A 57,671-nucleotide genomic window follows, 5' to 3' on the forward strand; every position below is an offset into this window, starting at 1 on the left:
AAAAGATTATGGTAACACTGTAAACATGAAGAATGCATTAATTTATTCTGACAATATTTATTTTGCTAAAGCAGCATTAAAAATAGGTGAAGATACATTATCAAAAGAGTTGTTAAAGCTTGGTTTTGAGGAAAGTATGCCGTTTGAATTTGGAATATCTTCTTCAAGATTTGGTACTGACGATAAATTTGACACTGAAATACAATTAGCAGATAGTGGATATGGTCAGGGGAAGGTTCTAGTAAACCCAGTACATATGGCATCAATGTATTCAACTTTTGTAAATAATGGAGATATGATAAAGCCATACCTTGAATTTAAAGATAATTCACATGCTGAATTTTGGAAGAAAAGTGTATTTTCCAAACAGTCTGTAAAAATTATTCGTGATGATTTGATTCAAGTTGTTGAAAATCCTAATGGCACGGGTCATAGTGCTATGACTAAGGGAATTACTATTGCTGGTAAAACTGGTACAGCAGAAATTAAAGCATCTAAAGATGATATTACAGGGACAGAACTTGGATGGTTCAACGCTTTTACTGTAGATGAAAATAGTGATAAACAGTATCTGGCAATTGCTATGATTGAAGATGTAAAGAATCGTGGAGGAAGCCATTATGTTATACCTATTGTTAAATCAATATTTGAAGATTAATTTTTCTTAATTTTAGGATTAATCTCATTCACTTGAAGATTGTATTTTATATGTTATTTTTTATTACCTATTTTTTAATATTTAAAAAATTTTATTAAAAGAAATAAAGTATATGTATTAAAAAAATTCATTAGATAGATTTACTTAAAAATTTAATCGTAAGTGAAATCATAAATTGTGATACTTGGGATATTTGACCTTAGAGATATAAGTAAAATAGCTAATAAATTATGAGAAAATCTTAATTATTTCCATATAATTACAAATATATAATATTATATTATTAAAAAAATCTTAAAATAAGAGAGGTATTTATTGTTGAAGAAAGCCAAATAGAGGAGTATAATGGACAAAGATAACTAATTTTAGTAGTACTTATACAAAGTAATTATATTTATTTAATAAATACTTCAAAGTTACCAATAAATTAGAGATTAGTTTTTATTCCTAAATGAAATTGAAAGGGGACTGTATGAGAAGAAAAAGATTTCTAATCACTTTAAGTATAGGGCTTCTTTTTTCCAGCCTACTATCTATTTACTTAGTCTACAATTTGCAAGGAAATGCCAAAGTAATTAATTATACTGGGATTATACGTGGAGCAACACAACGTCTGATTAAGCAAGAGCTGAATCATAAGCCAAATGATAAATTAATAAAAAGAGTAGATAATATTATTCATGAGCTTCAAGGTAGAAGTGGTGTGTATAATATTGCTTATGTAGATGACCATGACTTTCAAACTAATATGATTCAAATGGAAAGAGATTGGAAACGTTTAAAGCAAGAAATATATATTGTTCGTGATGGTGGAAAAAGTGATACACTCTATAAAGACAGTGAAGATTTTTTTGATTTAGCAGACAAAACAGTTTTATCTGCTGAAAAATTTAGTGAGAACAAAGTTTCTTCAGCTGAAAATATTTTGATTGTTTTAAATCTTTCATTTGCCTTATTAGTTATTTTTATTTATATGTATGATACCAAACAAGATATTTTGCAAAAGAAACTTGTACTAGCAGAAGAGGATAATCAGAGAAAAAGAGAACGTCTTATTCAATTGGCTGAAGACTTACAGGCTCCAATGAATGATATTTCAGAGCTTTTATATATCAGTGATTTAGAGACTTATGATTTATTATTTTTAAATAAAGCAGGTATTGAAAGTTTTAAGGTTGACCAAATAAAAGGGCAAAAATGTTATAAAGTACTACAGAAAAAAGATGAACCTTGTGAGTTTTGTACAAATTCTTATTTAAAAGAAAGTGAAAACTATACTTGGGAATTTACAAATCCAGTAACAGGTCGTCATTATCTGTTAAAAGACCGTTTAATTGAATGGGAAGGTAAGCCAGCAAGAATGGAGATTGCGTTTGATACCACAAAATCAGAAGAAGAGAAAATAAAATTACGATTTACACTTGAGGCTGAAAAAATAATTACAGAGTGTGTAGATATTTTATATAGAGATAGTGACATTAAAAAAGCAACTATGTCTGTGCTTGAAAAGTTAGGTCGTTTTTTATCTGCTGACCGTTCATATATTATTTATATTCGAGATGGTCTGATGTATAATGATTATGAATGGTGTGAGGAACATATCTTGTCTCAGAGAAACTATCTACAAGACCTTCCACTATCTACTATTGAGCGATGGATTCCATATTTTAATAATAAGGAATGTATAGTTATAAAAGATTTAGAAGAGATTAAATCTACATCACCAGGGGAATACCAAATATTACATAATCAATCTATTACTAGTCTTGTTGTAGCCCCATTAGAACATAATGGAGAACTTATCGGTTATTTAGGAGTTGATAATCCACCTCCAGATAAAATTATGAATATTGCATCATTACTTCAAACACTTTGCTACTTTATTTCTCTTGCTAGCCAACATTCTAAAACTCAGGAGCAATTATCAAAACTAAGTTATATTGATAAACTTACTTCTTTCTATAACAGAAATCGATTTATAGAAGATTCACAATCACTTACAAAAGTTGATATTTCTATAGGAATTATTTATTTAGATGTGAATGGTTTAAAGGATATCAATGATAAATATGGGCATGAAATGGGAGATAAGTTATTAATAGAATGTGCGAGACGAATGAAATTGGTATTTCATTATTCTGATTTTTACCGTTTAGGTGGAGATGAATTTGTAATTATTTGTCGTGAAATTGAAGAAGACGTTTTTAGTAAGAAAATAATAGAACTAAAAGGCGAATTTAGAAAAAGACCTACTTGCCAAGTTGCGATAGGGTCATATTGGGCGAATACAGTTGATGATATAGGAGAAATCATAAAAAATGCGGATGCAGAAATGTATGAAGATAAAAAAGCTTTTTATCGTAAACACTCTGTTTCTCAGAGATATCGCCATCATAGTGATGAAATGTTACATTTAAGCAAAGCTGAGGTTCTTGAAAGAGAAATACAAAATAATCGTTTTCTCGTTTATTTACAACCTCAGATTTCTTTCTCAGACCGCTCAGTTGTAGGTGCAGAAGCACTTATACGTTATTTGGATAATTCTAATTCACTTGTAGCTCCAAATAATTTTCTTCCTATATTAGAAGCATCTGGACTATTAAGTAAAATAGACTTCTATGTATTTGAATCTATTTGTAAGAAATTTAGCAATTGGATTGATAATGATGTTCCAATCGTTCCAATATCTATAAATTTTTCAGAAGAATCACTAGAAACACCAGAATTTGTGAATTGTTTAGTGTCAATTTGTCAGACTTATAATGTCCCTACCAAATACATAAAAATTGAAATAACAGAAAGAGTACATGATGAGAAGCATCTTGATGTGAAAAAAATCATATCAGATTTAAGAGATGTTGGTTTTGCTATTGCAATTGATGATTTCGGAACTGAGAATGCAAATTTAGCACTGCTCTCTGAAGTTGAGTTTGATATATTGAAATTAGATAAGAGCCTAATTGATAATATTGTATCGAATCCTAGAACAAAGGTGATTATGGAATATATTACAGGAATATGTCATAAATTAAATATTTATATGGTTGCTGAAGGAATTGAAACTGAGGAACAATTTTCTACGCTATTACAATGTAGAGTAGAGACAGCACAAGGATATTTATTTAGCAAGCCTATACCAATCGACGAATTTGAAAATAATTATCTAATAAAAAGTCATCTATTGAGCTAGATGACTTTTTTTGTGAATATGTATTTTCATGTTATTGATAAAATTGATAGACAAGTTTTAGATAAAAAATCAGGTTAATTATAATAAAATCAAGTAGAACACATTAATCAAAATAAAAGTTAGTAAATTGAATAAATAATTAGCAAGAAAAGATTATAATAATATGGTTTTTATCAGAAATAAAATTTTATCTCTTTTAATCCAATTCTTTCATATGGTTTTTCTGAATAGATACGATATTGATTTTTCTGTTGATTTTTTTGGATATATCATATGTTATCATACAAAAAATTAAAATAGTGGCAACAATTGAGGATGTGAGGGAGAGTTGCCACTATTTCATATAGGGTATTATATTATGTTTTTAAGCTAGTTTTACTATCTTCTATGTTTACATAATAACTCTTGTATGTGAATTTAATAGATAATTAATATGAAAATTATGTGAAGTTTTTAGGTTTTATAGTAAATATATTAAAAATTATAGATTTTTTTGTCATTTAATATAGATAATGTTATTTTAGCTGCTAAACTACCATTAGAATAATCTTTACTTTGGATATTTGTAGCAAAGAAATAAGTATTTTCATTTTTTTCTACATAACCTATAAACCAACCATTTACATCTTTCCCATTTATAGTAGCAGTGCCTGTTTTGCCAGAAAGTGAGACACCATCCTTTTTTGATACTATCAATGAATCTTTTACAGCTTCTATATTTTTATCTTTAAAATTAAACTTATTTGTATAGAAATCTCTAAGTAATTTTACCTGTTCAATAGGTGAAATTTTTAATGAGGATTCTAGCCAAAAACGTGAGATACCTCCTGAAATATCACAATTACCATACTTAATCTGTTTAAGATAAGTTTGTATATCTTTTATCCCTGTTTTTTTATCTAGATAATGAAAGTACCAGTTTACAGAGTTCTCCATAGCAGAAAATAAGTCTTGGTCTTTATTCCAAGAGTTAATAGGATGAAGTTTTCCATCCCAAGGGATGTATGAATTATTTTTTGTTATAATCCCATTTTCTAATCCCAATAAAGCACTATAAATTTTATAAGTAGAATTTGGAGAAATTCTTTTTTTACTTTTTTCCTCATTGTAAATATGATATTGATTGGATTTTAAATCATACATAACAAAACTTCCATCAAAACCTTTAAAGTATTTGCTTAGGTCTTCATACATAGTTTGACTATTTGTAGGTTTATATTCTTCATTAACATCCGCCATAATAGATAATGTAGGGCTATTTCCAAATACAATTAAAGCAATCAATGTAAGAATTAAAAGACTTTTTAGTTTTAAAAATTTTGACTCAGTATGAAAATTTGTTATCTTCAATAATCGCCTTTTAATTTGTTGTTTTGACCCACCAATATCTGATGTAAGTGCGAGATTAGAGGGTCTTGAAATATTATCTACAAAGTTTATTAGTGTTTGTCCATATTCTATATAATCATCTTTATCAAGTTTCTTTAGAACTGAAATATCACATGCAATTTCACGGTCTACTCGCATTTCTTTAAGAGCATACCATACAAGAGGGTTAAACCAGTATAATATTTGGAAAAAACACATTATATAATTTATCAATATGTCTCTATTTTTAGAATGTTGTAATTCATGAAGTAAAATATATTTTATATCTTTTAAAGATAATTTAGATATAGACTTATCTGGTAATATAATATGTGGTTTAAAGTATCCAAATGTAATAGGTGTATTTATGATGCAGGATTTACATAATATAAAATCTTTATTTATACCAATATCTTTTTTACATTGTTCAGATAGTAAAACTATCTCATCATCATCTAAAATATGTGCAGATTTTTTCATATTTCTTATTTTAAAATTACAATGAATCGTGATAACTATCATAATTGAAATACCAATCATCCATAATGTTAATAATAAAATATTTAAACTATCAAAATTAGATTGATTCAGAGATACTGAAAAATCCTTTAATGTATTTGAGTGATTAATAATACTATTTGAGCTATTTTTTATTATATAAGTATTAGCAGTATTATTTTCAATTTGAGTAAAACCATATAGATAGTTAAGCATATTTCCAAGATTAATGTATTTAAGAGGGATAAATGGAATTATTAATGTTATAAGCAATATAAATCCAATATTATAGTGGCATTTTGCAGAAATGTGCTTATTAAATATCTTTTTAATAAATAAAATTGCAACAATTAATAATGATAGGGTTAATGTACTGAATAGGAATCGTATAAAGAATGGAGCATACATATTTACTTATCCTCCTTAGTCACCCTTTTGTTTAAAATCTCTTTCAATTCCTCAATATCATCTTCAGATAGTTTATCGTTTTCCAAAAAGTTTAGCACCATAGAATTAAGAGCACCATTATAAAAACGATTTAAGAAAGAACGACTTTCTGTAGCTACATATTCTTCTTCTTTAACAAGTGGAGTATAAACGAAAACTCTACTATTTTTTTCATATGTTAAAGCTCCTTTTTTAACTAATCGCAATAGCATTGTTTGAATAGTTTTAGGACTCCATGTACTTGTTTCTACTAATTTTTCAATTACTTCATTAGTGCTAATAGGAGCATATTTCCAAACAATCTTCATAACTTGATACTCTGCTTCTGAAATTTGTGGTACTTTTTTCACGATTATACCTCCTTATACTTACATTTGTAATATATAAAGTATATTATCATTAATTTAGTTTGTCAATTAGTAAAAATAGCTCATTTATAACTCCTAAATAACTAGATATAATTAAATTTAATTCTTAGTTGAGTTGTGTAAGTATAGCTTTAAGTTAAATAAATGTGTATATTGACAGCTGAAAATATAGTTGATATACTTATTGTTGATATAACAACTAAAAAGGGGGTATAGAAATGATAATCACGGTTATAAATGGAAGTCCTAGAAAAAATGGGGCTACATCAAAGGTTTTGACTTGTTTGTGCAAAGATATTGAAAGATTAATTCCAACAGTAGAAATTAATTATTTTGATTTAAGTGAAGTCAATCCATCGTATTGTATTGGTTGTTTAAATTGTTATAAAATGGGGAAGTGTATTAATCAAAGTGATAAAGTAGAGTACATTCATGATATAATTACTAAGAGTGATGGTGTTATATTTGGTAGTCCTACTTATGGAAGTAGTGTAACTGGGCTTTTCAAGGTATTTACAGATAGAGCACATATGATGTTGGAAAGATTATTGTATCGTAAGCCATGTATAGCAGTTACTACATATGAAAATGCTCGTGGTTCAAAAGCAATTTCTTTTATGAAATCGATGGTCTTAGATTCTGGAGGTTACACTTGTGGTAATTTATCTATAAAAACTGGATTTAATCAGAATCCTATAACTGAAAGAGTAGAATTAAAGATACAAAAAGTATCTAAAAAATTTATTTATTGCATAGAGGAAAATAAAAATCCGCCTGTGTTTTCTCAAATCTATAACTTTATTGCTATGAATGTTGTTTTAAAGCCAATGGCTTTTAAAAATATCGAGCAATATAAAGGAATAATTGATAGATGGGAGGCGCAAGGGATTATCTAAATGGAGGTAAAATGAAAGATTTTGAGGAACTATATGAAGTTACAACTAAGCTAGTAAGTACTTCATTGAAGGTAAAAGATGATTTGAAAAAAATGTTTAAACAAAATGGATATGATATAACAGCTGATCATTATGCGTTATTAAGATTTCTATGGGAACAAGATGGAATTTCTCAGATAGATTTATGTGAAAAATCATGTAAGGATAAATCCAATACTACAAGAATCTTAGATGTTATGAAAAATAAAGGATTGATTGTACGTAAAGTAGATGCTAAAGATAGACGTAAGTTTCAAATATTCTTAACAGATTTAGGTAGAGAATTAGAAGAACCATTAAATAAAATTGCAAGTATGTATGCAGTAGAGACATTTAAATCTATTTCTGATGAAGAGTTACCCTTGTTTGCTAAGATTTTAGATAGAATTGGAAAGTAGATACAAACTCTATTTTAAGGAGTCTTTTTAACTATTAATGATACAAAATGATAGAAAGAGGGATAAGAATGAGTTCTAAGATTTATTATTTTTCTGGGACAGGGAACTCTTTAGTAGTTTCAAAGACTTTAAAAGGGATGTTAAATGAAAATAAGGAAGTAATACCATTAGCTATACATAGAAAAAAGCAAAATATAGATATAAATGAAGATATACTAATAATCGTTTTTCCTGTGTATTTTGCTAATGCTCCTGATATAGTGAAATCTTTTGTAGATAAATTAAATTTTAATAGTAATACTCATATATATGCTATTGCTACTTGTAATGGAGTAGCTGGACATAGTTTGTTTACTATAGATAAGTTGCTTAAGAAAAAGGGCAAAAAATTATCAGCTGGTTTTATAATTGATATGCCTGGCAACGCTTTGACAACACCTTTAGATGTTGAAGAAGAGAGATTAAGAAATTTAACTAATAGAGTATCTGAAATTGCAAAGTATATCAATAATTCTGAAAATGGAAGTATAGAAGGAAAGAATAATTTAAAGTCATATATAGATAGTGTTATGCTTCGTTTAGTAGGGAAGAATATGCAAATTGCAACTACTAAATTTTTTGCAGAGAGTAAATGTAATGGATGCGGGACATGTAAAAAGGTTTGTCCTGTAGACAATATAAGTATAGTTTATAAAAAGCCAAAATGGGGTAATGAGTGTGAAAGATGTTTAGCTTGTTTTCACTGGTGTCCAAAAGAGGCTATAAATATAAAAAAATCGTTTTTAACAGATAGAAAGAAGTATCATCATCCAGATGTTACTGTTAAGGAGATGTTTTTAGATAAGTAGATATATTTAACTTGTATTAATAACTATCTTATTAAATAAAAATTTTAGAGTAATAAAGAGAAAAATACAGTAATCTTATGAGAGGATTATAAATAGTAATATGTAATCATATAATATAGTAGAGATTAAAAAGAATGATATATAAATATATAAGATTATTAACATGAAGATAAAAGCGCCTCATAAATAAAAGTTTTTGAGGCGCTTATTGTTTATTTAAATTGGTATCTATTATTTTATAATCTCAACCATTTTTTTTATATCCTCTGATGCCATTTCAAACTTTGACTTTTCAATCAATATGTTTCCACCAGTCATGATATAGGATGGAAATATTCTTAATTTATCATAATAAAGTTCATTGTTACGAAGTTTATATGTTGAGATAGAAGGGATAGCATTCTTTTTTGTATGTTTTTTAGTAATCATGTTAAAAGATTTTTTTGCAACATCTCCCATCAACATCACTACTTCTAAATTATCGAATAATTTAATTTCCTCTTCTAAAATAGGCATGTGTAATTTAATTGTGTCACTAGTTATTGTATATTCCGATTTAGGGAGTTTTACTGCATTGGTTATATAGATACCCATATCTAAAATATCATTTATATTAGATACTTCTATACCTGCATTGTTGAATAAAGGGATAGTGGTTTTTAAGTAATCAGCATCTTCATCTATACTATAAAAATCATCATTAGGGTTATTTGGTACAACTTCATTAATCATGATAGTTTTTATGGTATCTGTGTCTATTGTTATATTAGGAAGATATGATGTTATTTTGTCGTTATCAAAAAGATTATTCTGCTTAATAAATTCATTTAAAGTTGATTTTATATTTATTTTCATATAATGTATCTCCTTAGTCTAAAGCTTTAAATACTATAAAAATAGTTTTAAAGTATATAATTTTAAAATATAATAACATATCAAATACGACAACAGAATGTCATGTTTAATTAATAACCTTATCTAAATTTAGAATTTATTAGAGCATCTGCTTGTTCATAGTCATCTTTATGTACATAAATTGAGTACTCATAAGAAAAATCTTCTTTTTGCCCTAAATTTCCAAGAATCATTTTATTTGAAAAAGACCCTTTAGAGTAAGTATTGTTCCTTACTTTATACTTATATTTAATTTTATTTACTGACAATATACTGCATATCTCATTAAATCTATCTAAAGAATATCCTCGGAAAAGCTCAGTTCTATTTAAAATCATAAAGAAAACCTCCTTATAAAAGTAAGTTATTGAAAATAGTTGAGAAATGGACTATAAGTTGTTATAAATAAAAGGTAGCAAAATTAAATTGATTTGTAAAGTTTTTAAGAGTATTATACTAGTAACAAAATGAATAAGTTACAGATATATAATTTTAAATAAAATATGTAAATGTGATTACATAGACTCAAAGGAGAAATTTTAATGAAAAAAATATCACAAGAAAAAGTAAGTACATATACTAAAGAAGTATCTCAAGAAAAGATTGAACAATGGAAATCGGTATATGAAAAATATAAAGATACTTTAAAAGTAAATTCTAAACCTATTTCAGAAGTAATAGAGTTTTTAAAACAAAAATATACTGCAAAGGAAGAAAATTCAGAAGAGTTCAAGGATGTAATTATCAATAATATTAAATTAAATAAGCCTTTCTCAGAAAAGATTACCAATAATGCAGAATTAAAGCCTATTGTATTTACAATTCAAAATGAAGGGAATGCAAAGAAAATATACGATGCACAAGAAGAAATTTATAGTGGTTGTCCAATTACAGTGGGGATGGAATTTGAAACAGGATGTGTATTTGTAGAGGGTAGTGATGAGCTTAATGATGAGATAACTGCCTTTAGAGGATTAGATAAATATGATATAAATAATTATTATCTAGTAGCAAACTATGTTAGATGTCTAAAGAAATATGAATTAATAGATTAGTACATGATTTAAAAATTATAGAATAAATTTAAGGCTAGTATAATTATAGGGAATAAGTTTAAGTCTAATACAATTAAGTTTAAATCTAATATAAATGTTAAACATAAATTTAGATAGAGTTGTCAAAATAAAATTGGCAACTCTATTTTTTTATTTTAAATTTATTGAAACTGATAGCTGTTATAGAATTGTTATTTTTTCATGTTAGTATTCTCTTAGTAACAGAAATTCATGAATTACAAGAAAGGAGAAATAAATATGAAAGATTTAATTCTTGAAACAAAAAATTTATCAAAAAGATATGGGGAACAAATGGCAGTTAACAATGTTTCTTTGCAAATTGAGCGAAACAGTATCTATGGTCTTTTAGGTCCAAATGGTGCAGGGAAGTCTACCACACTTAAAATGCTTGTTGGTCTTCTTCGTCCAACAGATGGACGTATTATTTTTGATAGGAAACTTTGGAAGCGAGAATCTCTTGCAAAAATTGGTGCCTTAATAGAATCCCCTTCTTTGTATGGGAATCTTACAGCAGAGGAAAATTTATTAGTACATACGAAAATTTTGGGAATTCCTAAAGATAAAATTTATGAGGTATTAGAAATAGTAAACTTGAAAAACACAGGGAAGAAGAGAGCTTCACAATTTTCTATGGGGATGAAACAAAGGTTAGGAATAGCTATTGCACTTTTGAGTGACCCAGAACTGTTAATACTAGATGAACCAACTAATGGGCTTGACCCTTTTGGAATTCAAGAACTTCGTGAGTTGATTGCTTCTTTTCCAAAAAAAGGTATAACTGTAATTCTCTCTAGCCATATTCTTTCAGAGGTTGCTCAAGTTGTAGATAATATAGGAATTATAAATGGAGGACGATTACTATTTCAAGGAATACCTGACCCCAATGAAAATCTAGAAGAATTTTTTACAGATGTTATTCTTAAAGGAGGACAAAACAGATGAATGCTTTACAATCAGAACTTTTAAAGTATAAAAGAACATTTATGGGAAAACTTATTATTTTTTTCCCAGTATCTTTTGCAGCATATGCACTTATAATGCAAGGAACACTTATGCAAAATCCATTATCCCAATCAGATTCTTGGGAGTGGCAAAGTCTTTTAGCATTAATTTTTAATTGGTGGTCATTTATGTTTCTGTCTATTGGATTTGCATTGTTTGCTACTTTGGTAGCTGCACAGGAAAAAAAGGCTGGAAATTATCGTGCTTTACGTACACGCAATGTGTCTCCTATGATGCTTTGGATTAATAAAGTTATGGCGATGGCAGTTTACAGTTTTATTTCAACACTAGTTTTAATAGTTGTAACAATTATAACTGGTTTAATATTGAAAGCTGGACCAATTCCTTTTGGACAGATTATAGGGGCAAGTATTGTATGCTGGGTTGTCTCTCTTGCTATACTTCCAATTCAGCTATGGGTAGCTACATGGAAAGGTATGTTCCTAAGCATGGGAGTTGGATTTTTAGGAATGATATTGGGTGTCCTTGCTGCGACAAAATCATTTTGGATTGCAGTACCATGGAGTTGGGCAATTAGGATAGTGTGTCCAATCCTTAACTTACATCCTAATGGTACTATATTAGAAGCTGGAGACCCACTTTTGAATACTTCAGTAATTCCTATTGGGATTGTTGTTTCTTTGGTTGTGTTTCTAGTATTAACAGCACTTACTGCAGTTTGGTTTAGTAGGAGGGATGACAAATGATAAAACTCTTATTATCAGAATGGCTTCGAACAAAGAGAACAGCCGTCCGATGGCTTACTCTTTTTATGCCTGTTATTTTTTCATTATGCGTGGTTGCCTATCTTGCAATCAAATCTGGGAGTACACAAGCATTTGCTTTTGAAGGATTTTTTACCGTATGGACTGTATTCATCATTCCTATTGGAGTAGGTATTTTATCTGGATTTATAGTATATGAGGAAGAGCTTGCTGGAAATTTCAATGGTTTTTTATGCATAGGTATTTCTCGTGTTAGATTATATCTTGGAAAATTTCTTTTTCTTTTGTTTTGCTTAACTGTATGCACATTTATTGCTACATTGATACTCTGTATAGGTATGAATATTGCAGTGCCATATGGAGTAACAATAAGGTTATTTCTGTCAGCAGCAGGACTTGTGGTGATTGGGACGCTTCCACTATTAGCTATTCATCTTTGGGTGAGTTTTGCATGGGGAATGGGTGCATCTATTGGTATTAGTATTGGTGGAATTTTAATGGCAGCAATACTTGGTCTAACAAATGTGGGCTCAAAAATTGGCCCATTTGTACCTTGGACATGGCCAGTAAAATTGGGGATGCTTCCAGGAACTTATTTTATTAAAGGAACTGGAAATATTCCAAATGATGTGATTTATTCTGAAATGATACAATCAGCTACTATACATTTTGTAGCTGTAGTAATAGGTCTGATTATATTCTTGATAGGAGGGGTTACTTGGTTTAAAATATGGGAAGGAAGGAAAAATTGCGAGTAGATATATATTACTTTAATACTTACCTTCCTATAAAAGAAAGGTGGTGTTATATTGAGCAAAATATTGATTATTGATGATGAAGTAGACTTAGTAATGTTACTTGAAGACGAGTTAAAGGGAAAAGGGCATGAAGTATTGATAGCTTATGATGGACAGACTGGTATAGAGTTATCAAAAAAGCAGCCTGACCTTATCATACTAGATATTATGATGCCTAAAATGGATGGTTTTGAAGTATGTCAGGCAATTAGGGATGATGTCTTGTGTCCAATTATATTTTTGAGTGCAAAGCAGTCAGAAACTGACAAAATCAAGGGCTTGACCTTTGGAGGGGATGATTATATAACAAAACCTTTTGGACTACGTGAACTTATGGCAAGAATTGAAGCCAATTTGCGTAGGGAAAAACGGTCACAGTATATCAATGAAGAGAACAAACGCTCTACATTGTACTTTGGAAAGTTATGTCTATATATGAGGGAACGTACAGTTAAAATTGATGGTAAGGAGATTGATTTAACTAAAATAGAGTATGATATTGTTGAACTACTAGCACTCCATGCAGGACAAGTCTTTTCTAGAGAACAAGTCTATGAAAAAGTATGGGGATGCGATTCTGAGGGTGATTCTTCAACCGTTGTTGAACGAATTAAAAAAATACGAGCTAAGTTTGCCGCTGTGATGCCAGAAAAAGAATACATTTCTACAGTTTGGGGAATTGGATATAAGTGGAACAAAATGTAAGGAAGGAGAAAATATTAAATGAAAAATCAATCACTTATAACACAATTCAGGCGCACCTTTCTTTTGATTATAGTGGCTAGTATAGTCTCCACAGTAATTACTTATGTGTTTGCTATTTACTTGTTTATATATTCATTAAATAAAGACATTTATCCAGCAAATTATTATGAGAGGCAAGTTTCTGGAATTGAGGCATACGTTAATGAAAAAAACATAGACTTGTTATCTCAATCGAATGAAGACGAATTAAAAAGTGTTATTCATGGGAATGGGATTTTATATCAAGTTGTGGATGATAATGGCAATGTCTTGTATAGTACTAATCCACAAAAACCATTCAAGACAAAAGAAGAATTATTTAGCAATTTTAGCAAAAAAACTTCTCATAAAGGAAGTTATATCTATACTATTCCTATCAAAGATGACAATGGGAAGGTTGAGGGAGCTGTTATTCTATCCTATGTAGTAAAAGTTACATTTGCAAATAATAGGGGGAAATTTATAGGTGTAATTATTGCAACTGGTTTATTCTCTCCATTTCTATATATTATTGGGTTTACTATATGGTTTTCTAAAGATTTTGTAAAAAATATCAATAAACCAGTACATCTCTTAATCGATGCATCCAAGAAGATAAGAGAAAAGAACCTTGATTTTGAAATCGACTACTACTCAGATAATGAACTTGGAGAACTTTGTAGTGCTTTTTCTGAAATGAAAGATGAATTAAAGAAATCTTTATCTGTACAGTGGAAAATGGAACAGGAACGTGTTGAGATGGTAGAGGCTCTAGCACATGACTTGAAGTCTCCTCTTTCTATTATTTTGGGATATACAGATGCACTTATTGACAATAATTTAGAGGGTAACGAAAAATTACACAGGTATCTTACAGTTATAAGAGAAAATACAGAAAAAAGTGCATCTCTTGTTCAGAAAATGCAATACACTTCTGATTTGGAAAAATCAAATATACAATTAAACCTCGTCCCTGTAAATTTACCTGAGTTTTTGGAACAAAAGGTACAGGGCTATGAATTACAGGCTCATCAAAAAGAAATCAAGCTTGTTTTAAAAATACAGAGTAATATACAATCTCCAGTTCAAATAGATGTTGATAGATTGACACGAATTTTTGATAATATTATATCCAATAGTCTAGAATACACTCCAGTAGGTGGTAGTATTAACATCATCGTAGAAGCTGAAAAAAACTATATCTATTATAAGATTTGTGATTCTGGTAGTGGGTTTAGTTCTAAAGATTTGAAAAAGGCTCTTGATAAGTTTTATAGAGGTGATGAGGCTAGACAGACTAAAGGTGGTCATTCTGGTCTTGGACTTTATATTGTTAAGCAATTAGTGGAACAGCTTGGAGGTTCTGTCAAAATAGAAAATTCAAAATCAGGTGGGGCATGTGTTATATTTTGGCATGTCTCTTAATTACTTAAAAGCTTTATAAATTTAACTTATATATTTTAAATCAAAAGAGGAGGGATATTATGCCTCCTCTTTCTTAAATTTCAATTAATATCTATACAGTCAATTATATTCATCTTTTTAACTTTTCTTAATGGAATAAGAGTAGCTATTATACATGCAAGTATAGAAACAAGAGTAGCTTGTGAGATTGAAAGAATTGGTATATTAGCAAAATCAAGTTTTTCTATAGTTGCCATGTTTATGATAATGGCACTGGCATATCCAGCAATAGAACCAAATATGGCTGCGAAAATTCCATAGTAAGCATCTTCCCATAAAAACATCTTATAGAGGCTACTATTACTCATACCAATAGCTCTTTTAACCCCAATCTCATTAATTCTAGTATTTATATTTGTATTAGTTGTGTTAATTATGTTTAAAGTACCAATCAAGCCCACAAACAGGATTACTGCCCATGCTAGAAATTCTATTTGTTTAAAACTCTCTTTGAGTTGCTTGTCTGATTCGATATATGATATCCAATGAGAGCCAGGATTATTTTTACAAATCTGTTCTATAGATAATCTTATTTGTTCTAAATCTGACTTATCTTTAGCATAAATGTTTATTTGATTGAACTTGTCCTTGTTTGTCAAAGTATCATAAACAGAGTCATATATAATAATATCAACACCATTTAGCCAACCCTTACCTTGTAAAATAAACATTTTATCTATTGTATTATATATTTCTAGTTGCTTTTTATTTATTGTAATACTGTCCTTTGGCTTTAGGCTTGTATATTTAGTTTTTATACCTGGAGTAGAAATCGCAACTGGATTTTTTATAAAGCAAATAGAGCCATTTTTGAAATCTTCTAGTGTAGAATCTGTAATAGAAGGCATACAATCTTTTAAGGTTTGCTCATCGATTCCAATGATTTTTAACATTTCACCACTATTTTCAAAATTGATATTTGTATCTATTTCCTCTTGTTTGTATTCTGAGTATTTTATAAAAGAAGTACGATTAATATCTTTCATGCTATTTATTTTATCTAGAGTGGATTTATCAAAACCAGTTATTTCGTTTGTTAAGGAGAAATCTCCTTCTTTTAAACTACTTACTGATTTAGATACATCTAATACATTAGAAAATTCACTCAGTGCAACGAATACTGTTATACTCATAAATAAAGAGAGTATAGTTATTATAGTTCTTCCTTTATTTCTTTTTAAGTTTAACCATGCAAGATGTCTTTCAAAGTTTTTTATTGTTTTTTCTTTTCTAATCTTTCTTTTGATTTTGGTAGTAGTACCAGCCATAGCAGTTTTTGGAGATACATGTGAAGCGTATATTGCTGATGGTAATGCCGAAATAAGTGAAAAAATCAACGACATACTAGAACTTACTAATAATGGGAATAGATAAGCATTTGAGTTCTTATGTATAAGCTCAGTTATTTCTGTATTATTATTTGCTAGAAGTATATTTGGGTTTAAGATATTAGTTACCATTGTAGTTATGCTTTCAGAAGATATAATTCCAACTATAACTCCAATAGGTATAGCAATAGCACATAAGATTAAAACTTGTAAAATAATAAGCTTATATAGTTGCTTTGGTTCAGCACCTATTGCTCTTAGGCATCCATATTCTTTAATCTTCTTTGTAACAGATATTTTTAAAATATTATAGATTACAAGTCCTGAAGCCAATAAAACTAATAAAGCAACGAATAAAGATACCAATATAATAATAGATATACTATCATCATTAGAATTATCTTTTTCAAACTGTATCCCAAGTGCATTTAAATAAATCCAATTATACTGAATTGAATCGTGAGGAAGACCTATATTTTTAGCTAATTGATTCACTATTTCTTGAAATTCGTCTTGTTGTTTTACTTTAAAATCTAATGAAGATAAGGCATATCTCTTAGGCAGAAAATTTTCTGATGTGCCTTTGCCTACAATACCATTTACTATGCCACTTGCATATCCTGTATAATCATCTTCTAAAATACCACTCAATTTAAAGTTGGCTGTGTAATTATATGCTGGTATAGTATCTTTTAAAAGTGAAATATCCAAATTCATAGGTACTGTCATACCTAGTTTTGGTTTTATACCCATAAGTTTTAGCGTATTTTCATCTAAGGCTATTTCATTATCATTTTTAGGAAGATTTCCAGACTTTAATTTTGTTAACTTTGGATAGTTGGAAAGTCCTATTTTATCATACTCTTTTACAAGTACAGAGATACCAGAATCCTTTATTTTACTAGTACCAAGAGCTATTGAAGTACCAGCTTGATAAATTCTACTATCTTTCTTTATTTTATCAACTTGATTTTTGGTAAGTTGATGAAAGGATACATGCCTATCCCCATTAAAAGAGCGAGCTTGTTCAATTCTTAAATTTTGAAGTATAGCAATTGACTGTCCAATCACAGTCGTCATAATGGTTGATAGTACTATTGCGATAATAATAAGCGCAGTCATAAGTTTTTGGCTTTTTAATTCTTTTATTGAAAGTGAAAGATAACTCTTCATTATTATTCCACCTCCATAAGTGCGCCATCAATAATTGAAAGTCTTCTATCAGCAAGTTTTGCAATTCTATCATCATGAGTGATTACAACTAAAGTCTTACCAAACTGTTTTGAGGTTTTGATAAGAAGATTCATAACTTCGTTACCACTTTTACTATCTAAGTTTCCTGTAGGCTCATCAGCAAATATTATATCTGGCTTTGCAATAAGTGCTCTTGCAATTGCAACTCTTTGTTGCTGACCACCTGAAAGTTCATGAGGAAGATGGTGAAGTCTGTCTGTGATTCCAAGTAATGATGAGATTTCATTTAAGTATTTTTTATCAGGTTGTTTTTTATCTAGAAGTACAGGCATTAAAATATTTTCTGATGCTGTAAGAACAGGTAAAAGATTAAACTGTTGAAAAACAAATCCAAAGGATTTTCTTCTAAGAGCAGATAATTCCTTTTCACTATATTTATATATATCTTTATCATCCAGAAACACCTGTCCAGATGTAGGGTTGTCCAAACCACTTAAGATATGTAAAAGCGTACTTTTTCCACTTCCAGAAGGACCAATTATAGAAACAAATTCTCCTGAGTTTATTTCTAAATTGACATTATTAAGTGCAATAACTTTATTGTTGTCAGAACCATATGTTTTTGATAATTGTTTTGTTTTTATAATCATAAAAAACACTCTCCTTTTCTATATAAGAAGAGTGTAAGTTTTAAAACTCAATTTTTTCTCAGTTTCTCAATTTTATTTACTTAAAAATTTATTTCAAAAAGATATAGTCTATAAATTATAAATTAACAAAAACTTATAGAAGAGCAGTGGGGGATTGTAAAATTGCTTTAATTTTTTGTTGAGAATTTAGCTGTAATTTTAGCACTATTGGATACGTTATTTTCAATGGAAATAGAGCCACCATGTTTTTCACATAATATCTTAGATATATAAAGACCCATACCAAAATGTATGTTGTTGTTATTTGAAGCCTTATCTCTATAAAAAGGTTTTAAGGCGGATTTTAGAGATTCTTCACTAAATCCTATCCCATCATCTTCAATTACAAATGTAAGAAGTTCTTGTTCAAAATATATGAGTATAGATACATTATCTTTCGCATATCTAAAAGCATTTGATACTATATTTTCAATAACTCTGAAAATAATATTTTCATCAAACAATAGATTTATATTATTTATATTACTTTTAAGTGTAAAAGATTTTTCTTCTTGTTTAGCAATGATAGATAGATTTCTATCTAATTTTTTTATAAACTTGTCTATATTCAAGAGAGCTTTTGAAACAACTAAATCTTCCAATCTTTGAGAACTACTCATATTCTCTACATAACATTCAATTCTATTAATATGCTCAGACATAAGTTGTGTAGTTGATAAAATCTTTTCATCACTAAGTTTTCCTGTTGGTATGTATTTTATTAAATAATTTGAGTAACCTTTTAGAACGGTTAGAGGATTTCTTAAATCATGGGAAAAAGCAGTATTGAGCTGTTTCCTATCATTAATCATAGTCCACATTTTTATATTATTTTTCTTTAGTTCTGACCTCATTTTATCAAAAGCATTGCAGAGATTACCTAATTCATCATTATTTTTATATTCTAAGCAAAAGTCTAAGTTATTTCTAGATATTTCAATTGCACCTTTGTTGAGTATTTCAATAGGTGTTTTCAATTTTATCTTATAAAAAATTATATCAGCCAGTAATAAAAATCCTATAAAAAATACAAGTGGAAGCACAAGTTGAAGTGTGCTAATTGCATTAAGTAATGTTTTATCATAATCACTAAACTGGTTAATATTATTTTGTAGTATAGTTATAGTTCCTGTATGTAGAGGTGTACCTAAATACTTATTTTGTATAGAGTTATATATATTATTAAGCAAAATGTACGATAGAGCTGTAAGTACTGATGCTATAATTAGTGAAGATAAAGTAAGAAAAAAGAAAGACTTTTTTAGTGACATATTATTTATTTTATCCATTTGTAACCAACTCCCCATACTGTTTCTATGTAATTTTCAAGAGTATATTTTGATAATTTGATTCTTATTTTTCTAATATGCTCCATTATAACATCGCTATTGCCATTACTATTGTATCCCCAGATTCTATCATAAATTCTTTCTCTATCAAATACTTGACCAGGATTCATGGAGAGAAGCTCTACTATATCAAATTCTTTTTTCGAAAGTGAGACTTGATTGTTATCTATAGAAATTGACCTTTTTTCATAATCTATTACTAAATTATTATAAAATTTAATTTTGGTTTGTTTAGACTTTCTTTGTTCTCGTCTTAAATGAGCAGACACTCTAGCTTCAAGTTCATCTAAGTCGAAAGGTTTTACAATATAATCATCAGCACCAGCACGAAAGCCATTTATCTTATCAGTATTTTCAATCTTAGCAGTAAGAAATAGAATAGGGCATGATACATAATCTCTAACTCTATTACAAACCTCAATCCCATCTATTTCGGGCATATTTATATCAAGTAAAATAATATCTGGGTTCATGGATATTTTTTCTAATGCATCTTTTCCACTTTGAGCAGTGAAGACCTCATAATCGTTCATTTCAAAGTAATCTTTTAAGAGTGTTATTATCCCTTCTTCATCATCTACAACAAGTATTTTATTGTTCATAAAAATTCTCCTTTCTAAATATAAGTCTTTAAAGTATGCTTATTCTAGTATAAAAATCTCAATAAATTATCAAATTTCTATGTGTATATCAAAACTTAATCATTAAAGTTAGTATATTTTGAGGCATTAAATAAATCAAGCATATGATTGTTGGTAATTTTAATTGAAGACATATTTTATATCAATTAAACATCAGATAAATTATAAAAATGAATTAATATACATTAATCAGTTGATATATCACTTACTGTTGTTTTTTATATTTGATTAAAATATAATTGATATACCAACTAATTTTATTTTAGATAGTTATTAAATAAATAGAGAAATCTCGATGTTGATGTTTTGTTAAAAGAGAAGGGGTATGAATTAAAGTTAGGTTCAGGTATACAAATGGTTTCTAATTATATTTGTGAGTACAGCATTAAGGATGATAAAAAAATTAGTAATTTACTTAGTAAAGCAGAACTTAAGGCTAACAAAGTGTCAAAGGATATTTTAAATAAGAAAAGCAATAAAATTGGTAAAACAAATTTTATATATAAAAAGTTATATAAAAAATATATTTCATCTTGTGCAAATCAAGATAGATATTTTTCTGTTGAAGATAGTTGTATAGAATGTGGTATTTGTTCAAAAGTATGCCCTGTAAATAATATTGACATTGAAGAGGGTAGACCAAGATTTTTACATAATTGTGAACATTGTTTGGCATGTGTGCATTGGTGTCCTAAACAAGCAATTCAATGGAAAGATGTAACTAAAGATAGAAAGAGATACCATAATCCAAATGTAAAGTTGGAGGATATGATGAAGGAAACTATTAAGGATATTTGATAAGAAAAGATATATATTTATTAGTGGATAGATTAGTAATTAAGAGAGAAGTTACATATTATAAAAAGACATGGTGTTATTTTATAGTGTGTAACTTCTTCAATAAATTATTTTTTAGTATTTTTAAACCATTCTATTGTAGCTTTTTCCATATCTTTAGGAAGTATGTTATTATATACTTGATTATATAACCATGATAAAGTCTTATTATTCAAGTATTTTTTCATTTCATTCTCAGCTTCTAGCATTACTACTTTTATTAAACAAGGACATTTAGTATGCGTGTCTGGTAAATTTTCTTTATCTAATAATATGTTATTTTGTCTAATTTCTGCACATTGGAAGAATGATTCTTTTCCTTCTACTGCTTCAATAACATCCCAAAATGTTATATCTTTTGCATCACGAGCTAATGCATATCCACCTTTTACTCCTGGAACAGATTTTACTATTCCTGATTTACTTAATTTAGCATATATTTTTGATAGATAAGTTTCTGATATTCCCTGAAATGTTGCCAAATCTCTAATTCCAACAGATTTACCTTCTTCTAAATTCACCATATATAATAAACAATGTAGTGCATATTCTACTCCTATTGAAAACTTCATTACAACAAAACTCCTTCTCTAAAATAATATCTTTAATAATACATTATTATTAATTATCATTCAACCCATTACCTTAATATCAAATTTTATAAAATAATATAATTTTTATCATTGACATAGTGTAAAAACTATTATAGTATAATTAAAGATAATTAATATCGACGATAATAAATATCTTTGATATATTTTTTAAATATTTATCAATTTAAGAATGATTCTTAATATACAGGAGGAAATATAAAATGTTTACAGAAAAATTTTTTGAAGTATTAAATAATGAAGGTGTAGTTTCTATAGTAACTTATAATAATAGTGAGGCTCATGTATCTAACACTTGGAATAGTTATATAGTTCTTGCTGACGAAAATAAAATCTTAATTCCAGCAGCTGCAATGATTAAAACAGAGGAAAATATTAATATCAACTCCAAAGTTAAATTAACTATTGGTAGTCATGAAGTAATGGGATATAGATACATGGGAACAGGTTTTTTACTTGAGGGAAAAGCTAGATTCTTAAAAGAAGGAAGTGATTTTAAACTGATGGTAGAGAAATTTCCTTTTTTAACAAGAGTATTAGAAATTACAGTTGAGTCTTGTAAACAAACTTTATAAAGTATATTTTAAATTTGAGGAGAAAATTATGCCAAGAAGAATTAATAAATCTAATTGTATAGGTTGTGGGTCTTGTGAGAAAGTATGTAAGGTTGGATGTATAACAAAATTAGAAGAAAAAAGAATAATTAATGAATCTGTATGTGTTGACTGTGGAGCTTGTCAACTTATATGTCCTAAAAAGTGTATATCTCCAAATCAATAGAAATATCATCAAGTAAATAGAGTTAATAGTAAAATAATGATTTATTTGCTAAGTCAAAACTATGAAATATGGTGAAAATAGTAGTGTTTGTTAGAGTACAACTAGAGAGAGCTATTGCAGAGCAGATTTAATTTGCTCATGCAATAGCCTCATCTCTTATGTTTATTATTTCAAAGTATTAAGTTCATATAAGTCTGTTCTTCTATGTTTAAGCAAAGGTAACTGTTGTCTTATTTCAGGAATTAAATCTCTATCAATATCAGCATAAATAATACATTCCTTTTCGTCTGCTTGAGCGATAATTTTTCCCCAAGGGTCTGAAATTCTTGAATTGCCAAAAGCTATGTAGGAAGCATCTTTATTTCTAGCAGGTGCAGCACCAACATAGAATATCTGATTATCTAAAGCACGCATTCTTACAGATAACTCCCAATGAGCAGGGCCAGTAGTCATATTAAATGCAGCAGGCAAAATAACGATTTCAGAACCTTTAAGAGCCATTAAACGTGATAACTCAGGGAATCGAATATCATAACAAATAGCTATACCAACTTTTCCATATTCAGTATCTATTACAGTAACATCATTTCCTGCTGTAAGAGTATCTGATTCTTTAAAGCTAACCTTTCCTGTAACTTCAATATCAAATAAGTGCATTTTACGATGTTTTCCAATTAGAGTTCCACTTTTATCAAATACATAGCAAGTATTATAGATTTTTCCATCCTCTAATTCAGGTATACTACCAGACACTAGATAAATTCCATGCTTTTCAGCTAATTCACTCAATATAGTTGTCGTTTCACCTGGATATTCTTCAGCAAATTTAGGAAAGTATTTATTTTCATATGGACAGTTAAACATTTCTGGCAGAATCACAATTTTAGCTCCATTGACGGCAGCTTCCGTTACCATTTCTACAGCATGATTGATATTTTCAATTTTATTTTCTGTAGTCATCATCTGACATACTGCAATTTTATAGGAATTCATAGAAATTACTCCTTTCAATATTTTTATGTTATTATAACATATTAAATAAAAATTAGATATTATTAGATTCTTATAAATAAGTGTATCTAAAAAAATATGTAGATATTATTATGATTATGGGCTATATCCATATATTGACTTTTCTTATATATGTTGATAGTATTATAAATACAATAGAATAATTAATAGAGTTTTATAGGGTTCCGCAATTATTAAGGATTGGTCTGGTCCGAGATAAAACCCACAACATAGTTTTGTTGTGAACACGGAAGGATAAAAACCTGGGAGATATTTTAGAATATTTCTCAGGTTATTTTATTGGTAAAAAAAGAGATATTTGAAAAGAGGGATGATTTTATGAAATGGTTATTTTTATTTATTGCAGGTTTGTTTGAAGTTTTTTGGGCTTTTCAACTAAAAAATTCTCATGGATTTTCTAAATTAACTCCAAGCATACTTACTGTTGTTGGAATGATTGTCAGTTTTTACTTTTTATCATTAGCACTTAAACATCTTCCACTTGGAACTTCATATGCCATATGGACTGGCATTGGTACAGTTGGTACAGCTATTGTAGGGATTGCTATATTAAATGAGCCTATCAGTATAGCTAGAATTGCATGTATAGGTCTTATTGTTGTGGGGATTGTAGGTCTAAAGTTGTTGTCTACTAATTAGAATAACTTAATTTAAATAAGCTATGAAAGTAAAGATTTTCTAAATGTCTTAAGATAATTACATTTAAAAATTCTTTACTTCATAGCTTTTCTTTTTTACAAGTTTATTATATTTGAAAATTAGATGTATATACTATGTATTATTTTGCTAATAAAAGAGCAGTTAAATCCATAGGGTCAACTATTACACCATCTTTATAAACACGCATATTTCCAGATGCTATTTCATCTATTAATATTACTTCATCATTGTAGAATCCAAATTCAAATTTGATATCATAAAGCTCAAGTCCTTTTTCAGCTATAGTATCACGAACTATATTAGAAATTTTTTGAGTCATACTTTTCATTGAATCAAATTGAGCTTGAGTCATAATATTTAAAGCTTCTAGACCTTCAGATGTTATAAGTGGGTCACAACGGTCATCATCTTTTAAAGTTGCTTCTACATAACAATCTAGTTTAGCTCCTTCTTCAACACATGAACCATAACGACGTAAGAAACTACCAACAGCTCTATAACGACAAATAACTTCTAATCCATTACCAAAAACTTTTGCTGGTAGAACTTCCATAGTTGCTTCTTCTAAATTAGCACCTACATAATGAGTTTTAATTCCAGCATTGTTTAGAATTTCAAAGAATTTAACAGATGTTTCTAAATTAGCTCTACCAATTCCATCTATACTTAGGCCTACACTATTTTCACCTGGATCAAATACACCATCTTTACCAGTTACATCGTCCTTAAATTTTAATAAGTAATTTCCATTATCTAGTTCGAAAACATCTTTAGTTTTTCCTTGATACACTTTTTTCATAAACAACCTCCAAAAAGTTAAATTATTATATTGAATAAGGCATTAGTGTCAAAAAAGTTCTGATATTCGCATGAAGATTTATGTTGATACCTTATATTTAATATTATATCACAAATAGTAGTAAAATTTCCGAACATTTTTGTAAAAATAATAAAAAAAGTACATTTTATAGATTTTATGATATAAGACATATCACAGAAGGTGAGTGTCATTTATATTGACACACATAAGGCTTCATATAAAAAAAATTGACACACTTTGACACACATTTAATGATAATCTGATAAATCGCATGAAAACAGTATTTACATATATTGGCATGGAAGTTGCTTAATATATTTAACATATAGAACATGAATGTATATTTAAATAAAATAAACAATAGGGGTGAATGGTAGTGAAGTCAGTTAGATTCTATGGTATAAGAGATACAAGAGTTGAGGATGTAGAGGTACCAAAAATATTAGAAAACGATGATGTGATAGTAAAAGTAAAAGTAGCTGGAATATGTGGCTCTGATATATCAAAATATTCAAAGACAGGTCCACATATGGTGGGAGAAATTTTAGGTCATGAATTTTCTGGAGAGGTAGCTCAAATTGGTTCAGAGGTAAAAAATTTCAAAATAGGAGATAGAGTTGCTGTTTGCCCAGCTATGCCATGCTTTGAGTGTGATGAATGTAAAAAAGGACTATATTCAAGATGCAATAATGTATCAATAATAGGAAATAAAGAGCTTGGAGGATGCTTTGCTGAGTATACAAAGTTAAAAGAAAGAAATTTAATAAAAATACCAGATGAAATAAGCTATGAGACAGCTGCTGCATTGGAACCAGTATGTATAGCAGGACATGGTCTTTTTAGGTCAGAGACTAAAGTTGGAGATACTGTTGTAGTACTTGGAACAGGACCAATAGGATTATTTTCAATACAATGGGCAAAGATATTTGGCTCTACGAAAATAATAGCTGTGGATGTGTTTGATGAAAAATTAGAACTAGCAAAAGAGTTAGGGGCAGATATCTGTATAAATGCAAAAGACAAGAATCTTATAGAGGAAGTAAAAAAATTAACTAATGATGCTGGTGCAGATGTTGTTATTGAATCAGCAGGAACTCCAATGACATGTGGTCAAGTGTTGTTGTTAGCTAAAAAGGGGGGGACAGTGTTGTATGCAGGAGTACCATATGGAGATGTAGCTTTGACTAGAGAACAATTTGAGAAGATAGTACGAAGTGAATTGACTGTAAAAGGAACTTGGTTTGGAAATTCATTCCCATTCCCAGGAAAAGAATGGAGTGCTGGGTTATATCATATGAAGAAAGGGGATATGAATGTTGAAAAATTAGTAACACATAGAATAAACTTGGAGGAAGTGCCATCTTATTTTGAAAAAATATACAAAAGAGATATTTTCTTTGGTAAGATAATGGTTAATGTAGCTAATTAGATTATAGTATTAAAGTAATAATTTAAATTTATATAAAAAGTTTAGTTAAGAAAGGTATGATTCATATGGCAGGAATAGTTATAGCTGCACATGGAAATATGGCTAAGGCAATGTTGGAAAGTGCTGAATTAATAGTAGGCAAACAGGAAAAAGTGGAAACTTTAGGATTAAACCATGGTGACAGTATAGATGATTTTAGTAAAAGATTAGAAAATGGAATTGAAAAATATAAAGATGAAGGTGTTTTATTATTGCTTGATTTTTATGGTGGAACGCCATTTAATACATCTGCTATTGTAATAAATAAATTTGCTAAAGTATGTGAATTAGAATGTTTAACAGGTGTAAATTTACCTATGCTTTTAGAATTATTTTTAAATAGAGAAAATATGAAACTAAAAGAGTTAAAAAATTTATGTGAAGAAGTTGGTATATCAGGGATTAAAGATGTAAAAGCAGTTTTAAATATATAAAATAAAAATCTGGAGGAATTATTATGAGTAATATAGCGTTAACAAGAATTGATGATAGATTAATACATGGTCAGGTTATTACTGCTTGGTGTAAGATTACATCAGCAAAAAGGATAATAATAGTAGACGATTTGGTTGTAAAAGACCCATTCATAGTTCAAGTTTTACAAATGGCAGCACCATCAACTGTTAAGGTTGAGGTACATGATGTAGAATCAGGTGCTGAGGTATTAAAATCATATAATGGGGATGAAAATTTAATAGTCTTAGTTAAATACCCTAAAACTATTTTGGGTCTAGTAAATAATGGAGTAGATTTAAAAGAGTTAAATGTTGGAGGTATGGGAGCTGGACTTGGAAGAAGAAGTTTTTATAAAAATATATCTGTATCAGATGAAGAAAAAGAAATATTTAAAGAACTAATATCAAAGAATATTAAGTGTTTTATACAAATAGTACCAGATGCAAAAAAAATTGATGTAGGAACGTTATTATAAAAATACTATCTTGTGAATCTTTAGGAGTAGATAAGGAGGAAGTCTATGCAAATTTCATTAATTCAGGCAGTATTAATAGCAATTTTTTATTATCTTTCTTGGAGTCCATGGTTGACTTATGTTGGATTTTTTACATGGAATAGACCTTTGTTAGCTGGATTTGTAACAGGAATTATATTAGGAGACCCTGTTCAAGGTGCAATTATAGGAGCAGGTATAAATATGATATATTTAGGATTTATATCAGCAGGGGGGGCTCAAATGGGGGACCCAGCTTTTGCAGGATATGTGGGGACTGCTTTAGCTATAGCATCTAAGCTAGATGTAAGTACTGCAATGGCAATAGCAGTTCCATTAGGTACTGTTGCAACGGTTCTTTGGATTGGAAAGATGACAGTAAATTCTTTTTTTGCACATTGGGCTGATAAGGAGGTTCAAAAGGGGAATGTTGACAAAGTAGCATTTATAAACATAGTCCCTCCACAGATACTATTATTTGCAATGAGTTTTATACCTGCATTATTAGTTGTTTATTTTGGACCAAATGCCATAGATGGGATGTTGGAAGTAATGAATGATAATGTACTTCATGTATTTAATGTAATTGGAGCTATGTTACCAGCACTTGGAATTGCTATGAACTTAAAATTGATTGGTAATAAATTTACTATGCCTTTTTTCATATTAGGGATATTAATGGCTGTTTATTTTAAAGTAGATATAATAGTAATATCTGTTATTGGGGTAATACTTGCTCTTACAATTACTTCAATCAAGTACGGAAAAGATAGTGCTACATCTTAAATACATGAGAGGGGGAAAATATTATGTCAGATATAAAAAGTGAAGTGTCTAAGAAAACGTTAAGCAAGAAGGATGTAATAAAATCATGGTTAAGATGGTTTTTCTTTGCACAGTCTAATTATAATTATGAAAGATTACAATCAACAGCATTTTCACATTCAATGTTACCAGTACTTAAAAAACTATATCCAGATAAAGAAGAGTTAAAACAAGAAGTTGAAACTCATTTGGCATTTTTTAATACAGAGCCTATCTGTGGATGTGTTATACATGGGATAACAATAGCAATGGAGGAAGAAAAGGCTAATGGTGCAGATGAGATAAGTGGAGATGGTATGAATGCAATAAAAACAGGTTTGATGGGTCCATTAGCAGGTATTGGTGATACTTTAACTCAGGGAGTTATAACACCAATAGTGTTAGCTGTTTGTATTGGTTTAACTGAGGGAGGAGCATCAATTGCAGGACCTATATTATTTGTAATAGCTCAATATGTAATAATGACTTCAATTTCTTATGGAATGTGGACAAATGGATATAAGTATGGTAAAAAAGCTGTTGAAAGCATACTTCAAGGTGGGATAGTAAATAAGGTTATAGAGGGAGCTTCTATACTAGGTACTTTAGTTATGGGAGGACTTGTAGGTAGATTTATTAATTTATCCACACCAATAAGTTATACTAGTGGAGATTTTAAATTTAGTCTTCAAACTGATTTACTTGATAAGATATTTCCAGGATTAATTCCTTTGGTACTTACATTATTAGTACTTTTTGCCTTAAAGAAAGGACTTTCTCCAATAAAAATAATGTTTATATTAATAGTAGTGGGAGCTATTACAGGTATTGTGGGATTATTTTAAATAAATGTATATACTGTATGTTTCAAAGAGGATTATAAATAGATTGATTAAATTTATAATAGAAGTAGTAATAAAAGGTATAGTAATTAGGGTAAATTAAATTCATAATAGAGTAATTTTTAAGATTATACACATTATACAGAGTATATAATCTTTTAAAAAGTACCTCAGAAAGATTTTTAATCTAGATGAGGTACTTTTTTATTTGTACATGAAATTTTAAGTTGATTTAAAAAGATAGCAATTACATGTAATTAATATATTATAAATAATTGTAAACTTCTTGTAACATATATTTTATATAATTGAAGCAATGGATATAATATGTAATATGATAATAAATTTTAGGGATGTGAATAGATGAATATATTAATTGCTGATGATGAAATTAGTATGCTTAAGATACTTTGTGCATATTTCAAAAAAGAAAATTTCAATGTACTTACTGCAAAAAATGGGGAAGAAGCTTTAGATATTTTTTATGAGAATAAGATAGATTTAGCGATATTAGACTGGATGATGCCAGTAATTGATGGAATAGAGGTTTGCAAAGAAATAAAGGAAAACAGTAACACAAAAGTGCTTATGTTGACTGCCAAAAGTCAAAGTGAAGATGAGATAGAGGCACTTAATATAGGAGCAGATGAATACATAAAAAAACCATTTGACCCTAGAGTTTTAATAATAAGAGCGAAGAAACTAGTAAATTATAAGAATACAATCAATATTAAAGATTTAAAAATAGATTTTAGTTCAAATAAAGTTTTTAAAAGTGGCAATGAACTACCATTGACTAAAAAAGAATTAGAATTAATGCACTGCCTAATCAATAATAAGGGGATTGTTTTATCTAGGGAAAAACTTTTAGATTTAGTGTGGGGCTTGGATTATGATGGAGATTTTAGAACAGTAGACACACATGTAAGGAGATTAAGAGCGAAGATAGGAGAAGATATAATAAAAACTTATAGAGGATTAGGGTATAGTTTGGAGGACTTTAATGACTAAACTAAACAAAAAACTGTCCATAAGCATATCCATAGTAGTTGTAGTTGTATATGTGATGTCGATAGCTATAAATAGTATGTTTATTCATAGATATTATTTACATGAAAAAAGAAATATATTGGATAATATTGCAGATGAAATAAAACATAAAGACATAAACAGATTAAAGTCAGATATTGATTCTATTGAAGAAAAAAATAATACAGATATAGTATATATAGAATTAAATGAAGATTACAAAGATAAGGGCAATATAGATAAAATAAATAATGATTTATTAAATGCATTTTGGAAGAAAGGACTAAGTTTAAATAAATTTTGGATTGAGGAAGATAGCTTAAAAAACATTGATAATAAAAGTATAAATAAAATATATAATCAGGGTAAAACCAAATATAGTTTACTTGTAAAATTTATGAAGAAAGATAATTACTTGTTTGCTATATCTATACCTATAGAACATTCTGAAGAAACTATTAGTATTGTAAATAGATTTAATATAATTATGGGTATTTTTTCAGTAATCATAATAACTATACTTATATTTATCTTATCAAATAGAATTATAAGACCTATGGAAAAGCTAAAACTTCTATCTAAAGATATATCTGAATTGAATTTTAGAACTGAATCTATAAAAACTAATGATGAAATAGAAGAATTAGCCTATAGCATAAATATAATGAGTGTAAAGCTTGAGAAAGCACATAATGAATTGAATAAGAGAAATAAGAATCTAAAATCTTTTATATCAGATGCATCTCATGAAATGAAAACTCCAATAGCACTCATAAAAGCATATGCTATAGGTATGAAAGATGGGCTAGATGATGGTACTTATACTGATACAATAATTGAACAGGCAGAAAATATGGCTAATACAATAAATACTCTTTTGTACTGGGCAAAATATGAGAAGAGAGAAGTTAATTTGCATCCAGTAGATTTAAAGGAAAGATTATATAAAAGTTTGAAAAACTATGAACTTTTGATTGATAAAGGTAGTATAAGTGTTAAGTGTAGTATAGAGGATAGAGACTTTGTAATAAGTTCAGATAAAGATAGTATAGATATAGTATTTAATAATTTGATTAGTAATGCGATAAAGTATACTAGTAATAATGAAATAGAGATTAATCTTTTTGAAGAGAATGAGAATGCTGTATTATCTATAAAAAATGGTATAGATTATGATATGGAAGATGATATAGAGAATATCTGGAAGCCTTTTTATGTTTTAGAGAAGTCGAGAAGTAAAGAACTTTCTGGCACAGGTCTTGGTCTTACTATAGTGAGAACTATACTTGAAGAAAATAATTTTGGATACAGGGTTGAAATTTGTGATGGAATGATAGAATTTTATATTATCTTTATAAAAGTAATTTAAATTAAAATATAAATATAAAGAATAATTAAAAAAATATCATAATTATTTGTTTTTCATATGGAAAAAATTGGTTTTATAAGATATAATTACAAGTGTAAATAATAAAATTTATTTGTAAAAAAAGTAGCACTTTTAATTCTAAGGGCTACTTTTTTTATGTAAAATCCTCTCTTTTACTACAATTCATTAACAAAAAAATTAAATCTACGTTAAAGTCTAAATTTACTAACTTTTCAATTAATTAGAAAACTTGTTTATTTCCTTATAATAACTATAATGTAAAAAAATAGTAAGTGAATTATATATTAATTATAAAATCATTATAGTCAGAAAACCTCTTTAAAATTAAGCATTAAGTATCCCTTAGAATTAGAACGGGAACAGAATTAAAAAATTTAAATGTTATCAAATGGACAAGGGGGAAAAATACAATGAAAATACCAAAGAAGATTGCTGCCATGCTTACAGTTACAATGATAGCTGGAAGTTCAACAGCAGGTATAGCTAGTGCACAAACTGTAGCAACAAATTTAACGGGACAAGAAAGATATGAGACTGCTGTTAAAATAAGTCAAGATGGATGGAAAAATGCAGATGAGGTAGTAATAGTAAATGACTCATCTATAGCAGATGCGTTATCTGCAACACCATTTGCAAAGGCAAAAAATGCTCCAATACTTTTAACAGGTAAAGATAAATTAAATGATAAGACAAAAGCAGAGATACAAAGATTAAAAGCTAAAAAAGTATACTTGATAGGTGGAACTTCTGTATTAAGTACAAATATAGAAAAACAAATAAAAGATTTAAAAATATCTTTTGAGAGAATCTCTGGAGCTGAAAGATACCAAACATCTTTAGAATTAGCTAAGAGATTAGATGCTATAAGTGATGTTAAGAAAATAGCTGTAGTTAATGGTGAAAAAGGGCTTGCAGATGCAGTAAGTGTGGGAGCACCAGCTGCACAAAACAATATGCCAGTAATACTTGCTGATTCTAAAAATGGAACAGCAGTAGCGGATAAATTTATAAAGGATGCTGGGATAACTCAATCTTATGTAGTAGGTGGAGAGAGTTCGGTTTCTGAGGCTGTTAAAAATAAACTACCAAATAGTACAAGATTAGGTGGAACAGATAGAAATGATACAAATGCAAAGGTAGTAAAAGAATTCTATAAGAATACAGATTTAAAAAATGCTTATGTGACTAAAGATGGTATGAATAAACAAGACCAACTTATAGATGCATTAGCAGTAGGTGTATTAGGTGCTAAGAATCAATCACCAGTAGTTTTAGTTGGAAAAAATTTATCAGCTTCACAAAAATCTGTAGTTAACTCTAAGAGCTTTGATAAAATAACTAAAGTCGGTGGAAATGGTAATGAGACAGCATTCAATGAAATGAAGTCATTACAAGAAGTAAGTACAATTGAAGCTAAGACAATTTCTGAGTTAAAATCAGCTGTAGATAAAGCTACTGCAAATGATGTTATAAACTTTAAACCAACTAGTGAGGTTAAAGAAGCATTTACAATACAAACTGATAAAGCAGTAACAGTAAATTTAAATGGTACATATACAAAGACTGTAACTATAAACATGCCTAATGGGGATGTAAACAACTATGCAAAAGTAGATGATGTAGTTATAGATGATGTAAAAGATGGAACTTTCATTAACTATGGAAAAATAACTAACTTAAAGGTTAATGATAAAAATGGAGCTAAGATAGAGAACAATTCTAAAGGTGAGATTGGTAGTTTAACAGTAGCATCTGGAGCAAGCCAAGTAAAAGTGACTAATGGTGGAAAGATAACTACAGTTACAAATAATTCTAAAGGAACTACTATAGATAATAAGGGCTCAATAAGTAGTGTTAAGGGAGATAATTCTCCAACAATAAGTGGAAATAGTCCAAGTTCTAATTCATCAGGAGGAAGTTCATCAAGTGGAGGAGGCTCACATGGAGGAGGTTCATCTTCAGGAGGAAGTTCTTCTAATCAAACATCAGTAAATAATGAGGCAGCAAAAATAACAAGTGTAACTACACCAGCAAAAGATGCAACTAAACTGACTATGCCATCAGTATCGAGTGGATACACAATAAAGATAAAATCATCAAGTGATGAAAGTGTTATAAAAAAAGATGGAACAATATTACCACCAAATACGGCAACATCAGTAAAATTAGTGTTTACAGTAACGCATACATCAAGTGGAAAGACAGCAGATACAAAGGAAATTTCTGTAATAGTACCAGCTAAATCAACTGATGAAGAATTACAGATAGCAGTAAATAATGAGGCAGCAAAAGTAACAAGTGTAACTACACCAGCAAAAGATGCGATTAAATTAACTATGCCAACAGTAGCAAGTGGATATACAATAAAAATAAAATCAGCAGGTGATGAGTCTGTAATAAAGAAAGATGGAACAATAATACCACCAGATGCAGAAGAAACAGTAAAAATAGTGTTTACAGTAACACATATATCAAGTGGGAAAACAGCAGATACAGCAGAGATAGATGTGGTAGTGCCAGCAAAATCAACAGAAGTAGTAGCAGCAGTATCAACTGTAAATGCAACAAATGGGACATTAACAATAGTACTAGATAAAGCGCCAACAGTAGATCCAGTTGCAGGAGATTTTACAGCAAATAAATCAATAGATGGAGGACAAGAAACGGAGTTAGCATTAGATAACTTCAAATATGAAAAAGCTACTAAAACAATAACATATACATTTACACCAATAGAACAAACAGATGCAAGTCAAAGTGTAGTAGTAGGAGTTGAATACAAAGGTACGACTAAAAAAGCAGATGCATTTACAATAGATGCAAAAGATGTAGTAGCAGCAGTATCAACTGTGAATGCAACAAATGGAACATTAACAATAGTACTAGATAAAACACCAACAGTAGATCCAGTTGCAGGAGATTTTACAGCAAATAAAGCAATAGACGGAGGACAAGAAACGGAGTTAGCATTAGATAACTTCAAATACGAAAAAGCTACTAAAACAATAACATATACATTTACACCAATAGAACAAACAGATGCAAGTCAAAGTGTAGTAGTAGGAGTTGAATACAAAGGTACAACTAAAAAAGCAGATGCATTTACAGTAGATGCAAAAGATGTAGTAGCAGCAGTATCAACTGTGAATGTAACAAATGGAACATTAACAATAGTACTAGATAAAACACCAACAGTAGATCCAATTGCAGGAGACTTTACAGCAACTAAAGCAATAGATGGAGGACAAGAAACGGAGTTAGCATTAGATAACTTCAAATACGAAAAAGCTACTAAAACAATAACATATACATTTACACCAATAGAACAAACAGATGCAAGTCAAAGTGTAGTAGTAGGAGTTGAATACAAAGGTACAACTAAAAAAGCAGATGCATTTACAGTAGATGCAAAAGATGTAGTAGCAGCAGTATCAACTGTGAATGTAACAAATGGAACATTAACAATAGTACTAGATAAAACACCAACAGTAGATCCAATTGCAGGAGACTTTACAGCAACTAAAGCAATAGATGGAGGACAAGAAACGGAGTTAGCATTAGATAACTTCAAATACGAAAAAGCTACTAAAACAATAACATATACATTTACACCAATAGAACAAACAGATGCAAGTCAAAGTGTAGTAGTAGGAGTTGAATACAAAGGTACAACTAAAAAAGCAGATGCATTTACAGTAGATGCAAAAGATGTAGTAGCAGCAGTATCAACTGTGAATGTAACAAATGGAACATTAACAATAGTACTAGATAAAACACCAACAGTAGATCCAATTGCAGGAGACTTTACAGCAACTAAAGCAATAGATGGAGGACAAGAAACGGAGTTAGCATTAGATAACTTCAAATACGAAAAAGCTACTAAAACAATAACATATACATTTACACCAATAGAACAAACAGATGCAAGTCAAAGTGTAGTAGTAGGAGTTGAATACAAAGGTACGACTAAAAAAGCAGACGCATTTACAATAGATGCAAAGAGTATTTCTGCAAGAACATTAAAAACAAGTCTTACAGATGTAGCAAGATCTGTAATTAACCTATTAAAAATAAATGAGTAAGAATGAATAAACATTGATACTTATATTTTTAATTAATCTAATATTAAATTAAAATTTAAATTATGTATAAACCTCTTAATTGGTATAAATTTAGAAATATATTAATTAAGAGGTTTTTTATATGAATATTCGTCTTAATTCACCAATTTTATATACAAAAAATACTGTAGGTAAATTTGTTTTTATACAAATCTATTTACAGCCAAGAATAAGAGTGTAATGAAAAATGAATACTAACATTTAATGTATCTAGTATATTTAAAATATAATATATAAATTTTAGAAACTTTACATATAGCTTAGTATGCTTTCAAATATTCTTTTGTTGCTTAAATATATACTTTAAATAAGTTAGGCACTTTTAATTTTTATTACAAAACTTCACATAATTTTCATATGAATTATCTATTAAATTCACATACAAGAGTTATTATATAAACATAGAAGATAGTAAAACTAGCTTAAAAACATAATATAATACCCTATATGAAATAGTGGCAACTCTCCCTCACATCCTCAATTGTTGCCACTATTTTAATTTTTTGTACAAAATAAAAAACCCCACAATAAAGTGGAGTCTTTCACAAATCTCATCTAACCTAAGCCTTAAAACAAACAGAATTTTTAACCTCAAGCTTTCTATTTATCTTAGCAACCTTAATCTTAATCTTATCCTTCAAAGGAATACATCCTATATTACTTTCACTTTTAACATCAACACTTCCAACAAACTTGCCAGAATCATTGTAATACTTTGCAACACCAACAATATCTCCCTTATGAATAGGATAACTCATATTTTTAAACACTATCTTAGGGTGTATATTCTCATTATCGGAAACAACCCCATACAAATCTTTATCAACTTTAACAGTTATCTTAAAATCATCAACACCATCAACACAAGGAGTCTCTATAATGTCCCCCTTATGAGCTATCTTTTTAGAATGGAAATTGTCTTTACCATACTTCAATAAAGTAGCAGAAGAAGAAATTCTATTCTTCTTATTACCATCACCAAGAACAACTCCTATTAATCTATGATTTCTTTCATTTTTATCGTCCTTAGGTACCATCATAGAAAATGCAAGGCAATAACCAGCATTATCTGTATAGCCTGTCTTTATTCCATCAACACCAGGCACTGAAACTAATAGGGGATTTGTGTTATAGTGTGTAAAATCTTTCTTCGTATCATTATATACTTGCATAGTAGTTATTCTAGTAACTTGACTTTCATAATGGTCATACATATACTTTCCAAGTGCAACTATATCGTGAGCTGTTGATATATTTTCAATAGGTGGCTCCTTATGTTCTGGGTCAGTATATATAGGAAGTCCGTTTGGATTAAAATAATACGTATCAAGCATTCCTATTTCTTCAGCTTTCTTATTCATCATATTTACAAAATTCTTCTCAGTTTTACCAACATGTTTAGCTATAGCCATAGCAGCATCATTTCCGGATACAAGCATAAGACCTTGCATAAGCTCTCCTAAAGATATTTCATCACCATCTTTAAGTTTACAAGTAGAACCACCTACTGAAGCCGTAGACTTGTCTATCTTTACCATATCAGTTTCCTTTACCTGATTCTTATTGACTGCTTCTATTGCAAGTAAAAAAGTCATCATTTTACTTAAACTCGCTAGAGGCATTTTTTCATCACTATTTTTTTCAAATAATATTCTTTTAGTTTTCTGGTCTATAAGTAGTGCAGCTCTTGAAGAGTTTGGTACTGGTGGAGCATCTGCAGATGCAAATCCAGGAGTTATAAATATACAAATTAATGCAAGTATTGTTAACTGTTTTATTTTTTCTTTCAAAATCTCATCCTCCATTTCATATATTAATTAACATGCACAAAGTAGGTACTGTAAGTTTTATTTATTTAGATACTCATTAATCATATCTATTATATAAGCAATTTCTTCATCTGGTATCAAGATATTAAAGTAAGCTTCTGTTGGCTTAAAGGCCTCATGTATTAAATTATACAGTTCATAATTTTCACTGATTAACTCAGTGATGTTATTATATGGAAAAGTTGTATTTTTAAAACATCTTTCTATCATAAAAGAACAATGAAGTATATATCCTAACTTAAACTTGCTTTTTAGACCTTCATCTATCAATTCTATTATTGAAAATAATGATGAATTGACATAATTGAATAATTTAACAGAGTCTAAAAGCTCTAAGTTTTGAGACATAAAGTTTATTATTAGGCTGTTATATGATAAATTTGTTTCTTTTATGTTAGTAATGCTACTGGCATTAAATGTACCTTCTATTATTTTGTTCAACATATCTAGACCATACCCATTTAGGAGTTCTTCTATGTGAATAAATGGGGTATTAGCCACATTAAAATCTACACTGCCAACAACTGCCAAAATTTTAGTGTTACTAAATTTATTTCTATACATTTTAAAACTCTCTATATTATGAGGAACTAAATTAATACTGTATTTATTAATACTTTTTAATGAAGAGTTTATAAAATCTGCTATCTTCATAGCTGAACCATAACCCGTTATACAAGTCGTTATTATGGCATACTCTCTTGACTTCTCAGGATAATTTATTTCTGTTGAATCAATTGCAGCTCGCCCAATATATGGATTTAAAGAGCTTAAAGAATTAGCCAATTCATCCAAAGTCATTTCTGGTAGTGTGCTTTTTCTTACTGCCTCTAAAACTATTGGAGTAGATACCATCTCAATAGAGCGTGTTTTAATTTTTGTTTTTTCTGAAATAAGTTCTCCAAAAGCTATGAGAGAACCCATATCTGTTAAAAGAAGTACTCCCTTACCTTCATCACATTCTTTTACTAATTCTATAGCTTTATCAAGTATAGTACTTACCTTTACATCAAGAGGCATGTCAATTGCATTACAGTGGTTTGTACCAAGTAATGAATTTGCTACATCACACATACTACTTGCTGTTGAATTTCCATGAGCAAGTATTATAACACCTATACTTTCAGATTGATTATTTGGTTCAAGGTATGTGCTATTTAGAAACATAGATATAAATTTTACTTCATCTTTAGGTAGTGATGTTTGTAAATCATTTTCGATTATACTTAAAACTATTTTAGCTATATTTAAATCTTTATCTAAGAAAATTTTATCATTATATAGATTGTATTTAGGGTTATATGTGTCTTGATTTATATTTTCTATAAGTGCACTTATATGCATTGAAAGAGCAATATAAGTTTGTTTTGTATATTTGTTTCTCGATATTTTTTCAGCTTCTTTTAAAGAGTGTTCAACAGCATAGTAAATCTTTGGATTAATTACCTTGAAAATTTCATTACTTGTATAATCAGAATGAGTTACTGAAGATATTGAAAGTAACTTTGTAGAGTATTTTTCCATATAATTTATAAACATACTCCTTATGTCATTTTCTAGATAAGGAATCTCTGTAGAATATTTAAACCCATTGTTTGGTGTATCTATATTGTATTTAGAGAGTTCTTTTGTATATTCAACCTCCAAATTGTTACCATTAAATTCATAAAAAAGCATGTAATCAAGTTCTGATAATTTATTTAGATTACTGCGATTTTCATTCAATTTTAAAAGACCAGTGTATATATAATCAGGAACAAGAGACAAATCTATTTCTATATTTTCTTTTAGACCAGTCTTATAATTTAAAAAAGCTCTTGCACTCATAAGTTGTATATCAGATTTAAGTTGACCTATATTACCAAAACAATCATAAAGAAGTAAAGATTTAATGACATCTTTGTGAACTCTTATAGTTGCATTGGTATATTTAGATTCTATAATAAAGAAGTATTTAATAAGAGATAATCTTTCTTTTAAGGACCTATCCTGTAAAGCAGGTAGGTTAATTGTAACTGGGATTCTTCTTAAAAAAGTCCCAAGTAGTGAAGAATGTATATCTTCTGTTGTGGCACACACAATAAAAACAGTAGCTTTATGTACGATGTCAGATTCTCCTAATCGTCTGTATATGCCTTTGTCCATCAAAAGAAAAAGCATCTCTTGACCTTCTGGGGGTAATCTATGTATTTCATCTAAGAATAATATACCTCCATCAGCCTGTGCGACTATCCCGAATTTATCCTTATTAGCACCAGTAAAAGAGCCTTTAACATAACCAAATAAATTACTTAAGAGTAAGTTAGCATTCTCTGCATATTCAGCACAGTTAAATACAACAAATTTACTTTCAGAAGAAAAGACTTTACTTTCTACAGCATATTTATACATTGTTTCAGCAAATGTGCTTTTTCCAACACCAGTAGGTCCTATGAGTAATGTGTTAAGACCTTTTGGAGGGTAGAGTATAGCAGATTTAGCTTTTTCTATAGCTAGTTTAAGACTAGAATCCTGTCCAAGTAATGTTGAAAAAATATCTTCTGAGTCATTTTTACTTGATTTAAGTAGCTCATTACAATTACTTATGGAAAACTCAGAGTTGTCTAAAGTATGACCAATTAAATTTTCAATAATACCAGCATGTAAAAACAAAATGGGCTTGCCAGGTATCTTTATAACTTTCTTTTCATTAAATAGGTTATTTAATTCTTTACTGGTATTACTTCTATCAAGAGATGAATTATTAGCAACTTCTATTGTAGTAAATCCTGCTTTCTCTGATTGAAGGTCTTTTAAAGTTATATTTTCACATAATTTATGTAGTGATAATAGAACCTTATCTTTTCTTAGCATATATTGCCTCCTTTCTTTATATTTAAGTTATACTTAAGTTATATTAAATATATTATAATATATATTTGGTATTAAAATAAGGTTTATAGTGGATATTTTGTATTTTACTTTTTAATATGTTGTTTTGTGTAATGGATGGTGTTAAAATAAGAGTTGCATTATACTAGATATAGATTTTTATGGATTTAGTTAGGATATTATGTTGTTATATAAATAAATATAAGTTTTAAATACATTTCAATATATAACTATCAAATTAAAGTAAAACTCGTGAAAGTTAAAAAACAAAAAATTAGAAAGTACATAGTTTTATTGAAGAGAATACTATACAATTTAAAAGATTATATCAATGGTTGAAAGTGTTTGTTATATATTAATTCAGCCATTTTATGCTGTAAACAACTTTAAAATTTAGTTTTGACAAGCATAAAAAACAAGTTTTTTCATAAAATGTAAATATTGGATATTGTTTATTTAAAATAGTTTAAATAAATAATATCTTGTAATAAAATATGAATAATACTATAAAAGAATGGGAGATATGTTTTGTGGATATAGATAGAATTTTAAACTTTTCCTCAAACGCAGGTAAAGCTATGTTGCAAAGTGGAGGAGAAACTTATAGAGTTGAAGAAACGATAGCTAGAATATGTCAATCTTTTGGAATAGACCATGTAGATGTATTTGCGACCCCAACAGCTGTAATGGCATCTGTGTTTGTAGATGGAAAATTACATTCAGCAATTAAAAGAATAAGCTCAAGAAGGGTAGACCTAAACTTGGTTCATGAGGTTAACTCATTATCAAGGGCAATAAGTATAAATAATTTAGATATTGAATTATGTGAAAAAATTTTAGATGAGATAAGTGAAGATAACTACTATTCAGATTTAATAACAATATTTTTTGCAGGCATTGCAGCAGCGACATTTTCGATACTATTTGGAGGAAATATAGAAGAGTTTATAGCCGCATTTACTGTGGGAATTTTGACTAAGTTTGTTACTATGTACTTAAATAAATCATCATTAAATGACTTCTTTGTAAATGCAATCGGAGCAGTTATTATAGCTCTTTGTTCTATTATAATCTTGAAGCTTGGGTTTATAAAGACAATAGACCATCTGATAGCAGGAGCGATAATGTTATTAGTACCTGGTCTGGCATTGACGAATGCTTTAAGAGATTTATTAGATGGACAATTGATTTCTGGTCTTGCAAAGTTAGCAGAAGTATTTTTTATAGGTGTATCTATAGCGGTAGGAATGTTCTTGGTACTTGGATTGTACTTCAAGTTAGGGGGGATATAAATGCATTTGTTTATAGAGGTAATAGCAGCTTTTTTTACAGCCTTAAGCTTTGGAGTGCTATTTAATATGAAAGGAAAGAATTTGATACTATCTGGTATAGGTGGAAGTATCGCTTGGTTTTCATATAAATTTTGTTTGAATATGGGTGTGACGGAAAACTTATGTTTCTTTATAGCTACAGTATGTTTTGCAATATATTGTGAGTTATGTGCTAGAATTTATATGACTCCAGCAACCACATTAAGTGTATGTTGTCTAATAATATTAGTACCAGGTTATGGAATATATAATACTATGTATTCTGTTTTGACAAATAATTATATCAAAGCAGTAGAGTATGGTGTAAGTACATTATCCTGTGCAAGTTCAATTGCGTTGGGACTGGTATTTATAACTACAGTATTTAGAAAAGTAAACTTATATGGAATGTTTACCAAAATAAAAGAAAATGAAAAATATAAGAAGGGTATAAATAAAATTAAGCCACAAAAATAGAAAAAATTGACTTTTAGGTAAAAGGATGATAATATAATAACATAAAATAGAATAAGAATATCTAAATTAGAAAAGATGTTCTTATTCTATAGAAATAGTTTTTTTTTATTTCAAAAAACTGACAACTTGCATTACAGATGTAAGTTTTAGTGTTCAGTTTGTACCAAAAAATTTGTACCAATGCTAGAAACCTTAATTTAAATTGAAAAGGGGGAAGATTTCAAGATGGAAAAGCTGTCGGATAAGAGAAGAGTCAAGGCAGTAAGTATGGAAACCTTCGTATTTATTGTACTATTGGCGGTAGGATTTGGATATGTAGGAAGCATCATGGGTGCAGGTATGATGTTTAAAGTAATAATGAGTACAGCACATGCGCTTTTATTAGATACAGTATTTTTAATAATGGCGATGGCAGTTCTTGCAGGTGCACTTAGTGCATTGCTTTCAGAATTCGGAGTAATATCCTTAGTTAATAAGATATTTAAAGGTCTTATGAGACCTATATGGGGCTTACCTGGTGCTAGTATAGCAGGAGTAGTTGCAACATATTTATCTGATAATCCAGCTATTATACCATTTGCTAAAGACAAAACATTTACACAATATTTTAAGAAGTATCAAGTACCTGCTTTATGTAACTTAGGAACAGCCTTTGGTATGGGGCTTATTGTAACGACTTTCATGATAGCTCAAGGTAAAGAATATGTACTACCAGCTATAATAGGTAATGTTGGGGCAATAATAGGTAGTATTATTAGTGTTAGAATTATGTTGACTTTTACTAAAAAGTATTATAATTATGACCCTAAAAGCGATACTGAAAAACAAGTAAATGAAAAAGGTGCAAAAATTGAAGAGTTTAGAGAAATAAGAGATGGTAATGTATTCCAAAGAGGATTGGATGCTATACTTGAAGGTGGTAAGTTAGGTGTTGAAATGGGTATGGCTATAATACCAGGAGTTTTAGTAGTTTGTACATTGGTTATGTTATTAACTTTTGGACCATCTACAGACCCTGCTACAGGTCAGGCTGTTTACACAGGAGCTGCATATGAAGGTATAAAATTATTACCTGCTATTGGTGATAAAATTAGCTTCATAATAGAGCCATTATTTGGATTCACATCACCAGAAGCAATCGCATTCCCTGTAACTGCATTAGGAGCTGTTGGAGCAGCAATATCTTTAGTACCAGAATTTATAAAATCAGGTGCTATAACTCCTAATGATATAGCAGTATTTACAGCTATGGGTATGTGTTGGAGTGGATACCTAAGTACACATATAGGTATGATGGATGCTTTAGAAGCAAGACCATTAGCTGGTAAAGCGATACTTTCACATACAATAGGTGGTTTATGTGCAGGTATATGTGCCCACTTTATATTTATGCTCGTTGGATAAAAATGTTCTAGAAATCAAATATTAAGATATTATAATTTATAAAGTTGAATAAACTAATGATTTAAGTATAAAATAAAATTAGTAATTTAAATATATAGAGGTGCTGTTTTGAAATAGAGATTTACTTTCATTTTAAGACAGCACCTTTTAGTAATTTAGATAAACTAATTAAATGTATTGATTGAATTTATTATGATAAAATTGTATTATATACAATAGAGTCAATTTAAACAGTAACAATAAGGAGGAATTGTAGTAGATGAAAAAGGAACGACTACATCATGAAGACTTAAAAGAGTATGATTATGATGAAGATGATTATCTCAGTAGAAAGGTGATTATTAAGGACTTCATAAAAACTATATTGGTTATGATGATTGCTACTGGAATATCAGTAGTTTTTGAAAAGGTAGGTTTTAATGAATCTAATATTATATTGGTATACATATTAGGTGTGCTGTTTGCTACAAGTATAACGTATGGGTATTTTTTTGGAATACTTTCTTCAGTAATAGGAGTGCTATCATTTAACTTTTTCTTTACACATCCATTATATACTTTTTTAGCCTATAGGAAGGATTATCCTATAACATTTTGTATTATGCTGATGGCAGCTATTATAACAAGTACCCTAACTTCTAGAATAAAAAGAGAAGTGAGACTTTCTCATAAAAGAGAAAAAATGATAAGGTTGCTTTATGAGAACAATAAAACATTACTTAAAGCAAAAAATAAGAATCAAATTATTGAGTTTTGTGGGACTAATTTAGTAAACATGTTAAATAGAACTGTTATAGTAACCATTTCAGATGGCGATAATAATTTAGGTAAGCCAAGTATCTATATTTGTAACAATGATGGGAGTGAGAACATATTCCATTCAGTATTAGAAAAGGAAGCTATAAAAGAAGCTTTTAGGACAGGCGAACCAGTTGGAATCGGAACAAAATATTGTAAAAAGAGTAGTGCATACTACTTTCCTATAAAAGGTCAAGAATCGAATGTACTTGGTGTTATAGGTATTGCATGTTTTAAAATAGATATTATTACAGAAAATGAAAAGATATTGTTAGAAGCTGTTTCAACACAGGTTGCATTGGCAATCGATAGAGAAAATTTATTTGAAAAGAATAAAAAAGCTAATCTTGAGGCAGAAAGAGAGAGATTAAGAGGCAATTTACTTAGATCAATCTCTCATGATTTAAGAACTCCACTTACAAGCATATTAGGTTCATCTTCAACAATACTTGAAAATGATGATATGATAGACAAAGAAACTAGAGTAGAATTAGTAAAAAATATATATGAAGATACAAGTTGGCTGACTCATTCTGTTGAGAACATACTTAGTATGACTAGAATAGATGAAGGCAAATTGGATATTGAAAAACGACCAGAAGTTGTTGATGAAATAATAGCAGAATCTATACTAAGAGTGAAAAAGTTTGCTAATAATAGGGATATACAAACTAATATTCCAGAAGAAATAATAGTAGTTCATGTAGATGTATTGTTAATAGAACAAGTTTTAGTAAACTTAATCGATAATGCTATAAGACATACACCTAAAGATTCCAAAATAGAATTAACTGTAAATAAAGAGTCAAATCAAGTTCTATTTGCAGTTTCAGATAATGGAAAAGGAATACCAAATGAAGATATTGATAATATATTTAATAGATTTTATACCAAGAATAAATCTAGAAATCTTGAAAGAAGAGGGATTGGTCTTGGATTAGAGATATGTAAGTCTATAGTAGAAGCTCATGGAGGAGAAATTATAGCTTTTAATAATTCTTCTGGAGGAGCTACATTTAGATTTAGTATACCTATATGTGAAGAGGAGGCGAAAGGCGAGTGGAAATAAAGCCATTAGTTCTAATTGTAGAAGATGACAAGCCAATTTGTAAATTTATAAAGGTGTCTCTTGAAACTCAAAATTATAGGTGTGTAGAGACTGATAATGGAGGAACTGCGATATCACTTATACATTCTCTTGACCCAGACTTAATAATTTTAGATTTAGGGCTACCAGATATTGATGGAATTGAAGTAATAGGACGAGTTAGAGCATGTGCTAAAAATAACAAAATAATCGTTGTTTCAGCAAGAGAACATGAAAGAGATAAAGTTGAGGCTTTGGATGGAGGAGCTGACGATTATTTGACTAAACCTTTTAGTGTAACAGAGCTTTTAGCTAGAGTGCGTGTAGCTCTTAGAAATAAGGCTCAACAAGGCAATATAAACAATGATACTCCAAAGGTTTTTGAAGTTAAAAATCTAAAGATAGATTATGAAATTCATACTGTTTTAATTAATGATAAAGAAATACATTTAACTCCAATTGAATATAAGATTATTGAATTAATGTCTAAGTATTCAGGAAGAGTTTTAACTCATAAATTTATAATAGATAAGGTCTGGGGAAATTACTATGAAAGTGAAAACCAGTCCCTTAGAGTATTTATGGCAAGTATAAGGAGAAAAATCGAAAAAAACCCTGCTCAACCAGAGTATATTTTGACTGAAGTTGGAGTAGGCTATCGTATGGCAGATGAATAGTTATGAAATTAAGATAATATTAATTAGATAAAAATTATCTGCTATTCTAATAAATATGAATATTTTAAACAGAATAGAAATAGCTATGTATATTTTATAATGAATAGATATAAAATCAATTTATCTAATCTTAAATCTACATAGTTATTTTTGTATTTTAAGATATATTTTTTCATGAAATAATATATGTTTTAAATTGGGGATTAATTTCCTATAGACATTACCTTTTGTAGAAAAATTATCTATATAATACTATAGATGTTTGTATAGAAGTTCTTTACCATAAATATAGAATGTGAGATAATAAATTAAATAAAAATAGAAAGTAATGAGGATATAATTTTTAGAAAGTATAAAATTGATGGATTAGGAGCGAAGTTTATGATAGTGGGTATTATAGGCCCTTCAGACTCTGGGTTTAAGATAAAGGATGATTTAAAACAGATAGACAGTGATTTAGAAACTAAAATATATGTAAGAGAAAAAGTGGTAGATACAATAGAAGTTATTTCTAAATGTGAAGATGAATGTGATGCTATTATATTTACAGGATGTGCAGTTTATGAGTTTATAAAATCTAAGTATGAGATAAGCAAACCACATTCATTTGTACCAAGAAGTGGTACAAGCATAATGAAGGCATTTTGGGCAATAAAAAGTGAGGATATAAAGTTAGATAAATTCAGTATAGATGTAGTAGATAGATATGTTGTAGAAGATGCACTTAAAGAATTTGATATAAAAGCTACAAGTGTGTTTTGTAATCCGTTTTCTTTGGAAGTAGGAGAATCTGAGCTTGTAGAATGGCATATAAAATTATTTGAAGAAAATAAAACAGATATAATGTTAACTGGTTTCGGAGCAGTATATAATGAATTAAAAGAAAGAGGTTATCCAGTATTTCGTCTACAAGCTACTATACAATTAATCAAAGAAAGTTATGAGAAAGTAAAGAGTGAATATGCTCTAAGTAAGGCTAGATTTTCTCAAATTGCTGTTGAAATCTTGAGTATAATAGATTATAAAGAGAAGATAGATAACTATTATTCTGATATGATAAAAAAATCAGATATGGATAAGCTTGTAGTAAACTATGTGAGAAGTATTCAAGGCTCCCTATTTTTATTTGGAAGAAATGATTATGTCGTATTTGTCCATAAAGGGGTAGCTGATAATGAGTATAACTACGATAAGTTATTTAAACTGAAGAGAGATATAAAAGATATGGGATTTTCTCTTAGTATAGGAATTGGTACTGGAGTAACTGCATATCAAGCTGAGAATAATGCACATAAAGCATTAAGACGCTCTATAGATTCAAAAGAAATTGGCATATATTTAGTAGATGAAGACGAAAATATAAGAGGTCCTTTAGCCTCAGAAAATGAATTAAATTATTCTTTAATGTTGTCTGATGAAAAAGTAATAGATATATCTAAAAAGACTGGAATGAGTTGTGAATCAGTTGCAAAAATTATTGCTATAAGTGAGAATAGGCAAAGTAAGATTTATGATTCAAAAGAATTAGCAGAATATTTAAATGTAAGTGAAAGAAGTGCAAGGCGTATATTAAATAAAATAGTGAGTGCAGACCTAGGTAGGATATGTGCAAAAGAAACTAGCATTGGTGGAGGAAGACCTAAAAATATTACTGAAATATTATTTTAAAAAACTGCATCAACTACTGCAATAAATTATTATATAAAATACTAAAACCTATGTAAAACAAGCTTTTAAGATATAACTTATAAAGTTGAAAATACATAGGTTTTTAGTTTTATAATTTTAAGATATCTGTTGTAATATTTATAATTTAATCATATGATAAACTATTTTAGCAGTATCATACAATTCATCTATATTTACGTATTCATTAACTGTGTGAACATCATACATACCTAGACTCAATATAGCACAGTTGTATCCAAGATTAGCTAATATATTTGCATCACTTCCACCACCAATTACCATTGGATTTGGAACAACACCAACTTGTCTTATTGCTTCTTCACTCAATTTGAATACATGACTATCTCTACTAAGTTCAAAACTAGGATAAGACATATTATGCTCAAAAGTATAAGTAGTATTAAATTTAGATGCAGCATCTTTGCAACACTTCTCCATATGATTAAGTTCATACTCTAAAGTTTCAGGTATATGAGACCTAATTTCAGCAGTCAATGTAACCTTGTCAGTTACTATATTTGTAGCTCCACCACCTTCTATCTTACCTATGTTTGAAGTAGTTAATGAATCTATTCTGCCTATATGCATATTACTTATTGCATGAGAAGCTACCAATATAGCATTTATGCCTTTTTCAGGCTCTATACCAGCATGTGCTTTCTTACCATAAAAAGAGATTTTTATAGATTGCTGAGCAGGAGCTTTATATGCTATCGAACCAATAGCTCCACCAGAATCTAAAATCACCATATCTTTACAAGGTAAGTTGTCAGGATTAAAGTTTTTAACACCATGCATACCAGCTTCCTCACAGATTGTAAAACAAAGATAAATATCTCTATGTGGGATTTTTTCTGTAATAACATGTTCTAATGCTTCAAGTATAGCAGCTATTCCAGCCTTATCATCTGCACCAAGTGTAGTAGTACCATCACTTCTAACTATGTTACCATCTAGTACAGGCTTTACACCTAAACAAGGTTGAACTTGGTCCATATGTGCACATAAACAAAGAGGTCTACTTCCTTCTTCACCTTTTATATAGGCAATAACATTTCCTGTATTACCACCATATTTTTCACCAGCATCATCTATAATGGCATCTATATTTCTTTCTTTTAAGTAGTTTACAAGCCATTTAGACATTTCTAATTCTTGATTAGAGGGACTATCAATTTTAACCATATCCATAAAATTATTTATAAGTCTATTTTTATCTAACATAAATTTTTCTCCTTTTAGAAAGATTTAATTAAATTACATACTATATGAAGGTAGTATTCCAGGTCCTAATGGAATATTAAATACCATAAATAATATCAATAATATAGTCCATACTATTAAGAATGAGATTGAGTATGGTAACATGTTAGCTATTACAGTACCCATACCAGCATCTTTATCATATTTTCTCGTAAATGCTAATATAATAGGGAAGTATGGGAATAATGGACTAAGTGGATTTGTTATACAATCACCTATACGATAAGCCATTTGAGTAAGCGCTGGATTGTATCCAACCATCATAAACATTGGTACAAATATAGGTGCAAGGATAGCCCATTTTGCAGATGCACTACCTATAAATAAATTTATAAAACAAGATAAGATAATAAATCCTATCAATAATAAAGGTCCATTTATTCCTGCTGATTTTAAAAATTCTCCACCTTTTACAGCTAGTATTAAACCTAAATTACTATTTGTAAACAACTGTAAAAATTGTGAAGCTGCAAATGCTAGTATTATATATCCACCCATATCACTCATTGCACCAGCCATTATAGAGACAACGTCCTTGTCCTTTTTTATCTTACCTATAGTTTTTCCATATACAACACCAGGTATAAAAAATGCTAATGCTATTATAGGTACCATACCTTTCATAAGAGGAGCATTGTTTGATAGTAAGTCTCCTGTTTCTGGGTCAGCTAAGAATGGTTTTTTACCAATTACACTAAGAGCTATTATGATTGCTGCATATATTAATATACTTATACCAGCCCTTTTAAGACCTTTTTTTTCTGCATCATTAAGACTACCATCAACATCTAATTCTGCATTTCCTTCATACTTACCAAATCTAGGCGCTACAATCTTTTCCGTTACCCATGTTGCTAACAGTATTAAAACAAAAGTTGATGCTATCATAAAGAATAAGTTCATTGTTGCATTAGCTTGAAATCCAGAGTCAATCATTTGGGCTGCTGGAACTGTAAAGCTTGCAGCAAGTATATCATTGACACTTATCATAATATTTGCAGCAAATCCTAGACAGACTGCGGCATACCCAGAAAATAAACCTATAAGAGGATGTCTACCAACACCAAGGTATACAAGTGCAGCTAGTGGTGGAAATAGTATTGTACCTGCATCTGATGCAATATTGGCAAGCATACCTATAGTCATTACAACAAGAGTTACTTTTGTTTCAGGAATCTTGCTTACTGATGCTTTGATTGTTGCTGTCATAAGTCCAGTTTTATCACATACACCAGCACCTATCATAGTTACTAAAACTAGTCCTAAAGGAGCAAATCCTTGAAAATTACTAACTATATTTCCTAGAAGAATTTGAAGCTGTTCTACAGTCAATAGATTTACAGCTTTTATGGTTTCTCCTGTACCAGGATGAACTACTGATATACCCATAGAGCCAACTATACTAGATAGTATAAGTAAAAGTACACATAGTCCTAAAAATATTGTAACTGGGTCTGGTAGTTTATTACCAACAGTTTCTATCCTGTTTAATGTTCTGTCAAAAAAATTTTTCTTCTTAACTACGTTATCATTCATAATATCCCTCCCTAATAATTAAAAAATAAGTATTGTGGTCAAATTTATAATTAAAATTATGATTGTCGATTTAAGACGTGTCCACAATATGTCCTAAAAAAAGTATAAAATAAACTTTTAACTATGTCAATGTAATTTTCTGAATTTTCTGTATGAGTAGTGTTAATTAAATATGATTTAAGTAAATTAATGACGAATTATATCTAATGTATTTGAATAACATATACACTTTAAATTTAATTTTAAAATAAAATTTTAGAAAAAGCTAGTGGAAGATTAAGTTATTAAAGTAATAATCTAATAAAATGTTAAGCTTTTAGAATGCTTAGAGTGTAGATTTGATTCAAAATCGAAAAGAAAAAATCAATTATTAGTTTTTTATAATATATATATAATATAAAAATTATCTATACCGATAATTTATGTAAATTAGTAATATAAATTTCTAGAGATGTATGTATATCTTTCTAGAGTGGTGCTTTTTAATGACTTTTATATATTGAAATGATATAATATATCCGAGTAATAAGTAAAGGAATATTAAATTAAAATTAAGATATTTGTAGGTTTATCTAAAATATATGTTAATATTAGCATCTTTTTATAGAAAGTCTAATGGGAATATAAACCATTTATAATTATAAATTCTTAGAGAAATCCTTTAAACTATAAAAAATACTGTAGTTAAATCACTTTTTAAATTAATCAGAAATAGAAGATTTCATTTATAAGAGTATTGTATTTGTACTATAGAAGTATTAAATGATTCATAAGCAAGTATAGGTGATGCATAAGGAGGATATGATGCTAGAGACACTATTAAGAAATTTTAGAGCAAAGAAGATGGATTTGTATCAGTCTGAAATTAGAATTAGAAATTACCATAGTTTGAATGGCCTATCACTAGTAGGGCTTACTATTTCAACTATGGTTCTTATATTTGGATTGACTTTATCAGAAGTAGTTACTTTTAATACAGAATTTTTTCTTATATTTGGATATTTTCTTATTCTTCATATCCTTTGTAAATTTTATTTAAAAGAACACACTAAATATATAACATGTATTTTTTATGGAGTATTAACGCCAGTTATGATAATGGGTATTTTAATGGGAACTTTTTTAGATAAAACAGAACCTTCAATTACAATCATGGTATTCATATGTGTACTTCCTCTATTCATATTAGATAAACCTTGGAGAATCATTCTTTATATAACAATAATTTCTATAGTTTATGGTATCTGTTGTTTTATAGCAAAGGATATAGATATGTTTATGGCAGACCTAGTCGATTTAGTTACATTTTATTTTTTATCTGTTGGTGTTAATTTCTTTATTTTAAATGACCGTATTGAAAGTGTAGAAAACTATATTAAGTATCGAGAAAAATCGGAAATTGATTTATTGACAGGTATATATAATCGAGGTTCTGGAGTCGAGATGATTGAAAAACTCATGTCTAAACAAAAATATGGTGCTTTTATTCTTATTGATATAGATGATTTTAAGTATATTAATGATTCTTATGGTCATATAGTAGGAGACTATTATCTAAAAGCTGTAGCTGAAAATATAAGAAATGTGTTTTATGATAGTATTGCATTAAGATTAGGTGGTGATGAGTTTGCTATCTATTCTGTAGAATTAACTGATGAAGAGAAGTGTAGGATACGATTTGAAAAATTATTTGAAGTGTTAAATGATATGGAAGATTTATCAAAGGATAACTATGCATTTCATATCAGTTTAGGATGCTCTATTTGTGATGAAAATATTATCAATTTTGAAGAGTTGTATAGTAAAGCAGACGAAGCCCTTTATTCAGCAAAGGAAGCTGGAAAAGGATGCTATCGTATAAATTAGTTAGATTCTACTATATTCTATTCAAAGTGTGGAAAAAATCTATGGATATCATTTGAATTGTGTAGAGGATATAAAGTTATCTTATATATATAGTGCAGATTCTGTTCTAATTTGCTACATTCAAATGGTTTTCCATGTCCAGGATAAATCATCTTGGGTTTTGTATTTATAATTGTTTCCCAAGATTGAGCAAATTCCATTTTATTTTCTGCAAATATGGTGATTTTATGAATACTTGGAAATCCATTCATTGCAGAATCTCCACAAAATAAAGTCCCATTATTAAGTAGTAGGGAAATTGAATCAGAAGTATGTCCTGGTGTTTCTATGATTTTTCCATTTAATTCTTTTTCAATTTCTTTTAGATTATTGTCAGAGATAAGAATACATCTTTTTTCAAACTCTTGCTTTAGTGTAGGAAAACAATGTCCATCTTTTCCAAATAGTTTCATAATTTGACAAAAGAGAAAAGCGGTACGACTTGTGCATCCACCAATAAAAGAGTTTTGCCCTTTATATAGAGCTTTTAAAGCTTTATCATGCATGACAATTTTTGTATTAGGAGATTCTTCTAAAATCTGATTTATAAAACCTGCATGGTCATCATGGGCATGAGTTAGAAATATGTATCTAATGTCTTTGATTTTTATGTTGGATTTGAATATTTGTTTTTTGAAATGTTTAAAACCATTTTCATATCCAGTATCAATCAAGACAAAACCGTCTTGAATAGGGTATAACCAATTATTTACAATTAGGTTTCCTGCATTAAATATTTTTTCAAACATTTTTTCACCACCTTAAATTAAAATAGAAATTTGTATAGTTAGAAAGAATATATCATACTTATATTTATACTTCAACAGAGTCTTAAAAGTTTTAAAGTGAGTAGCACCAGTAAATATTTATATTATCTACAGATGCTACTTTTTGTGAGCTTTGTAGGGCTAGCACTAATTCTTTATAGGATTAGCAACCTATAAGATGAAATAATAACTATAGTGTAAAGTTGTTACTTTTCAAGATATGCTTTTAGGGCAAGCCCAATAAATTTTGATGCCCCATCTCCATATTTCTTATCATTAATTTCAATAAATGTAGGATTTGATATATAATTTTCAGACGTAATAGACCAATAGTTATCTCCCATATCAATACCATTATTAATTTTATTAGTAAAGGAAATTAGTTCTCCAACTAATTCTTGAATATCCAAAGATGTAACATCTTTACTTAGATTCTCTGTAAGTTTTTTTGTAATATCATCACTTTTTTTTATAAGGTTAAATACTTCTGCTTGGTCAATAGTAGAGCCATTAGATATAAAATTTTGAAGATTACTTTCCATAGCTTTTGTGTATTTTTCGATACTTCCATACTGTTTAGTTGCCATATCAGCTATTTTGTTTTCATTAGACTTCATTTCTGAAATCATTTCATCAAAGTTTTCAACACTTCCAAATTGCTTGATAATTCCATCAGTATGAGTTTCTTTGAACTCAGTTAATATACGAAAATATTCATCCATATTAAAATCTTTAAAATCCATACATTTTTCTCCTTTTATAAGTTTATCAAGTAACTCTAATAGAGCATTTAATCTATCCCTTTTTATTTGAATTAGTTCTCGTTGATTCTCAAATGTAGTAATCATATCAAATTTAGGATTTTCCATGATTACTTTAATTTCTTTTAATGTAAAATCAAGTTCTTTGAAAAATAGAATTTGTTGTAAAACTTCTAATGCTTTTTCATCATATAATCTATATCCAGCGCTCGTTATTTCTGTGGGTTTAAATAAATCAATTTCGTCATAAAACTGTAGAGTACGTACACTAATACCAGTTATCGAAGAAACCTGTTTTACTGTCATCATTTTAATTCACCTTCTTTCATACTCTGGTAATTGAGACCTAGCTAATATTATATTTGCAAGAAATAGTATTTACTTATTAACTCTATCCCTAACTACCACTGTATACTATCACTATACGTGAGGGTCAATCTCTTTGTTATATTTTTTCTAAATAATATTAGGGATTTTACTAAGAATAATATGTTTTATTTTGGTTGTGATTTATGCTATGTATTTTATTGGAAAAGTAAAAGATTGGTAATAAGGTATTCTAAAAATAAAGAGAAATGTAAGAAAAGATGGTATAGCTTTTAAGGCATATACCATCTTTTGTACTATAAAAATATACTTATAAAGTTTTATCGTGTTTTTCTAAAAATGTTAGATATTCTTCTTTAGTCATAACTGGAGTAAAGGCATCTAATATGTTTTTAGCATCTTTAGCATTATCAAAAAGAAGGTCTACAACTGTAAGTGCCATTGCTTTTGCAGGGATTATGTAAGCCAAATCTTCATCAACTATTTCAAAATCTCTTGTATGAAGAGCACCTTTTACACCGCCAATCATAGGATGAAGAGTAGGCATTATATGAGATACATCACCAAAATCAAAAGAACCTGTAAAGTCTCCACCATCAACAACTTTTCCCTCTAGACCTAAATCTTCAAGATTATTTTTAAATAAATTATCAAGATTTTTGTATCGTAATATTGGTAAGTAGCCAGGGATTTCAGTTATTTCGACCTCAGCTCCAACTGCCATTCCACCAGCCATTAAGGCTTTATTTATCCTTGAATTAGCATCAATCATACCGTTTATAGTTCTAGCTCTTACATATGATTCCATATGGACATCAGCAGGAACAACATTTACTATATCTCCACCTTTTGTGATGATAGGGTGGAATCTAACTCTTTCAGATTCTTTAAACGTCTCTCTAAGTGCGTTTACGTTGTTTATAGCAAGCATTGCTGCATTTAAAGCATTTATACCATCATGTGGAGCAGAACCAGCATGAGATTCTTTACCTATAAATTTAACTTTTTTTCCAACAAATCCATTACTCTCAGGACCTACTAAAGCTTTATCTTCCCCTAAGTCAGAAGAGTGAAACATCATAGATATGTCTATATCATCAAAATAACCTCTTTTTATTAACTCTTGTTTTCCACCAAAGTAAGTTATCTTTCCTTCTTTTTTTAATTGTTCTCTATATTCTAACTCAATAAATTCTTCAGCTGGAGTAGCCATGAAAGATATTTTACCATCTAGATGTTCTAAAACACCACTTTTTACTAGACCAACAGCTGCGCCTAACATTCCAGCTATTTGAATATTGTGTCCACAAGTATGAGAAGCACCTATTTCATTAGCATCTTTATGTTCTTTACATGATATGCCATCCAATTCTCCAAGTATAGATATATGAGGGCCTTTTTTATTAGTATTTGCATCTGCCTTACATCCTGTTACGGCTATATTTTTTTCTACAGATAAGTTTAATTCTTGTTCAAAGAAGTTTGAAACAGCTTCTGTAGTTTTAAATTCTTTATATCCATACTCTGGATTTTTATATATTCCTTGACCTATTTTTAATATTTTTTCTCTATTTTCATCTATAGTTTTTATTACTAGAGATTTTAATTGTTCTTTATTCATAATAAATTCCTCCTATATTTTACCTTGAATACTTAAAACTATATGAGCTATACTCGCACATGCAAAGAATATAGTTGTGAAAACAATAAGTGATATTATAACTATTTTCCATGACATCTCTTTTAAAGATTCTATTTTATTTCCAACAGAAATTCCTGCAAAAGCTAGTAGTGGAGTAGTTATAGCCATAAAGTTAATATTATTAGTATTTGTTAAGAATACTTCAGATGTTGGGCTATATGGCATACTAAGTAAAAGACCTATTATAGTTGCAAATCCAAAAGCTGGAAATATCGATTTAGGAAATAAATCCTTTACAATCATAGCAGCCATAGCAGCTAATATTAACATAACCATTCCAGGAAGAGCTGTAACTATAGATGTACCCACGCTAATTCTTTGTCCTATAAGAATTATAACTCCAATGACAGACATAACCAATAATTGAAATGAACTTTTCTTCAAATTTAAATTAGCAAACATTTATTAGCACTCTCCTTCTGTTGTTTCAATTTCTTTAGTTTTTTTATTTCTAGAAAATTTAGGTTCTAAAATTTTATACATAAAATTAGTAAATGGTAAGGATACAAAAACTAAGAATATAATTCCTGTTATACTAGACATCATATTGCTTGTTGCTGCATAGGCAAGTATTGTATCTGCCATTTCAGGTGGAACCATAGTAGATAATGAACCAGCAGCGGCAGTCATCATACTTCCACTACCAACACCACAAGCCATTCCCAAAGCATATGGATGAAGACCACTATAAATAGAGACCGAACCTAGTACACTAAAGTATATAGTACCAAGAACTGTACCCATTAAATATGTGCCAAGTACACCACTACCTTCTGGAGAATTTATTCCATATTTCTCAGATATAACTCCTAAAGAAGGTTCACGGCTGATACTTGCAGTAGCTCCAACAGCTTCTCTTTTCATACCAAACATTAATGCAAGAGGTAATGCAACGATTGGTGCAAGTATATGACCAAATTCTTGAGCTATGAATGCTGGTCCAGCTTGAATTATCTTATCAATGTTTGGACCAACTGTAGTACCGTACTTTATACCAAGCATTACTAGTGCAATTCCAACAACTTCTCCAGCAATATTTATTTCTTTTTCTCCAATGACTTTTTTAAGTGCTTTAATTTTTTTCCCTAATAAATCTGGTGTTATTATAAGTCCAATTATAACTGCGTAGAGCATAGGAAATAGTACTATAGAAGCTTTTCCAATAGCTATAGTTCTTTGCCCTATAAATTCGCATATTACTACTAATATTAAGCAAGTTAAAAATACTTGAATAAAATGTTTTTTATTACTTTCCATGATTTCCTCCCCAAAAAGAATAAGTATTTTACTTATTTAAAATAAAAAATACATTTTCTTAGATATAATACGTTTT

At 29.0% G+C, this 57,671-nt stretch carries 49 protein-coding genes, 1 pseudogene and 1 riboswitch (1 of these 51 only partly in view); of the genes and pseudogenes, 30 read left to right on the plus strand and 20 right to left on the minus strand.

Annotation, left to right across the window (positions count from 1 at the left end):
• Positions 1–658 carry the end of a penicillin-binding transpeptidase domain-containing protein gene (locus tag Q3223_RS12405; protein ID WP_407812057.1) on the plus strand. 1,391 nt of this gene lie to the left of the window's left edge, so 658 of the gene's 2,049 nt are visible here — the last part of the coding sequence; the start codon falls outside the window, past its left edge; it ends in the stop codon at positions 656–658.
• A gap of 472 nt (positions 659–1,130) precedes the next feature.
• A complete protein-coding gene (locus tag Q3223_RS12410) occupies positions 1,131–3,848 on the plus strand; it encodes an EAL domain-containing protein (RefSeq protein WP_231301321.1) in 2,718 nt (905 codons plus the stop codon).
• Positions 3,849–4,322: 474 nt separating this feature from the next.
• Here Q3223_RS12410 and Q3223_RS12415 read toward each other — a convergent pair whose 3' ends face one another.
• Both Q3223_RS12415 and Q3223_RS12420 read right to left on the minus strand, forming a co-directional pair.
• Positions 4,323–6,122 carry a BlaR1 family beta-lactam sensor/signal transducer gene (locus Q3223_RS12415; RefSeq protein ID WP_407812058.1) on the minus strand — a complete coding sequence of 600 codons (1,800 nt, stop codon included), beginning with the start codon at positions 6,120–6,122 and terminating at the stop codon, positions 4,323–4,325.
• A 2-nt stretch (positions 6,123–6,124) separates the two neighbouring features.
• The gene (locus tag Q3223_RS12420; RefSeq protein ID WP_054269009.1) at positions 6,125–6,511 is read right to left on the minus strand and encodes a BlaI/MecI/CopY family transcriptional regulator; all 387 of its coding nucleotides are present in this window, start codon (positions 6,509–6,511) and stop codon (positions 6,125–6,127) included.
• A gap of 236 nt (positions 6,512–6,747) precedes the next feature.
• Between Q3223_RS12420 and Q3223_RS12425 the strand changes: the two genes are divergently transcribed.
• From Q3223_RS12425 to Q3223_RS12435, 3 genes are all read left to right on the plus strand, one after another.
• A complete protein-coding gene (locus Q3223_RS12425) occupies positions 6,748–7,425 on the plus strand; it encodes a flavodoxin family protein (protein ID WP_167639789.1) in 678 nt (225 codons plus the stop codon).
• An 11-nt stretch (positions 7,426–7,436) separates the two neighbouring features.
• On the plus strand, positions 7,437–7,862 hold the full coding sequence (locus Q3223_RS12430; protein WP_074179993.1) for a MarR family transcriptional regulator: 426 nt from the start codon (positions 7,437–7,439) through the stop codon (positions 7,860–7,862).
• Positions 7,863–7,930: 68 nt separating this feature from the next.
• Positions 7,931–8,710 carry an EFR1 family ferrodoxin gene (locus tag Q3223_RS12435; protein ID WP_407812059.1) on the plus strand — a complete coding sequence of 260 codons (780 nt, stop codon included), beginning with the start codon at positions 7,931–7,933 and terminating at the stop codon, positions 8,708–8,710.
• 231 nt (positions 8,711–8,941) lie between these two features.
• Here Q3223_RS12435 and Q3223_RS12440 read toward each other — a convergent pair whose 3' ends face one another.
• Together Q3223_RS12440 and Q3223_RS12445 are read right to left on the minus strand one after the other, a co-directional pair.
• Complete coding sequence (locus Q3223_RS12440; protein WP_074179994.1) at positions 8,942–9,565, minus strand: uracil-DNA glycosylase family protein; 624 nt, start codon at positions 9,563–9,565, stop codon at positions 8,942–8,944.
• A 119-nt stretch (positions 9,566–9,684) separates the two neighbouring features.
• On the minus strand, positions 9,685–9,942 hold the full coding sequence (locus tag Q3223_RS12445; protein ID WP_054269014.1) for a hypothetical protein: 258 nt from the start codon (positions 9,940–9,942) through the stop codon (positions 9,685–9,687).
• A 204-nt stretch (positions 9,943–10,146) separates the two neighbouring features.
• Here Q3223_RS12445 and Q3223_RS12450 point away from each other — a divergent pair, with 204 nt between their 5' ends.
• From Q3223_RS12450 to Q3223_RS12475, 6 genes are all read left to right on the plus strand, one after another.
• A complete protein-coding gene (locus Q3223_RS12450; RefSeq protein WP_407812060.1) occupies positions 10,147–10,659 on the plus strand; it encodes a hypothetical protein in 513 nt (170 codons plus the stop codon).
• Between the two features lie 258 nt (positions 10,660–10,917).
• Positions 10,918–11,622: a lantibiotic protection ABC transporter ATP-binding protein gene (locus Q3223_RS12455; RefSeq protein WP_219673711.1), complete on the plus strand. Its 705-nt coding sequence runs from the start codon at positions 10,918–10,920 to the stop codon at positions 11,620–11,622.
• The gene (locus Q3223_RS12460; protein ID WP_407812061.1) at positions 11,619–12,389 is read left to right on the plus strand and encodes a lantibiotic immunity ABC transporter MutE/EpiE family permease subunit; all 771 of its coding nucleotides are present in this window, start codon (positions 11,619–11,621) and stop codon (positions 12,387–12,389) included. Before Q3223_RS12455 ends, Q3223_RS12460 begins: the two co-directional genes overlap by 4 nt.
• Complete coding sequence (locus Q3223_RS12465) at positions 12,386–13,165, plus strand: lantibiotic immunity ABC transporter MutG family permease subunit (RefSeq protein WP_054269018.1); 780 nt, start codon at positions 12,386–12,388, stop codon at positions 13,163–13,165. The genes Q3223_RS12460 and Q3223_RS12465 overlap by 4 nt, the downstream gene beginning before the upstream one ends.
• A gap of 51 nt (positions 13,166–13,216) precedes the next feature.
• Entirely contained in the window at positions 13,217–13,909 is a 693-nt protein-coding gene (locus Q3223_RS12470) for a response regulator transcription factor (RefSeq protein WP_231301615.1), read from the plus strand.
• 18 nt (positions 13,910–13,927) lie between these two features.
• Positions 13,928–15,352, plus strand: coding sequence for a HAMP domain-containing sensor histidine kinase (locus Q3223_RS12475; protein WP_231301614.1), 1,425 nt, complete (start codon positions 13,928–13,930; stop codon positions 15,350–15,352).
• Between the two features lie 80 nt (positions 15,353–15,432).
• On the opposite strand, the gene Q3223_RS12480 is transcribed toward Q3223_RS12475, so the two are convergent.
• The 4 genes from Q3223_RS12480 to Q3223_RS12495 form a co-directional block, all read right to left on the minus strand.
• Positions 15,433–17,892, minus strand: coding sequence for an FtsX-like permease family protein (locus tag Q3223_RS12480; RefSeq protein WP_407812062.1), 2,460 nt, complete (start codon positions 17,890–17,892; stop codon positions 15,433–15,435).
• A gap of 2 nt (positions 17,893–17,894) precedes the next feature.
• Positions 17,895–18,563 carry an ABC transporter ATP-binding protein gene (locus Q3223_RS12485; protein ID WP_407812063.1) on the minus strand — a complete coding sequence of 223 codons (669 nt, stop codon included), beginning with the start codon at positions 18,561–18,563 and terminating at the stop codon, positions 17,895–17,897.
• Positions 18,564–18,730: 167 nt separating this feature from the next.
• The gene (locus Q3223_RS12490) at positions 18,731–19,891 is read right to left on the minus strand and encodes an ATP-binding protein (RefSeq protein WP_407812064.1); all 1,161 of its coding nucleotides are present in this window, start codon (positions 19,889–19,891) and stop codon (positions 18,731–18,733) included.
• Positions 19,879–20,553: a response regulator transcription factor gene (locus tag Q3223_RS12495; protein WP_054269024.1), complete on the minus strand. Its 675-nt coding sequence runs from the start codon at positions 20,551–20,553 to the stop codon at positions 19,879–19,881. The genes Q3223_RS12490 and Q3223_RS12495 overlap by 13 nt, the downstream gene beginning before the upstream one ends.
• A 345-nt stretch (positions 20,554–20,898) precedes the next feature.
• Here Q3223_RS12495 and Q3223_RS12500 point away from each other — a divergent pair, with 345 nt between their 5' ends.
• The gene (locus tag Q3223_RS12500; RefSeq protein WP_074180003.1) at positions 20,899–21,390 is read left to right on the plus strand and encodes an EFR1 family ferrodoxin; all 492 of its coding nucleotides are present in this window, start codon (positions 20,899–20,901) and stop codon (positions 21,388–21,390) included.
• A 107-nt stretch (positions 21,391–21,497) separates the two neighbouring features.
• Here the strand turns inward: Q3223_RS12500 and Q3223_RS12505 are convergent, their stop codons facing one another.
• Positions 21,498–22,001, minus strand: a complete 504-nt coding sequence (locus Q3223_RS12505) for an Rrf2 family transcriptional regulator (protein WP_054269026.1) — start codon at positions 21,999–22,001, stop codon at positions 21,498–21,500.
• 242 nt (positions 22,002–22,243) lie between these two features.
• On the opposite strand from Q3223_RS12505, the gene Q3223_RS12510 reads away from it, so the two are divergent.
• Together Q3223_RS12510 and Q3223_RS12515 are read left to right on the plus strand one after the other, a co-directional pair.
• Positions 22,244–22,615, plus strand: coding sequence for a pyridoxamine 5'-phosphate oxidase family protein (locus tag Q3223_RS12510; RefSeq protein WP_054269027.1), 372 nt, complete (start codon positions 22,244–22,246; stop codon positions 22,613–22,615).
• A gap of 28 nt (positions 22,616–22,643) precedes the next feature.
• On the plus strand, positions 22,644–22,820 hold the full coding sequence (locus tag Q3223_RS12515; RefSeq protein WP_054269028.1) for a 4Fe-4S binding protein: 177 nt from the start codon (positions 22,644–22,646) through the stop codon (positions 22,818–22,820).
• Positions 22,821–22,985: 165 nt separating this feature from the next.
• On the opposite strand, the gene Q3223_RS12520 is transcribed toward Q3223_RS12515, so the two are convergent.
• Entirely contained in the window at positions 22,986–23,813 is an 828-nt protein-coding gene (locus Q3223_RS12520; protein WP_407812065.1) for a carbon-nitrogen hydrolase family protein, read from the minus strand.
• Positions 23,814–23,997: 184 nt separating this feature from the next.
• Positions 23,998–24,103, plus strand: a riboswitch (guanidine-I (ykkC/yxkD leader).
• A gap of 67 nt (positions 24,104–24,170) precedes the next feature.
• Here Q3223_RS12520 and sugE point away from each other — a divergent pair.
• The gene (gene sugE / locus Q3223_RS12525) at positions 24,171–24,491 is read left to right on the plus strand and encodes a quaternary ammonium compound efflux SMR transporter SugE (RefSeq protein ID WP_054269030.1); all 321 of its coding nucleotides are present in this window, start codon (positions 24,171–24,173) and stop codon (positions 24,489–24,491) included.
• A 139-nt stretch (positions 24,492–24,630) separates the two neighbouring features.
• On the opposite strand, the gene Q3223_RS12530 is transcribed toward sugE, so the two are convergent.
• Positions 24,631–25,311: a phosphoribosylaminoimidazolesuccinocarboxamide synthase gene (locus tag Q3223_RS12530; protein ID WP_021382918.1), complete on the minus strand. Its 681-nt coding sequence runs from the start codon at positions 25,309–25,311 to the stop codon at positions 24,631–24,633.
• 391 nt (positions 25,312–25,702) lie between these two features.
• Between Q3223_RS12530 and Q3223_RS12535 the strand changes: the two genes are divergently transcribed.
• The 8 genes and pseudogenes from Q3223_RS12535 to Q3223_RS12570 all read left to right on the plus strand — a co-directional run.
• Complete coding sequence (locus Q3223_RS12535; RefSeq protein WP_223152973.1) at positions 25,703–26,761, plus strand: galactitol-1-phosphate 5-dehydrogenase; 1,059 nt, start codon at positions 25,703–25,705, stop codon at positions 26,759–26,761.
• Positions 26,762–26,817: 56 nt separating this feature from the next.
• Entirely contained in the window at positions 26,818–27,234 is a 417-nt protein-coding gene (locus tag Q3223_RS12540) for a PTS sugar transporter subunit IIA (RefSeq protein WP_161803362.1), read from the plus strand.
• 23 nt (positions 27,235–27,257) lie between these two features.
• Positions 27,258–27,731 (plus strand): PTS sugar transporter subunit IIB, encoded by a 474-nt coding sequence (locus tag Q3223_RS12545; protein WP_054269033.1) that lies wholly within the window; start codon positions 27,258–27,260, stop codon positions 27,729–27,731.
• Between the two features lie 45 nt (positions 27,732–27,776).
• A complete protein-coding gene (locus Q3223_RS12550) occupies positions 27,777–28,535 on the plus strand; it encodes a PTS sugar transporter subunit IIC (protein WP_054269034.1) in 759 nt (252 codons plus the stop codon).
• A gap of 23 nt (positions 28,536–28,558) precedes the next feature.
• Positions 28,559–29,398, plus strand: coding sequence for a PTS system mannose/fructose/sorbose family transporter subunit IID (locus Q3223_RS12555; RefSeq protein ID WP_054269035.1), 840 nt, complete (start codon positions 28,559–28,561; stop codon positions 29,396–29,398).
• A gap of 360 nt (positions 29,399–29,758) precedes the next feature.
• Positions 29,759–30,406 (plus strand): response regulator transcription factor, encoded by a 648-nt coding sequence (locus tag Q3223_RS12560; RefSeq protein WP_054269036.1) that lies wholly within the window; start codon positions 29,759–29,761, stop codon positions 30,404–30,406.
• Positions 30,399–31,793: an ATP-binding protein gene (locus Q3223_RS12565; protein ID WP_407812066.1), complete on the plus strand. Its 1,395-nt coding sequence runs from the start codon at positions 30,399–30,401 to the stop codon at positions 31,791–31,793. Before Q3223_RS12560 ends, Q3223_RS12565 begins: the two co-directional genes overlap by 8 nt.
• A gap of 431 nt (positions 31,794–32,224) precedes the next feature.
• Positions 32,225–33,793: pseudogene (locus Q3223_RS12570) on the plus strand (cell wall-binding protein CwpV); the annotation flags it as partial.
• Positions 33,794–36,495: 2,702 nt separating this feature from the next.
• Here Q3223_RS12570 and Q3223_RS12575 read toward each other — a convergent pair.
• Entirely contained in the window at positions 36,496–37,740 is a 1,245-nt protein-coding gene (locus tag Q3223_RS12575; protein ID WP_176702552.1) for a D-alanyl-D-alanine carboxypeptidase family protein, read from the minus strand.
• A gap of 42 nt (positions 37,741–37,782) precedes the next feature.
• Positions 37,783–40,617: a sigma 54-interacting transcriptional regulator gene (locus Q3223_RS12580; RefSeq protein WP_407812067.1), complete on the minus strand. Its 2,835-nt coding sequence runs from the start codon at positions 40,615–40,617 to the stop codon at positions 37,783–37,785.
• Between the two features lie 548 nt (positions 40,618–41,165).
• Between Q3223_RS12580 and Q3223_RS12585 the strand changes: the two genes are divergently transcribed.
• The 6 genes from Q3223_RS12585 (at position 41,166) to Q3223_RS12610 (ending at position 48,056) form a co-directional block, all read left to right on the plus strand.
• On the plus strand, positions 41,166–41,927 hold the full coding sequence (locus Q3223_RS12585) for a threonine/serine exporter family protein (protein ID WP_065388354.1): 762 nt from the start codon (positions 41,166–41,168) through the stop codon (positions 41,925–41,927).
• Positions 41,928–42,422, plus strand: a complete 495-nt coding sequence (locus tag Q3223_RS12590; RefSeq protein ID WP_054269041.1) for a threonine/serine exporter family protein — start codon at positions 41,928–41,930, stop codon at positions 42,420–42,422.
• A gap of 225 nt (positions 42,423–42,647) precedes the next feature.
• A complete protein-coding gene (locus Q3223_RS12595; RefSeq protein ID WP_074180010.1) occupies positions 42,648–43,826 on the plus strand; it encodes a hypothetical protein in 1,179 nt (392 codons plus the stop codon).
• Positions 43,827–44,085: 259 nt separating this feature from the next.
• Complete coding sequence (locus Q3223_RS12600) at positions 44,086–45,693, plus strand: DUF4118 domain-containing protein (RefSeq protein WP_223152756.1); 1,608 nt, start codon at positions 44,086–44,088, stop codon at positions 45,691–45,693.
• A complete protein-coding gene (locus tag Q3223_RS12605) occupies positions 45,684–46,388 on the plus strand; it encodes a response regulator (RefSeq protein WP_243194208.1) in 705 nt (234 codons plus the stop codon). Before Q3223_RS12600 ends, Q3223_RS12605 begins: the two co-directional genes overlap by 10 nt.
• 381 nt (positions 46,389–46,769) lie before the next feature.
• On the plus strand, positions 46,770–48,056 hold the full coding sequence (locus tag Q3223_RS12610; protein WP_054269044.1) for a hypothetical protein: 1,287 nt from the start codon (positions 46,770–46,772) through the stop codon (positions 48,054–48,056).
• A gap of 138 nt (positions 48,057–48,194) precedes the next feature.
• On the opposite strand, the gene Q3223_RS12615 is transcribed toward Q3223_RS12610, so the two are convergent.
• On the minus strand, positions 48,195–49,301 hold the full coding sequence (locus tag Q3223_RS12615; RefSeq protein ID WP_054269045.1) for a M20/M25/M40 family metallo-hydrolase: 1,107 nt from the start codon (positions 49,299–49,301) through the stop codon (positions 48,195–48,197).
• A gap of 33 nt (positions 49,302–49,334) precedes the next feature.
• Entirely contained in the window at positions 49,335–50,876 is a 1,542-nt protein-coding gene (locus tag Q3223_RS12620; protein ID WP_054269046.1) for an AbgT family transporter, read from the minus strand.
• A gap of 804 nt (positions 50,877–51,680) precedes the next feature.
• Here Q3223_RS12620 and Q3223_RS12625 point away from each other — a divergent pair.
• Positions 51,681–52,742 carry a GGDEF domain-containing protein gene (locus Q3223_RS12625; RefSeq protein WP_243194204.1) on the plus strand — a complete coding sequence of 354 codons (1,062 nt, stop codon included), beginning with the start codon at positions 51,681–51,683 and terminating at the stop codon, positions 52,740–52,742.
• Between the two features lie 17 nt (positions 52,743–52,759).
• On the opposite strand, the gene Q3223_RS12630 is transcribed toward Q3223_RS12625, so the two are convergent.
• The 5 genes from Q3223_RS12630 to Q3223_RS12650 form a co-directional block, all read right to left on the minus strand.
• Positions 52,760–53,530: an MBL fold metallo-hydrolase gene (locus tag Q3223_RS12630; RefSeq protein WP_407812068.1), complete on the minus strand. Its 771-nt coding sequence runs from the start codon at positions 53,528–53,530 to the stop codon at positions 52,760–52,762.
• Positions 53,531–53,754: 224 nt separating this feature from the next.
• Complete coding sequence (locus Q3223_RS12635; RefSeq protein ID WP_243194202.1) at positions 53,755–54,618, minus strand: MerR family transcriptional regulator; 864 nt, start codon at positions 54,616–54,618, stop codon at positions 53,755–53,757.
• A 328-nt stretch (positions 54,619–54,946) separates the two neighbouring features.
• Positions 54,947–56,257 carry an amidohydrolase gene (locus tag Q3223_RS12640; RefSeq protein WP_284181625.1) on the minus strand — a complete coding sequence of 437 codons (1,311 nt, stop codon included), beginning with the start codon at positions 56,255–56,257 and terminating at the stop codon, positions 54,947–54,949.
• Positions 56,258–56,269: 12 nt separating this feature from the next.
• A complete protein-coding gene (locus tag Q3223_RS12645) occupies positions 56,270–56,740 on the minus strand; it encodes a hypothetical protein (RefSeq protein ID WP_074180019.1) in 471 nt (156 codons plus the stop codon).
• A gap of 3 nt (positions 56,741–56,743) precedes the next feature.
• On the minus strand, positions 56,744–57,595 hold the full coding sequence (locus Q3223_RS12650) for a DUF3100 domain-containing protein (RefSeq protein ID WP_054275822.1): 852 nt from the start codon (positions 57,593–57,595) through the stop codon (positions 56,744–56,746).
• Positions 57,596–57,671 lie beyond the last annotated feature (76 nt).

It is taken from the genome of Clostridioides sp. GD02367 (genome assembly GCF_045900275.1).
In the GTDB taxonomy this organism is placed as follows: Bacteria; Bacillota; Clostridia; order Peptostreptococcales; family Peptostreptococcaceae; genus Clostridioides; species Clostridioides difficile_A.

What these genes read in the sequence shown, in the direction of transcription:
- Q3223_RS12410 (WP_231301321.1), top strand. Translation starts at nt 1,131, where the DNA reads ATGAGAAGAAAAAGATTTCTAATCACTTTAAGTATAGGGCTTCTTTTT.
- Q3223_RS12415 (WP_407812058.1), bottom strand. Translation starts at nt 6,122, where the DNA reads ATGTATGCTCCATTCTTTATACGATTCCTATTCAGTACATTAACCCTA.
- Q3223_RS12425 (WP_167639789.1), top strand. Translation starts at nt 6,748, where the DNA reads ATGATAATCACGGTTATAAATGGAAGTCCTAGAAAAAATGGGGCTACA.
- Q3223_RS12430 (WP_074179993.1), top strand. Translation starts at nt 7,437, where the DNA reads ATGAAAGATTTTGAGGAACTATATGAAGTTACAACTAAGCTAGTAAGT.
- Q3223_RS12435 (WP_407812059.1), top strand. Translation starts at nt 7,931, where the DNA reads ATGAGTTCTAAGATTTATTATTTTTCTGGGACAGGGAACTCTTTAGTA.
- Q3223_RS12440 (WP_074179994.1), bottom strand. Translation starts at nt 9,565, where the DNA reads ATGAAAATAAATATAAAATCAACTTTAAATGAATTTATTAAGCAGAAT.
- Q3223_RS12445 (WP_054269014.1), bottom strand. Translation starts at nt 9,942, where the DNA reads ATGATTTTAAATAGAACTGAGCTTTTCCGAGGATATTCTTTAGATAGA.
- Q3223_RS12450 (WP_407812060.1), top strand. Translation starts at nt 10,147, where the DNA reads ATGAAAAAAATATCACAAGAAAAAGTAAGTACATATACTAAAGAAGTA.
- Q3223_RS12455 (WP_219673711.1), top strand. Translation starts at nt 10,918, where the DNA reads ATGAAAGATTTAATTCTTGAAACAAAAAATTTATCAAAAAGATATGGG.
- Q3223_RS12460 (WP_407812061.1), top strand. Translation starts at nt 11,619, where the DNA reads ATGAATGCTTTACAATCAGAACTTTTAAAGTATAAAAGAACATTTATG.
- Q3223_RS12465 (WP_054269018.1), top strand. Translation starts at nt 12,386, where the DNA reads ATGATAAAACTCTTATTATCAGAATGGCTTCGAACAAAGAGAACAGCC.
- Q3223_RS12475 (WP_231301614.1), top strand. Translation starts at nt 13,928, where the DNA reads ATGAAAAATCAATCACTTATAACACAATTCAGGCGCACCTTTCTTTTG.
- Q3223_RS12480 (WP_407812062.1), bottom strand. Translation starts at nt 17,892, where the DNA reads ATGAAGAGTTATCTTTCACTTTCAATAAAAGAATTAAAAAGCCAAAAA.
- Q3223_RS12485 (WP_407812063.1), bottom strand. Translation starts at nt 18,563, where the DNA reads ATGATTATAAAAACAAAACAATTATCAAAAACATATGGTTCTGACAAC.
- Q3223_RS12490 (WP_407812064.1), bottom strand. Translation starts at nt 19,891, where the DNA reads ATGGATAAAATAAATAATATGTCACTAAAAAAGTCTTTCTTTTTTCTT.
- Q3223_RS12495 (WP_054269024.1), bottom strand. Translation starts at nt 20,553, where the DNA reads ATGAACAATAAAATACTTGTTGTAGATGATGAAGAAGGGATAATAACA.
- Q3223_RS12505 (WP_054269026.1), bottom strand. Translation starts at nt 22,001, where the DNA reads ATGAAGTTTTCAATAGGAGTAGAATATGCACTACATTGTTTATTATAT.
- Q3223_RS12510 (WP_054269027.1), top strand. Translation starts at nt 22,244, where the DNA reads ATGTTTACAGAAAAATTTTTTGAAGTATTAAATAATGAAGGTGTAGTT.
- Q3223_RS12515 (WP_054269028.1), top strand. Translation starts at nt 22,644, where the DNA reads ATGCCAAGAAGAATTAATAAATCTAATTGTATAGGTTGTGGGTCTTGT.
- Q3223_RS12520 (WP_407812065.1), bottom strand. Translation starts at nt 23,813, where the DNA reads ATGAATTCCTATAAAATTGCAGTATGTCAGATGATGACTACAGAAAAT.
- sugE (WP_054269030.1), top strand. Translation starts at nt 24,171, where the DNA reads ATGAAATGGTTATTTTTATTTATTGCAGGTTTGTTTGAAGTTTTTTGG.
- Q3223_RS12530 (WP_021382918.1), bottom strand. Translation starts at nt 25,311, where the DNA reads ATGAAAAAAGTGTATCAAGGAAAAACTAAAGATGTTTTCGAACTAGAT.
- Q3223_RS12535 (WP_223152973.1), top strand. Translation starts at nt 25,703, where the DNA reads ATGGTAGTGAAGTCAGTTAGATTCTATGGTATAAGAGATACAAGAGTT.
- Q3223_RS12540 (WP_161803362.1), top strand. Translation starts at nt 26,818, where the DNA reads ATGATTCATATGGCAGGAATAGTTATAGCTGCACATGGAAATATGGCT.
- Q3223_RS12545 (WP_054269033.1), top strand. Translation starts at nt 27,258, where the DNA reads ATGAGTAATATAGCGTTAACAAGAATTGATGATAGATTAATACATGGT.
- Q3223_RS12550 (WP_054269034.1), top strand. Translation starts at nt 27,777, where the DNA reads ATGCAAATTTCATTAATTCAGGCAGTATTAATAGCAATTTTTTATTAT.
- Q3223_RS12555 (WP_054269035.1), top strand. Translation starts at nt 28,559, where the DNA reads ATGTCAGATATAAAAAGTGAAGTGTCTAAGAAAACGTTAAGCAAGAAG.
- Q3223_RS12560 (WP_054269036.1), top strand. Translation starts at nt 29,759, where the DNA reads ATGAATATATTAATTGCTGATGATGAAATTAGTATGCTTAAGATACTT.
- Q3223_RS12565 (WP_407812066.1), top strand. Translation starts at nt 30,399, where the DNA reads ATGACTAAACTAAACAAAAAACTGTCCATAAGCATATCCATAGTAGTT.
- Q3223_RS12575 (WP_176702552.1), bottom strand. Translation starts at nt 37,740, where the DNA reads ATGGAGGATGAGATTTTGAAAGAAAAAATAAAACAGTTAACAATACTT.
- Q3223_RS12580 (WP_407812067.1), bottom strand. Translation starts at nt 40,617, where the DNA reads ATGCTAAGAAAAGATAAGGTTCTATTATCACTACATAAATTATGTGAA.
- Q3223_RS12590 (WP_054269041.1), top strand. Translation starts at nt 41,928, where the DNA reads ATGCATTTGTTTATAGAGGTAATAGCAGCTTTTTTTACAGCCTTAAGC.
- Q3223_RS12595 (WP_074180010.1), top strand. Translation starts at nt 42,648, where the DNA reads ATGGAAAAGCTGTCGGATAAGAGAAGAGTCAAGGCAGTAAGTATGGAA.
- Q3223_RS12600 (WP_223152756.1), top strand. Translation starts at nt 44,086, where the DNA reads ATGAAAAAGGAACGACTACATCATGAAGACTTAAAAGAGTATGATTAT.
- Q3223_RS12610 (WP_054269044.1), top strand. Translation starts at nt 46,770, where the DNA reads ATGATAGTGGGTATTATAGGCCCTTCAGACTCTGGGTTTAAGATAAAG.
- Q3223_RS12615 (WP_054269045.1), bottom strand. Translation starts at nt 49,301, where the DNA reads ATGTTAGATAAAAATAGACTTATAAATAATTTTATGGATATGGTTAAA.
- Q3223_RS12620 (WP_054269046.1), bottom strand. Translation starts at nt 50,876, where the DNA reads ATGAATGATAACGTAGTTAAGAAGAAAAATTTTTTTGACAGAACATTA.
- Q3223_RS12625 (WP_243194204.1), top strand. Translation starts at nt 51,681, where the DNA reads ATGCTAGAGACACTATTAAGAAATTTTAGAGCAAAGAAGATGGATTTG.
- Q3223_RS12630 (WP_407812068.1), bottom strand. Translation starts at nt 53,530, where the DNA reads ATGTTTGAAAAAATATTTAATGCAGGAAACCTAATTGTAAATAATTGG.
- Q3223_RS12635 (WP_243194202.1), bottom strand. Translation starts at nt 54,618, where the DNA reads ATGATGACAGTAAAACAGGTTTCTTCGATAACTGGTATTAGTGTACGT.
- Q3223_RS12640 (WP_284181625.1), bottom strand. Translation starts at nt 56,257, where the DNA reads ATGAATAAAGAACAATTAAAATCTCTAGTAATAAAAACTATAGATGAA.
- Q3223_RS12645 (WP_074180019.1), bottom strand. Translation starts at nt 56,740, where the DNA reads ATGTTTGCTAATTTAAATTTGAAGAAAAGTTCATTTCAATTATTGGTT.
- Q3223_RS12650 (WP_054275822.1), bottom strand. Translation starts at nt 57,595, where the DNA reads ATGGAAAGTAATAAAAAACATTTTATTCAAGTATTTTTAACTTGCTTA.